Origin of the sequence: Pseudomonas sp. 43mfcvi1.1 (assembly GCF_900115935.1) — a bacterium.
In the GTDB taxonomy this organism is placed as follows: domain Bacteria; phylum Pseudomonadota; class Gammaproteobacteria; order Pseudomonadales; family Pseudomonadaceae; genus Aquipseudomonas; species Aquipseudomonas bijieensis.
The window spans coordinates 1-56012 of the sequence record NZ_UETT01000014.1 but is presented as its reverse complement, the minus strand read 5'-3'; the positions used below and the strand labels follow the sequence as shown (position 1 = coordinate 56012).

Sequence of the window (56012 nt, the reverse complement as noted above, 5' to 3'; positions counted from 1 at the left end):
AGCGAACAGGATGGCGCATGGGACGAACGGCTCAAGAGGGGGAGTTGCCATAGCGCCAGGCTTGGCGCCGATCAGCTGGAAAACGCGTCGCAGCAGGTTGGCGAGGTTTTCACGGCTGGGGTAGGACTGTGGGTTTGGGAACAAGTTTCAGGAGGCCGGAGACTCTCTGCGAGGTGGCACAACACCCTTGCGGCGAGGGGATAAATCCCTTGCCACAAAGGCATTCGGTCAGTTCAATTCGTCGCTTCAGCCACAGCCACCTTGTCCCGCTCAACCTTGCGATAGGTCAGCAACACGATGCCGGTCACCACAATCGCGCCACCCATCACCTGGCCCGGATTGAGCATCTGGTCCAGCACCAGCCAGCCGATCAGCAACGTTGCCAGCGGTTCGATGTTCATCACCGGGGCGTTGCGCGGCATGTCCAGGCGCGGCACGGATATGAACAGCACAATGAATCCGGTGCCGTAGAGCACCACCAGGGTCGCCAGGGCGAACCAGCCGGTACTGCTGGCCGGCAGGTCGAAACCGCCGGGGAGGGCGCCGGTCAGGCCGGCGAGGTTGACGCTGCTGAAGACGATGAAAATCGTCAGCAGGCTGCGTACCGAGCCACGCACCTGGGATAGCTTGTGATCGGTGATCCATAGCGCGCAGGCAAACACGCAGGCGGCGCAGAAGGCCAGGCCCACCCCAAGTAGCCATTGCGGGCCGACGTCCTGCCCGGACGATAACCGTGCCGGCACTTCCAGCACGAACACCAGGCCCACCAGGATCATGCCCATCAACGCGGCGGTGCGCGCCGTCGGGCGGGGCCCTCCCAGCGCCCAGGTCAGCAGGGCCAGCAGGATCGGAAACACGTTGCCGACCAACAATGCCAACGCCACGGGCACCCGTGCCACGGCGGAGTACAGGCACAGGCTCTGGGCGCCGATCAACAGCCCCAGGGTCAATTGCCAGCGCCACGCACCGGACGGCAGGCGCAGGCTCTGTCGCTGCCAGAGCACCAGCGCCGCCAACACCAGCAGTGTTCCGCCCGAGCGCAACAGGATTGCCAGCAGCACGCCGGCCCCGTCATCAAACGCGGCGCGCGCGGCGACATGGTTGCCGGCGAAGGCACAGCCCATGCACAGCAGGACGAGTACCGCGAGGTGGCGGGGTAATGGCGTGGGGAGGTCAGGTGCGGCGATGGGGCGATTCATGGCAGGTGTCTCGAAGGCGGCCGCCAGGGCAACAGGCCCCGGATCAGCTATTTTTAGTTATAGGTTGTCGTACAACATCAGGGTTTTTACCTCATAGGGTGGCAAGAGACAAGGTTCGTAGCCTGTTCAACGGCTACAACGGCGTGGCGACCTTGCAAGACCGCGCACATTGTCTGGCGCTTTGCTGTACAACGAACCTGGCCGCTGTGTGGTTTACAGCATTACCCTTCTTGCGGAACCACTCATGCGCCTGGCTGATTTCATTCTCGACAATATCGAGCCGATTCTTCAGGCGTGGGAAGACTTCGCCAAAACCATCACCCCCGCGTCCATTGGCATGGATTCCGTGGCCCTGCGCGACCATGCCGAGCAGATGTTGCGTACCATCGCCGCCGACTTGCGCACCTCGCAAACGCGCAAGGAACAGATTGCCAAGTCCCACGGGGAGGCGCCGGTGGCTGATGCCGAAACCGCCGCCGAAACCCATGCGGTTATCCGCCAGTCCTCGGGTTTCACCGTGGAGCAAATGGTTTCCGAATACCGGGCCCTGCGCACCAGCGTGCTCATGCTCTGGATGCCGCACACCCAGCTGGATCACAAACAGGTCATGGATGATCTGATTCGCTTCAACGAGGCCGTGGATCAGGCCTTGGCCGAGTCCGTCGTCAGTTACTCGGGGGCGGTGGATGCGTCGCGCAATATCTTTCTCGGCATTCTCGGGCATGACTTGCGCAGCCCCTTGGGCGCGATCCTGCTGAGCTCCGAAGTGCTACTGCGGGCCGGGGACCTGCCCGCCAAAGCTACCAAGATCACGTCGCGCATCTACACCAGCGTCAAGCGAGCCAACAAAATCGTCGGTGATCTGCTGGATTTCACCCGTACGCAACTGGGCTCGGGCATTCCGGTGCAACGCTTCAACGGCGATCTGGTGGCGGCCTGCGAAGGCATGGTGGAGGAGGCGCGGGCCTATCACCCGGAAAACAGAATCCTTTTTGAAACCAGCGGTCCCCTGGAAGGGCTGTTTGACCAGGCACGCATGGAACAGGTGTTCTCCAACCTGATCGGCAATGCCGTCCAACATGGCGCCGAGGGCACGCCGATTACCGTTTCGTTGAGCGCTGAAGAGGATATGGCAGTGATTGCGATCAACAACCAGGGCAAGCCTATCGAGAAAGGTGCCATTGCCAGTATTTTCAACCCGATGATCCGGCATCTGCGCAGCGGTGAGATGCAGTACGGTTCCACGGCCGGGCTCGGACTGGGCCTGCACATCGCCTCGGCGATCGTATCGGCCCATAAGGGCACCATTGAGGTCCATTCGAAGGCGCGAGTCGGCACGACCTTTACCGTTCGCATACCGCTGCATCCGGACTGACAGATTGTTCGGATGAACGGGTGCGTATGCTTGTACGATGTCTTATCACGTAGTAAAACTGTCGTCCCGTCCAATAATAATTAACGGAGACGCACGATGGATGCTTCGCAATCTGCAATTGCAACCGATCAGGGCCGCCGGGTATTCCTGAAAAGATCCCTGGTGGTCTCGGCGGCCGCCGCGACCCTCGGTAACTTGCCGGGGCTGGCTCAGGCCGAGCCTCTGAGCCAGCGTTACCCGGACCCGCTGATCAATATCCTTGACCCCAGCTTCATGGACTTGCGCATTTTCAACGCCAGTGTGGAAAAACTCGCCACCGGCCTGCGTTGGGCGGAAGGGCCGGTGTGGGTGGGCGATGGTCGTTACCTGCTGGTCAGCGACATTCCCAACAACCGCATCGTGCGCTGGGACGAAGTCACCGGTGGCCTGTCGGTGTACCGCGAGAACTCCAATTTCTCCAACGGCATGTGCCGCGATCGCCAGGGACGTTTGTTGGTGTGCGAGGGCTCCACCACCTCTAGCGAAGGTCGGCGCATCACCCGTACCGAGCACAACGGCACCATTACCGTGTTGGCAGACAGTTTCGAGGGCAAGCCGCTCAATTCGCCCAATGACATCGTGTGCAAGCGCGATGGCTCGGTCTGGTTCACCGACCCACCGTTCCAGACCGGCAACAATTACGAAGGACACAAAGTCACGCCTGCCCAGCCCCACGCGGTGTACCGCATCGACGGTGAAACCGGCAAGGTCAGCCGGGTGATCGACGACTTGGCGGGGCCGAACGGATTGTGTTTCTCCCCGGACGAGAAAATCCTCTATGTGGTCGAAGGCCGGGCCAAACCCAATCGCTTGATCTGGGCGATCACCGTCAAGGACGACGGCACGCTGGGGGAGCGGCGCAAGCACATCGAAGGCCTGGATTACGCGGCTATCGATGGCATCAAATGCGATGAGAGCGGCAATCTCTGGTGTGGCTGGGGTGGCAACGGCGATCCCAAGGCCGACCTGGAAAAACTCGATGGCGTGCGGGTATTCAACCCCGAGGGCAAGGCCATCGGGCACATTTCCCTGCCGGAGCGCTGCCCCAATGTCTGCTTTGGCGGGCGGGAAGGCAATCGGCTGTTCATGGCCGGCAGCCACTCGCTGTATTCGCTGTTCGTGAATACCCGGGGGGCGACGTTTGCCTGATGTAGCAACGGATCTTCAGGTTGTCGACCATTGTGGCGAGGGGATTTATCCCCGTTGGGCTGCGAAGCAGCCCTAAGCTCAGTCAACCTTATGAGCCTGACACACCAAGATGTCAGGTTTTAGGGCCGCTTCGCGGCCCAACGGGGATAAATCCCCTCGCCACAGGTTCCTTGTTAGGCCAGGGATGCCGTACTGCCACGCACCGTCAACTCAAACGGCAACACCACATGCCGTTCGGCAAGCGGCTTCTTCTCGATCAGCGCGATCAGCATCTCTACCGCTTTTTGGCCAAAGATTTCGGCAGGTTGCGAAATGGTGGTCAGTGGCGGGTCGCAATAGGCAGCGAACGGGATGTCGTCAAAACCCACCAGTGAAATATCTTCGGGCACCCGCAGGCCCATTTGCTTGATGCGCCTGAGCGCGCCGATGGCCATCTCGTCGTTCTCACAAAACAGCGCACTGGGGCGGTCGGCCAGTTCCAGCATCGCGCCGGCGCCATCGTCACCGGCCTTCAAGGTGAAGTCGCCATGGCAGATCAGGTTGGGGTCGATGGCAATACCGGCCTGGCGCAGGGCGTCCTGATAGCCGGATACGCGGTCCAGGGTCAGGGGACTGCTGCGTGGCCCCTTGATGATGCCGATGCGCCGATGGCCGAGGCCGATCAGATGCTCGGTCATGGCCTGGGCGGCGGCCCGGTTGTCGAGGCTGATGGTGGGGTAGGGGGCGCCTTTGACTACTTCGCAGGCGTTGACCAGCGGCAGGGATTCAGCGCCAGGGGGCAGCGATTCAAAAGGGTTGCTGGCGCGCAACTGAATCACTCCGTCGGCCTGGTGGGAGTAGACCAGCGCAGCGAACTCCCGTTCGATGGCTTCCCGGCCCTGGGTGTCGCACAGCAGCAACCGATAGCCCGCCGCCTGCGCGGCCTGCTGCGCGCCGCTGATGACCCGGGCGAAAAACGTGTTGGCGATGGTCGGCACCAGGATCACCAGGTTGCCGGTGCGGCGGGAACGGAACTGCACCGCCATCAGGTTCGGCCGATAGCCGGCCTGTTCCACCGCGGCGTTGACCTTGTCCCGCGTTTCGGGGAGCACCCGCTCGGGTGATTTCAGCGTTCTGGACACCGTGGCCACTGATACACCGGCCAGCCGGGCCACTTCACGAATGTTGGACAAAATCACCTCAAGGGGCAGGGGCTACGGTTGGGGAGCTTACCGCAGGTTGAGCGCCTCACAAATGTTCAGGTGCGGACAGATCGGGTTTGACACACCAGGAAACTGAGCCTAGATTTTCGCCATGATGTAACCGGTTACATCATCATGCTGACAAGAAGAGAATCGCGATGAATCCTGCAGTACGAAAAATAAGAATGGGCTTCGTCGGCGGTGGCGAGGGCGCTTTCATCGGTCAGGCCCATCGTCAGGCGGCGGGGCTGGACGGCGGTTTTGAACTGGTGTGCGGCGCGTTCAGCCGCGACCCTCACAACACTCGGCAGACCGGCGCGGCCCTGGGCCTGGCCGCGTCCCGTTGTTATCACGATTGGCAGCATATGCTCGACACCGAAGCGCTCCTGCCGCTGGATCAGCGCATGGAACTGCTGGTGATCGTCACACCCAATCATCTCCATGCACCCATTGCCAGCCAGGCATTGGAAGCGGGTTTCCATGTGTTCAGCGAGAAACCCGCCGCCCTGGACCTCAAAGAGTTGCTGGCCCTCAGGGAGGTGCTGCAAGGCAGCCGTTGCCTCTACGGCCTGGCCCACACCTACCTGGGCTATCCCATGGTTTGGCAGGCGCGGGAGATGGTGCGTTCGGGCGTGATCGGCCAGGTGCGCAAGGTGCTGGTCGAGTATCCCCAAGGCTGGCTCAGCCAGGATGTCGCCGCCCAGGGCAACAAACAGGCCGAGTGGCGCGACGACCCCTTGCAGTCCGGTTTGGGCGGTTGCATCGGTGACATTGGTACCCATGCGTTTTCCCTGGCCGAGTTCGTCGCGGACCAGCCTATCCAACAGCTATGCGCCGCGTTAGGCACGCATATACCGGGCCGGCAGTTGGATGACGACGTGGCGATGCTGTTCAAGATGGCGGACGGCGCCAGCGGCGTATTGCTCGCAAGCCAGGTCTGCACCGGTGAAGAGAACCCGCTGAAAATTCGCATCTACGGTGACAAGGGTGCCTTGGAATGGCGCCAGGAAGAACCGGCGAGCCTGATCCATCGCGCCTTTGACCAACCCCTGCGCATCCTGCGTAGCGGTGTCGGCCAGCCGTGGCTGTGCGAGGCGGCCCAGCGTCGCATGCGCCTGCCGGCCGGACATCCCGAGGGCTATCTGGAGGCCATGGCCAACCTCTACGGCGATTTCGCCCAAGCCATTCGCAACCATGTCGAAGGCCCCGACATCCCCGGCGTGCCCGGCATCGAGACCGGCCTGCGTGGCATGGCGTTCATCGAGGCCGCCATCCTCAACCACCGTGGCGACGCCAAGTGGACCACCGTACAAACCGGAGCTTCCCTGTTGTGAAAACCCTCGACAAGACCCCGAGTGGCCTGCGTGGCCCAGGTATTTTCCTGGCGCAATTCATGGCCGCCGAAGCCCCGTTCGACACCCTGGCCAACATCGCCCAGTGGGCGGCGTCGCAAGGCTACAAGGCCATTCAATTGCCGACGTCGGGCACGCAATACATCGACTTGGCCCGGGCCGCCGAGAGCCAGGATTATTGCGATCAGCTCAAGGCGACCTGTGCCCAGGCTGGCGTAGAGATCAGCGAGTTATCGACGCACCTGCAAGGCCAATTGGTGGCGGTGCACCCGGCGTTCGACACGCTGTTCGACGACTTCGCCCCAGCACATCTGCGCGGCCAGCCCCAGGCCCGGACCGAATGGGCGATCGAGCAACTCAAGCTGGCCGCCCGCGCCAGCCAGCGCCTGGGCCTCAAGGCCCACGCGACGTTTTCCGGTGCGTTCCTGTGGCCGTATCTCTACCCCTGGCCGCAGCGCCCGGCGGGCCTGGTGGAACAAGGTTTCGCCGAACTGGCCCGGCGCTGGCTGCCGATTCTCGACTGTTTCGACGCGGCCGGCGTGGACCTGTGCTACGAAATCCACCCCGGCGAAGACTTGCACGACGGGGCCTCGTTCGAGCGCTTCCTCGACGCGGTCGATCATCATCCACGGGCAGCGATTCTCTACGACCCGAGCCATCTGCTGCTGCAACAGATGGACTACCTGGGCTTCATCGACCGTTACCACGAACGCATCCGCATGTTCCACGTCAAGGACGCCGAATTTCGCCCCGATGCCCGTGCCGGGGTGTACGGCGGTTACCAGGGCTGGGTCGATCGCCCCGGGCGGTTCCGCTCGTTGGGCGATGGCCAGATCGATTTCAAATCGATCTTCAGCAAGCTGACTCAATACGATTTCAGCGGTTGGGCGGTCCTGGAATGGGAGTGTTGCCTGAAGGATTCGCAGCAGGGCGCCGCAGAAGGGGCGGCGTTCATCCAGCGGCACATGATCAGCAAGACTGGCAAGGCGTTCGACGATTTCGCCAGCGTCACCGCGGATGAGGACTCCAACCGGCGGCTGTTGGGTTTGTTGAGGTAACCGGGCCAACCCCAAACCCTGTAGCGAGGAAACTCATTGTGGGAGCAAGGCTTGCCCGCGATGAACGAATACGCGGTTCAACTGTGAGACGGTGGCGCGGCTATCGCGGGCAAGCCTTGCTCCCACAATGGGGAGTAAATCCCTTTGTAACAAAAGCGGTGCGCTTTTTCATTTTTCACAAGAACAACAATAAAACGGTGATGGTCATGACCACGATGAACGCACGCTTGAGCGTGATGATGTTCCTGCAATTCTTTATCTGGGGTGGCTGGTTCGTCACCCTCGGCACCTTCCTCTCCAGCACCCTGGGCGCCAGCGGCGGGCAGATCGGCATGGCGTTTTCCACTCAGTCGTGGGGAGCGATTGTCGCGCCGTTCGTGATCGGCCTGATCGCCGATCGCTACTTCAACGCCGAACGGATCCTGGCGGTGTTGCACCTGCTTGGCGCGGTGTTGCTGTATCAGCTGTATTCGGCGGCGGATTTCAGCGTGTTCTACCCGTACGTGCTGGTGTACATGGTGATCTACATGCCGACGCTGGCCCTGGTCAATTCCGTGGCATTCCGGCAGATGCGCGACCCGGCGCTGGAGTTCTCCCGCATCCGGGTGTGGGGCACCATTGGCTGGATCGTCGCGGGTGTGGTGATCAGCTTCGTGTTCGCCTGGGATTCGCGCGAAGCGATCTCGGCAGGCGGCCTGCGCAATACCTTCCTGATGGCGGCCATCGCGTCCCTGGTCCTGGGGCTCTACAGCTTCACGCTGCCGGCCACGGCTCCGCTCAAGGAACAGGCGAGCACGGGGGGCATCAAGCAATTGTTGGGGCTGGACGCGTTGGGGCTGTTGAAGGATCGCAGCTACCTGGTGTTCTTCATCGCCTCGATCCTGATCTGCATTCCCTTGGCGTTCTATTACCAGAACGCCAACCCATTCCTGGCCGAAACCGGCATGACCAACCCGACGGCGAAGATGGCCATCGGGCAGGTATCGGAAGTGTTGTTCATGCTGCTGTTGCCGCTGTTCATCCAGCGCTTCGGCATCAAGCTGGCGCTGTTGGTGGGTATGTTGGCGTGGGCGTTGCGCTACGTGTTGTTCGCCTACGGCAATAACGGCGACCTGGCGTTCATGCTGTTCACCGGCATTGCCCTGCACGGTATCTGCTACGACTTCTTTTTTGTCTCGGGGCAGATCTACACCGATGCCAAGGCGCCGGAGCGTTTTCGCAGCTCGGCCCAGGGCCTGATTACCCTGGCGACCTATGGTGTGGGGATGTTGATTGGCTTTTGGGTGGCGGGGCAGGTGACCGATCGCTTTGTCGTGGCTGGCGGGCATGACTGGCAGAGCATCTGGCTGTTCCCGGCCGGGTTCGCGTTGCTGGTGCTCGTCTGTTTCCTGTTTACCTTCCGCGGCCAGCAGGCGCTCGCTACGCCGTCAAAGGCCTGAGACAGGGCTGGGCGTCAGTCATTTGTGGCTGACGTCCAGTCTGGTGTAGGTCACTTTCCCGCCTTCGTTGGAATAACCTTTGTTATCCAGCGTGTAGACGCCGGCCTTGAAATAGAAATCGTAGCCGTACCAGGACGAGTCCAGCTTCACCTGTTTGCCAACGTTGTTGATCAGCACCGAGAGCTTGCCTTGCTTGTCCATTTGCAGCGAGTAGGAGAAGGCTTTGTTCAGCGGTACGTTTGGCACGGTGTAGATCGCCGGGCTCTTCTTGTCCTTGGGTTTGACCCGGTACTCCACGTCGATATTGCCGGTGCCCTTGGCGTAGCGGTACACCAGCTTCAACAACGGCGTGGGGGCGTCTTTGGCGTGGATCTGCGCCACGACCACGCGGCCTTCGGAAGGCACCTGGTTTACGGCCAGGGTGCCCTTGAGGGTATTGATGCCGCTGTTGTAGCGCCAATTGCGCAGTTTTCCGTCTTTGCTGGTTTCCCGCAGTTCGGAGCGCGGGTATTCGCTTTTGCCGGTATGGGAGCCCGTGACCGGCGCCCAGAAGACGATCCGCTGGCCGTTATTGTCGAAATACTTGTTTTTCAGGGCCGGCATGGCTTTGGTCGCCACGACCTGCGCGGGTGTTTGCACGGGCAGGGTGATGTTCCAGACAGTCAGGTCAATCATGATCAAATGCTCCAACAGAACCGGCCATTACTCATCAGCCGGAATGGGCAAGATTACCTTCTGTGGCACAGTGTCCATGTTATCGACGAGGGCCCGTTTGGCTGCAGGGGCAACTGACGAATGGCTCTGCGCTGAGCCTCCCAGGTAGTTCTGCTAATTGCGCGGGATAATGTCAATTTGATGCTGATCGGTTAGAGTACGCGCCGCCCGAGAGACGGATCCCGGGCGTTTTCTCATGGAGTATTCAATGAACCACATCAGTAAAGTTGTCGCCTGCGCACTGTTCGGCCTGGCCCTGGCGGGTTGCACCGGCACCCCGATGAAGACCCAGCAGTACGATGCCAGCCAATACACCGTTGTCGGCCACAGTGAAGCCAAGGCCACCGGCCTGCTGCTGTTCGGCGTGATCCCGATCCAGCAGAACAACCGTTTCGTGCGCGCCCAGACCGCGGCGATCAAGGCCAAGGGCGGCGACGCCATGATCAACACCCAAGTCCAGGAAAACTGGTTCTGGGCCTGGGTCCTGACCGGCTACACCACCTCGGTGTCCGGTGATGTGGTCAAGCTGAAAAGCGTTCAGTAACACTGCTGTTCTTGAACATTCCCACGCTCCCGCGTGGGAATGATCGATATCTCCGTTAACGTCCTCCCACCACCATATGCGTGAACGGCGCCACATACGCCTGCAACGTCACCAGCCCGCCCACCAGAATCGCCAGCACCACCGAGTGGAAAAACACGTAGCGCAGGATTTCCCCTTCATGGCCGTACCAACGGGTAGCGGTGGAGGCGACCACGATCGACTGGGCATCGACCATCTTGCCCATGACCCCGCCGGAACTGTTGGCCGCGGCCATCAGCACCGGGCTGATGCCCAACTGCTCGGATGTGACCCGTTGCAAGCCGCCAAACAACACGTTGGACGCGGTGTCCGAGCCGGTCAGCGCGACGCCGAGCCAGCCCAGCAAGGTGCCGAACATGGGGTAGAAAATGCCCGTGGCGGCGAAGGCCAGGCCCATGGTCGCGTCCAGGCCCGAATACCGCGTGAGGAACCCCAGGGCCAACATTGCCACGATGGTGATCAGCGAGTAGCGCACCACCCAGAGCGTTCGCAAGTAGTGGTGCAGCAGTTGCGGGATGGAGTAGCCCATCAGCAAGCCACCGAGAATCGCCGCCAGGAAGATACCGCTGCCGGTGGCGGTGAACCAGTTGAACTTGTAGACCGCTTCCTCGGTTTTAGGCTGGGGCACCACCGGCGGGACTTTTTCGATCTGCTGGTGGATGGTGCCGAAGGTCACCAGGGGCGAGAAGATCGGATTCGCCTCGCGCATCGGCTTGCCTTGGGGGTCGAGCTTGGCTGATTGGGTCTGCGGGTCCAGCGCCGGGCGAGTATCGAACAGGTTCTTGAAACCCTGCGTGCCCCAGGCGAACACGAATACCGTGAGGATGATCCACGGCATCCAGGCCCGGAGCACGGCGGGGCGGGTGTCGCTGGAAAATGCGGCGCTGGCGGTGGGTTGTTCATCCTCGCTGGCGTCGATCTTCGAGTTGTCGACTCGCCCGGACAGCGCGGCGGAGGTGTGCACCGTGGCCGGTTTCCAAACCTTGAGGAAGCCGGTGAGGCAGGCCATGGAAATCAGCGCGGCGATGACGTCCACCAGCATCGGACCGTGGTAGTTGGATACCAGGAATTGCGGGATGGCGAAGCTGACGCCGGCCACCAGGATCGCCGGCCAGATTTCCAGCATCTTGCGCCACCCGGCAAACGCCCAGATCAACCAGAACGGCACCAGCACGGAGAAAAACGGCAACTGCCGACCGACCATCATCGACAGCTCCATTTCATCCAACCCGGTGACCTTGGCCAGGGTGATGATTGGCGTGCCCAGGGCACCGAAGGCCACGGGCGCGGTGTTGGCGATCAGTGCCAGGCCTGAGGCGGCCAGGGGCGAAAAGCCCAGCCCGATGAGGATCGCCCCGGTCACCGCCACCGGCGTCCCGAAGCCCGCCGCACCCTCGAAGAACGCACCAAAGCAAAAGGCGATCAGCAGCAATTGCAGGCGTCGGTCGTCGGTAATGCGTGCGAGGGAATCTTGCAGGACCTTGAATGAGCCGTTCTCGGTGGTCAGGCGGTGCAGGAAAATGATGTTGAGGACAATCCAGCCAATGGGCAGCAGCCCGTTGGCCGCGCCATAAAGTGCCGCAGACCCGGCCATGCCGACGGGCATGCCGAAGGCGAAGATCGCGATCAGCAAGGCCGAGGCCAGGGCCAGCAACGCCGCCAGGTGCGCCTTGACATGAAAGAACGCCAGGGAGGCCAGCATCACCACCACCGGAACCGCCGCCAGGAGCGTGGACAGCACCGCATTACCGAAGGGATCGTAGACTTGTTGCCAGACCATGTTCCACCTCTGCTTTTTATTGTTGGAAGTGCAGGCCCCAGGGGGGATTGGCAGAGAAGTATAGGCGGGGATTGGGGGAGGGGACTGCCAGGCAACCCCTGTGGCGAGGGGATTTATCCCCGCTGGACGCGCAGCAGTCCCAATGTCTGTCAACTCGGTGTGTCAGGTTGATCCCTACCTGCCTTTTTGGGGCTGCTGCGCAGCCCAGCGGGGATAAATCCCCTCGCCACAAAGTTGATGCGCCCGGCTAGCGTGCTTCGACGTTGTCCAGCGCGCGGTTCGCTAGCAGTCCGCTCAGTTCAATCAATTGCTGGATGCCCAGGGCGATGTGGCGCCTGGGACCTTCCAGGTCGAAGGCCAGGTCACTGACCATGGCGTTGGCCGAGGCCAGGTTTTCGCTGAGGTTGGCGAGCAGGGTTTCGGTGTCGACGCCGTTGGCGACGGTGAACAGTGGGCCTGGATCGGCCTCGGGTTTGCCGGGTTTGGGCTTGAGGTAGTGGTCGAGGATGCGGTCGGCGGCTTTGTCGAACGCTTTTGAGTGGGGATCGGTGTCTGGTGGGTTGGGTGTTGGTTTGAACATAGATGAAACTCCAGATAAGAAATAGGAGCCATCACTCTCGCTACCAAACGAAGGGTGGCGGCCATACGAAGGTTGGTAGACCGGTTACCTGGCAACCCGGCGCGTCCGAGAACGCCCTGCGCATGACCACCATAAAACAGAGGACGTAGAAGTCCCTTGCATCAGGATGTATGTGCGCCAGGAAAACCGGGCTACCAAACCCGATCGCTGATTCGTCAGCGACCCGGAAACGATAGAGCCCACCCCCCTAGACGCACAAGCCGGCGGATTCTGGCGCAGTTGTAGGGAATGGCGCAAGACAACGTAGCCCGAACCCGAACGATCCTACATCGGGATAAACAAGGTCCCCTGCTGGACTGGGAGCCTGGGTTAACAAAACACCCGTGGCGAGGGAGCTTGCTCCCGCTGGGTGGCGAAGCCGCCCCAAAAAAATCTGCGTTGAAACAAAAAACCGGGGCCTGCTGCGCAGTCCAGCGGGAGCAAGCTCCCTCGCCACAAAAGCGCTTACTCAGGCCAACAGAGCAATGTGCCTGTTCAGCCCTTCGCCGCCATCGCCGTCACTTCCACTTTCATCCCCTCGACCGCCAGCGCGGCCACGCCCACCGCTGCACGAACCGGCCAAGGCTTGGCGAAGAAGCGTTTGTAAACCTCGTTGAAAGCGGCGCGATCCGCCATGTCGGTCAGATAGATGGTCAGGTGCAGGACTCGGTCCATGGAACTGCCGGCGCGCTCCAAGGCGGTCTTGAGGGCTTGCAGTGTGCATTCGCTCTGCAGCGCGATATCGCCCAGTTCCAGGCTGCCATCGGCGTGGGTGGGGATTTGCGTGGAAACCAGCAGGCCGCCGAAGCCGGCGACGTCGGAGGAAATGGAATCCGCATCCGGATCTGGAACGAACGTGATGTCTGGGTTGCTCATGCAAAGCCTCATGCTGGAAAAGAAAAAGGAGCGCCGCAGTTTACCGTCCATTGTTGCGCCGTTCCTGCATTCCTTTATCCGTGCGCTTGCCGCCCGCTGTTCCCAGCATTAAAGCCTCTGGGCCGGACGTTGGGCTGTCACTGCCGGTTCAAGGGGTGGTTGCGCGCCGTTCAGGCGTGCGGCCAGTCGCTGTGCCTGCTCCCATCCCAGCTCGGGCGCCAGCCAGTCGAGTGCATCTTCGGCACTGAAAGCCAGTACCCGCTGCTGTTGACTGGCGATGTCGCCATACGTCACCAGGGCCAGGCCGTCACAGCCAAACGGGGTCTCGCTGGCCTGGGCCAGGGCGGCCAGGAAGATCGGGGTCGATTGCCGGTCGGTCGTGTAGGTGAGCTGTTGCGCCTGAGAGGGTGAGGCGGGGGGCTGCGACTCATACCAGCCCTCCACGGCGACCAGTACGCGGCCTTCGTGCTTGATGGGATCGAAGACTTTGGAACGCATGACCAGATGCAAGGGCAGATGCGTGAGCGGCGGCATCGTTCCCACCGACCAGATCGGCGACCAGCCCCAGCGAACCTTGATGCACTCCAAGTGCCCACCGCGCCGGCGAATGGCGCTGACCTGCATGCCTGGCTTGATCGGGGCATGCCGCTCCTGAGGCTGGGGCGGCGTTGTCACGCACAGCTCCAAGGGCGTCACGAGGGTAGCGAAACGGTTGCCGGGCGTATCTCGCTGGGCGAAATACGCCAGGGAGTCTTTTGAAGAAACGTGTTGAACAAGACCGTCACACATAACGAAAACTCCCGGCAGTGAAACGCAAAGAAGCCTTGATCTACCCGCTGTTCAAGGCATGACGTCGAAGCGCATCAGGTGGCTTTCAGCGGTGTCATGTAGGTCCGAACCGTGGCGAAACGCTTGGTTCGAAAATCCTCGCGGCGGGGAGACGAGCGGGCCATTGGGGATGAATGCACGACCGCCATCGCGAGCGGGCTCGCTCTCACAATGGATTTGTGGTGGGGCGGGATTTTCAGCTACACAGCCGAACTCTTGTGGGAGCGAGCCTGCTCGCGATAGCGGAGTGTCAGCTTGCGCAGAGGTTGGCTGTGCCGACGCCATCGCGAGCGGGCTCGCTCCCACAATGGATTGTGGTGGGGCGGGATTTTCAGCTACACAGCCGAACCCTTGTGGGAGCGAGCTTGCTCGCGATAGCGGTGTATCAGCTGGCGGGGAGGTTGGCCGTGCTGACGCTTTCGCGAGCAAGCCCGCTCCCACAATGGATTTGTGGCGGTGCGGGATTTTCAACTACACCGCCGCACCCTTGTGGGAGCGAGCCTGCTCGCGATAGCGGTGTATCAGCTTGCGGGGCGGTTGGCCGTGCCGACGTCCTCGCGGACAGACTCGCTCCCATACCGTTGTGCATTGATGAAGTCCACGAAAGCCCTCAACGGCGAGGGCAGGTAGCGACGGCCGGGGTAGTAGAGGAATGGCCCGGTGAAGCGCTGCCACCAGGGTTCGAGTACCGGTTCGAGGGCGCCGCTGTCCAGGTAGGGCCGTAGCCAGTCCTCGAACAGGTAGACGATCCCTAACCCGTCCACTGCAGCTTGCACCGACAGGTCCACTGCGCCGCCGATCCTGACAATCAACGGACCGCTCGGGTCGACGCTGATGGTTTCGCCGTCACGTTCATACTCCCAGAGCGGCATCGCGCCACTGGGAAATTTGCCCCGCAGGCAGGCGTGCTTGAGCAGATCCCGAGGGTGTTCGGGGCGCCCCCTGGCGTCGAGGTACGCCGGGGATGCGGCGGTTGCGAAGCGCTGAAACCGTGGGCCGATGGGGAGGGCGATCATGTCCTGCTCCAGACGCTCGTCGTAGCGAATACCGGCGTCACAACCGGCGGCGAGCATGTCGACGAAGCTCTCTTCGGCGATCACCTCCAGGCGGATGTCGGGATAGCTTTGCAAAAACGGCGTGATGAGCGCCGGCAACACCAGGCGGGCGGCGCTGACCGGCACGTTCAGCCGGAGGGTGCCGGAAGGACGGTCGCGAAAATCGTTGACCACGTCCATCGCCGCCTCGACTTCGCCCAGGGCCGGGACGATGCGTTCCATCAACCGCGCACCGGCCTCGGTCGGCACCACGCTGCGGGTGGTGCGGTTGAGCAAGCGCACGCCGAGCCGGCTTTCCATCCGGCGTACGGCATCGCTGAGGCTCGAGGCAGACTTGCCGCTCATCCGCGCGCCTTCACGAAAGCCCCCTGCATTGACCACGGCCACGAAGGCCAGCAAGTCTTGAATATCCGTCGCCATTGTTCTCTCCGCCGTACAGCCCGTGCTGATTGCACCTGATTATCAATGAAGTGGTCAACGCCTATAGTCGGCCCACTTACATTGATCCGAGGGGCACGAGATGAACATTGCAGGCAAGGCAGGCACCTTTTTACTGGGTGATCGCACGATCAATCGCATGGGCTATGGCGCGATGCAGTTGGCGGGGCCCCAGGTCTTCGGGCCGCCGAAAGATCCGGCGGCCGCCATCGCCGTGCTGCGCGAAGCAGTGGCGAACGGGGTCAACCACATCGACACCGCGGATTTCTACGGGCCCCATGTCACCAACCGGTTGATCCGCGAAGCGCTGCACCCTTACGCCAAGGATCTGGTCATCGTGACCAAGGTCGGTGCCGTTCGCGGTGCCGATGCGTCCTGGAACCCGGCCCACAGCCCCGCCGAGCTGACCCGGGCGGTCCACGACAACCTGCGCAACCTGGGCGTGGAGGTCCTGGACGTAGTCAACCTGCGGGTGTGGGGCGACCTGCATTCGCCCTCGGAGGCTTCCATCGAGGAATCGTTCACGACACTGGCCGAGTTGCAGCGCCAGGGGCTCATCCGCCACCTGGGCCTGAGCAATGTCACGGCCGCGCAGGTCAAGCAGGCCCAGGGCATTGCCAAGGTGGTCTGCGTGCAGAACCACTACAACCTGACCCATCGCGACGACGAACAACTCATCGCTGACCTCGGTCGGCAGGGCATCGCCTACGTGCCGTTCTTCCCGCTGGGCGGCTTCACACCGCTGCAATCGGAAACCCTTTCCAGCGTGGCGGCGCGCTTGCAGGCGTCACCGCTGTGTGTGGCCCTGGCGTGGTTGCTGAAACGTGCGCCGAACATCCTGCTGATTCCCGGCACATCGTCCCTGGCGCACCTGCGGGAAAACCTCACGGCCAGTGAGCTGAAGATCCCTGCGCCGCTGCTCGCCGAGCTGGACGCACTGGTCTAGGCCGCCTGGAAAATCAATGTCTCGCCATCTTCCGGTATCAACAACCGGCCTCCGACACCGGCCCTCGCGGCGGCTTCGGCGAGGGCCTTGCGGGTCGTCGGGCAGTGGCTGATCGCTTCCAGGTGATTGGCCACTACGGTCCCGTGGGACAGGCGGGTGAATTCCAGCGTCTCGTCGATGCCCATGATGATGTCGCCGCCCACATCGAAGCGTGCCCCGCCTGCCGGGACCACGCTGACCTGCGGCTGGTGGCGCAGGATGAATTCGCACACGGTGGGGGTGAGTACGGTGTCGCCGCTGAGGTAGACGCTTGGCTCCCCGGGCAGCTCGATCAGGTAGCCGACGCCGTGCTCCATCAACTTGCCCACCAGGCCCAGCCCATGGGTGCAGCGGACGGAGCGGATGGTGCCGCCCAGGAATGAGTGGGGTTGGTCATGTGCCTGGGCAAGCGCCTGGACATTCAAGCCCCGCTTGGCGAGGTACGGGGCGTCATGGGGTGTGCAGATGACCGGGATCTGTTTTTCCCTCAGCCATCGCTTGGCCGCGCCGTCCAGATGGTCGAAATGGCCTTTCTGGCAGTGGGTGATCAGGCAATGGGTGACAGCCTCAAGGTCCTTCGCTGTGCAAGCCGGAAGCTCCACCAGCGGATTGCGCTGCGTGGCACCGAACAGTCGAAGCGGCGGCAGCGTGCCCTTGGCAGCCAGCATCGGGTCGACGAGCACGCGATACGGGCCGAATTGAAGAATGATCGTGGCGTTACGGATCTGCTGGATGTTCATGAGACGTTCCTGTTGAGCGAGCGCTTCATGGTGCCGCTCCGGTTCCGTGTGCATAATGGCTGGATCTGACATCTTTGATTCGTTTCAAGCCATGACCAGAAAAATCCGAATCGGTCTGCTTCTGTTTCCCGGCTGCATGCCCGCCGGCCTGTTTGCCTTCGCCGATCTGCTGCATGCCGCCAACCGCAGAAGAGGGCTGACGTTGTTCGAGGCACGTTACATCGCGTTGCAAGCCGGGCCGGTGGTGTGTGCCCATGGCGTGGCCCTGCACGCGGAAGCGGCCCTGGGCAGCATCGCGCTGGATGCTGTCCTGGTTCCCGGCTTCTGGGCCGAATCGGCCGAGCAGGTGAATGCGCTGCTGGTTGATCAAACGGCTCTCGTGAGCGCGCTGTCCAAGCTTGCCCGAACGCTGCGGCTCTGGTCCTATTGCACCGGCGTCTGCCTGCTGGCCGCCAGTGGTCGCCTGGACGGGCAGGGCGCGACGGTGACCTGGTGGCTGGCGCAAGCGATGCAGCAGCAGTATCGAAAAGTCCTTTGGCAAAGCGAGCAAAACTGCGTGTTCAACGAACGCACGGCGACCGCGTCCGGAGTGAACGGCTACCTGCCCATCGCCGAAAAACTCATCGAACGCAGCGTCAGCAGCGACGTGCTGCGGGACATTACCCGGCTCATGGTGCTGCCGCGCCCGGCCATTGCCCATGGAGCGTTCCAAGGCAGTGCGCTGATCGAGCAACCCAGCGGATGGCTGCGGCAGTTGCATGGCTTGATCGAACAGATGCCGGCCGAGCGGATCACCGTTCAGGCACTGGCAAGCGAGCTGGCGGTGTCCGAGCGTACCTTGGCACGCAAGGTCAGCCGTGAAACGGGCCAGGCGGTCGCGACCTATGCCCGGCGCATCAAGTTGAACCAGGTCAGCGAACGCCTGACGTTGACGGCGCAGTCCCTTGCCAGCATCGGCGCCGAGCTGGGTTTCAGCAGCAGTTCCAACTTGCAGCGCATGTTCAAGGCGCTGACCGGGCTGACGCCGGTGCAATACCGGCGCAAGTTCGGGCGTGTATGACGCCGGTCAACTCGGCGTCTTGTCGGTTTCGTTGCGATGATGTTCCGGCCAACTGTCGACGGGGTGGGCACGGTCTTCGTTGAACATCTCCGTGAGTAGCGCATTGGCGCGGCGGTAGGCGTCATGGCGGAACTTGAGGTCGTCTTCCGGCTGGGCGACGATTTCCTCCAGCATCTTGAGGTTCAGCCGCCGGAACTGATCCGCCCGTTCGCGCGCTTCGTAAGCCCCGACGCCCATGCGCTCCAGGGCACTGCGACCCAATGACAGCGCGCTCTCGAAAGTTTCCCGTTCGGCCGCTTCCACGCCCATCTGCCGCAGGGTAATGAGGTGTCCCATGTCCCGCGCCCGCACGATCAACTGCAATGCGGGGAAGTGCTCCTGGGCCAGCCGGGTCAGCGTCAGGTTGTCTTCCTGATTGTCGATCGCATTGATCAGCACCACCGCTTGAGCCGCGCCGGCGGCGTGCAACAGATCGAGGCGCGTGGCATCGCCATAAAAGACTTTCACGCCGAACTTGCGCAGCGTCTCGATGTTGTCAGGGTCGTGATCCAGGACCACCACCTCGACGCCGCAGGACATCAGCAGGCGTCCGGCGATCTGCCCGAAGCGGCCGAACCCGGCGATGATCACCCGTGGGTTCTGCTGGTCGACGAGGTCGGATTCGCGCTGGTTTTTCCGGGTGACGGACTCGAAGCGATCCAGCAGCAGAATCAGCAAGGGCGTCAGGCACATGGACAAGGCCACCGCCAGGGTCAGGCTCTTGCCCCATTGATCGGTCAGGATGCCGGCCACGGTCGCCGCGCCAAACACGACGAAGGCGAACTCGCTGCCCTGGCCCAGCAACACCGCCTGCCAGGAGCGCTGGCCGGCGGGGACGTTGAGGAACCGGCCCGCCAGCTTGATCACCAGCAGCTTGATCAGGATGAAACCCAGGGTCAGGGTGATCACTTTGAGCGGTGCGTTGACCAGGGTACCGAAATCGATCGACATGCCGACGCCGATGAAGAACAGACCCAACAGCAGGCCCTTGAACGGCTCGATGTCACTCTCCAGCGCATGGCGGTATTCGGAGCTGGCCAGCAGCACCCCGGCAAGGAACGCGCCCATGGCCATCGACAACCCAGCTTCCTCCAGCAGGAAGCCGAAGCCGAACACCAGGAATAGCGCGACGGCACTGAAAATCTCCCGCAGGCCTGAGCGGGCGGCGAAGCGCAGCAGCGGTCGCGTCACGTAGCGACCCAACAGCACGACGATGGCGATGGCAGCGACGATTTTGCCAATCGATAGCAACAGCGCGGTGCCCGAAGGGGTGTCGCCGTGGGCCGACAACAGCGGAATCATCGCCACCAGCGGAATCGCAGCGATGTCCTGGAACAGCAGCACGGCAAAGCTGCTGCGCCCGACGGCGGTGGCGGTCAGGTTGCGTTCGCTCATGGCCTGCATGGCGATGGCCGTGGAGGACAGGCTCAGGGTCAGGCCGACCAGCAGCGCCGCCGTCCAGTTCAGGCCCAGGGCCGTACAGAACAAGCCAATGGCAGCGCCACAGGCGAGCATCTGCAGGGCACCGCCACCAAACACCATCCGGCGCAAGGCCCAGAGCCGTTTGGGGTCGAGTTCAAGACCGATAATGAACAGCATCAGGACCACGCCGATTTCAGCGAACTCCAGGATCGCCTTGACGTCGGTAATCAGCTTCAGCCCCCACGGGCCGATGATGCACCCGGCCAGTAGATAACCCAGCACCGGGCCCAGGCCAAATCGAACGGCAATCGGGACGATCAGCGTCGCCGAGGCCAGGTAGATGAGCATTTCAATCAGGCTGTGAGTCTCCATTTCAATCTTCCTTCCAGGCGGCCAGGCGAGCGCCATAGTGTTCGATTTGTGCATGTTGGGCGTCAGGGTCGGCGGCATAGGCGCCATGCACGACCACCGGTTCCAACCAGCGCATGCCGCAGTAAATGGCCGTGGCGTGGAGGGGTTGGGCCAACGCGGTAAAACCTGGGTAGTCGCCGATCGCAAAATGCGCTTGATCGCCACCGGTGGTGACGGCCCACAGCAGGCGCTTGTCTTTGAGGGCGACGGCGCCTTTGCCGTAGGCCCAGCCGTGGGTGAAGACTTTATCGATCCACAGTTTCAGCAGGGGCGGGGTGCTGTACCAATACATCGGGTGCTGGAGCACCACAAGATCGGCTTGTTCCACCGCATGCTGTTCCGCCTCGACGTCGATATCGAAATTGGGATAGAGCTCGTAGAGCGAACGTATGACCACGTCCGGGTTGTTCGACACTCGCTTGAGCATCAACTGGTTGACCCGCGATTTGTCGGGGTAGGGGTGCGCATAAATGATAAGAATCATCGGTGAATTCCTTGGTTTGGCTCCGCCGATCCTTGTCTGTCGTGAACGCGAGCGATGGTATTGAGTCGAGCGATGTAAACAAAAGCGCCTTCCCGGGGCAGCGTCGAGGCTGGAAAGGCCGGACATCCTACCGAGGAAGGCGCTGATTGTTTAGAGCGGATCGATACATCGGGGGGGGCTTCAGTCAAGCGGTAGCGAGACCCTGGCCTCCAACCCGCCATTCCGACGGTTGCTCAAGGTCAGTGTCCCGCCATGCTCCAGCACCGTCGCCCGGGCCGCCGACAGGCCCAGCCCGACGCCGCCGGTGTGCTTGTTGCGAGAGCCTTCGATGCGAAAGAACGGCGCGAAGACCTGCTCAAGGTATTGGGAGTCGATGCCGGGCCCGCGGTCCAGGATGCGAATGTCCACACGGTGGGCGTCGGCTTCGAGGCGAACCGTCGGCTCGCCGCCATATTTGATCGCGTTGTCGATCAGGTTGACCAATGCACGCTTGATGCCGATGGGCCGGCCGACATAAACCAGGCGCTGGGTGCCTTCGAATCCAACCTCGGTGCCGGCGTCCTTGAGGTCATCGACGATGGTGTGCAGCAGCTCGGCCAGGTCGAACGCGGTGGCATGTTCAAGCCGGGCATCGTCGCGGAAGAACTCAAGGGCTGAATTGATCATCGCCTGCATTTCATCGACGTCCCTGAACAGCCGGGATTGCTGCTCGGCATCCTCGATGAACTCACCACGCAGGCGCATGCGGGTCAAGGGCGTACGCAGGTCGTGGGAGATGGCGGCGAGCATCTGGGTGCGGTCCTCGATGAAGTGCTTTAGCTGGGCCTGCATGGCATTGAAGGCGAGGATCGCCTGGCGGATTTCATGGGGACCGACGACGGGAATAGGCGGTGCCTTGTGATCCACGCCGAAGCGCCTGGCGCCTTCGGCAAAGCGTTGCAAGGGCGCTGCCAGGTGTCGCGTGGCGATCAGCGCGACGATAATCGTCGACACCAGGATCAGCGCCAGCATGATCAGGTTGCGCTTCCATTCCTCCAGCCCCCAACTGCGCGCAGGCAGGGAAAACATGACCCACGAGTGGTCGGTCAATTCGATCATCGCGGCGTAGCGTGCGCCGGGCTGGCCGGCGGGCCAGTCGCTCGGCTCATAGCCCTCGATCCTCGCGTCGGGCCGGCCCAACTGTTGGCGCAAGCGCAGTGCGCCATCGCTGTATTCGGGGTCGTCGATCACTGGCAGCTTGGCTTCTTCATGGCGTTGGAGCCATTGTGTGTTGAAGATCGGGTCACTGGCTGTCCTGGCAATCGTGGGCCGCTGCTCGGGCGTTGCCGAGTCGATGATGCGGGTGATGGCGGCGATCTTTTCAATCAGACCGGTTTCCATCAGGGGAGGGCGGGCCCAGGCATCAGTCAGTTGACTGAACAGCGCGTTCAGGGCCAGCAACGTGAGCATGGCAACCAGGGTGGTCAGGGCGATCCAGCGCGCCAGCGTATCCCATGGCCGTCGAGTGCATTTCATCGCTTCACCACATGGGGGCTGAACAGGTAGCCGCTGTTGCGCACGGTGCGGATCATCGACGCACCGGTGAGGTCGGTCTCCAACTTGCGTCGCAAGCGGCTGACCTGGACATCGATGCTGCGGTCGAACGCCTCGAAGGTTTCGCCGCGCGCCAGGTCCAGCAACTGCTGGCGGGTCAGCACCCGACGCGGGTGTTCGACAAAGACCAGCAGCAGTTCGAATTCTCCGGCGGACAGCGGGATCATGACCTTGTCCGGCGAGCGCAGTTCGCGCCGGGTGACGTCCAGCTGCCAGTTTTCGAACTCCAGGATGGGCCGGGATGAGTCGCTCAACGTCTCCCTGGCTTCTCCGGTGCGCCGGAGCACGGCACGTACCCGGGCCAATAGCTCCCGGGCGTCGAAGGGCTTGGTCAGGTAATCGTCCGCCCCCAGCTCCAGACCGACGACGCGGTCACTCAATTCGCCCATGGCGGTGAGCATGATGATGGCGACCCTGTGCTCGGTTCGCAGTCGTTGGCAGAGCACCAGACCGTTGTCGCCCGGCAGCATGACGTCGAGGATGATGAGGTCCGGCACCCGACGCTCCACCGCCTGCCACAAGGCGTTGCCGTCGGCGGCCACATCCACGCTATAGCCATGTTGTTCGAGGAACTTGCGCAAGAGGGCGAGGACTTCGAGGTCATCGTCCACCAGTAATAAATGGCTCACGGTGGGCACGCAGAGTAATGAATACAGGAGGGGATACTAGGGTCAATCCGGGGCCTGCGTCATATATTTCAATCCGGCAATAAAGTTGCCGGCGGGCAATGTTCTGGAAATCTGCGGGCAAAAAAACAGCGGCAGGATGGCCTTTGATGTCGGTCAGTTAAAAAGTAGTCGGTCCTATACAGAACCTGTGGCGAGGGGATTTATCCCCTCGCCACAAGAGCTGTGTCCGGCATCGGTTCTTTAGTTGACCGGTATCGCCTCCATTCCTCGCCGAGATAACCCTGTATGCCGATCACCAAACCCGCCCCATTGTTTGTTCGATCCACCGTTGTAGTTGTTTTGACGGCACTCGCCAGCGGTTGCTCCAGCACGCCGGCTGCAAAACCAGGCTCGTGTGAAAGCGCGAATTACACCGTTCACGATCCTGCGGAACCGGTCAACCGCGGCATCTTCGCGTTCAACCGAACCGTGGATGACTATGCGCTGGCCCCGGTTGCCCGTGGTTATCGCAAACTGCCGGAGACGTTCCAGGCCGGCGTCCACAACTTCGTGGCGAACTTCGGCGAGCCCAAGGTGTTCATCAACGACCTGCTGCAAGGCAACGCCCAACGCTCGGTCAACACACTGGGCCGTTTCGTCATCAACACCACGGCGGGTATCGTCGGGTTGATCGACGTGTCGGGCAAGCTGGGCATCGAGCGCCACAAGGCCGATTTCGGCCAGACCTTCGGCGTCTGGAACGTCGCGCCCGGGCCGATCGTGGAGCTGCCGTTGCTGGGCAGCGCCAACCTGAGGGACGCCACGGGCGAAGTGCTGAGTTTCGCCGTCGACCCGTTCGGCGACAACAGCAGCACTGTCGAGACCCTGGGCACGATCAACACCGTCGGCGGCGTTGTCGATGGCCGCGCCGAGGCATTGCCTCTGACAGACCAGTTGCAGGCCGAACCGGATTACTACGTGGCACTTCGCGATGCAACGGCGCAGCGGCGTGCCGATTTTGTCGCACAGGGCAAGTTGGGGGCGGTCGTGCAGGATAACCCGCAATGCGAGAATGGAGCTGCCGCTGATGAGTAGCCAGGTGTTGGTGCTGCATCGACGGATGCGCTCGCCCGATGCGGATCTACTGCATTGCCGTGAGGTTGAACTGCAGTTGGCCGAGGATGGCCGCCATGTGCTGCTCAATCGTTACGTCGAGTTGTATCGCCATGAACATGTCAGTTGGTGCGCGATCCAGCAGCATCGGGTGCCGTTGGCGAGGATGGTGCGCTGGATGGTTGATAACGGCGAGCCGGTGGGGGCTTAGTAGCAATTTGCTTCTTAATACAGTGGTATCTCGGGAGCGGATGCCATGAAACATTTCTACATAATTACAGATTAATAATGGTTGTACGACGTCGTATCTAATGTGTTCGACTGTGGCCGTTTCTCACAAAAACAATAAACGGAGATTCCATCCATGACGAGCATTCCTTCCGCTGAAGGCCAGGCTGCGGCGCCCGTGCAGGGCCGTTTCGTACGTCTGCTCAAGCTACTGGGCCCCGGTATCATTGCTGTTCTTTCCTGGCTGGGCGCTGGCGACCTGATCACATCTTCGGTGGCGGGGGCGAACTACGGCTACGCGATGATGTGGGTGCTGGCGGTCTCTCTTCTGCTGCGCTACCTGATCGTCAACATCATCGCGCGCTTCCAGCTCTGCAATAACCAGGGCATGACCATCCTGCAAGGTTATGCCCAGCTCAATCCGCTTTTCGCCTGGTTCCTGCTGGTGTATGCATTGCTCATGGGGCACTTGATGAATGCCTACATGATCAAGGGTGCTGGCGAAGCCTTGGCCATGTTGCTCAAGGTCGACTATCCACTGCTGTGTTCGGTGGCGGTGGTCTTGGCGGTATGGATGCTCGTGGGGCGCAATATCTACTCGATGATCGAAGGCGTGATGAAAGGCTTGCTGGCGATCATGACCCTGGCGTTCCTGGCTCTGGCGGTGATGTCCGGCCCGGATGTCGCCGGCATCGTCAAAGGCACCATCGGCTTCAGCATTCCGCCCGATGAAGGCGTGCACGGTGCGCTGCTGGTGGCTGTCTCGGTGATCGGTGCAGTGGCCGGCTCCATCGCCAACTTCGTCCATCCGTATGTCATGCGCCAGAAGGGCTGGGTAGGGCCTGAACACAAGCGTATCCAGCGTAACGACCTGCTGTTTGCGGTGTTTGTCGGGATCATCATCAACCTGGCGATCTGGATCGTCGGCGCGGAAATCCTGCGACCCAACGGCATCGAGGTCAAAACCCTGGGCGATCTGGGCAAGGCCCTGGAAATGTTCTTCGGCTCGATCGGTTGGTACGTGTTCTTTATCGGTGTGTTCGCCACGCTGTTCGCCAGCATCTCCGGCAAGACCACGGCGTTCCCGATGCTTATCACCGATGCCTTCCAACATGTGCGGCCCGGGCGCCGGGAGCGTTACGGCAAAGAGTTCCACCGTGACCCGATGCACAAATGGTTCATGTTGTTCATTCTCGTGACGCCACTGATCTGGTCGCTCCCCGGCATGCCGGACTTCGTCACGCTGACCATCGGTGTCAACGCGCTGAACATCGTCGGCTTGCCGGTGATTTCCCTGGGCCTGCTGATCATGTCCAACCAGAAATCCCTGCTGGGCAAGGAATACCGCAACAACCTGTTCGAGAACATCGCGCTGATGTTTGCCACCGGCCTGGCGTTGTGGGTTGCATTCCAGTTGGGTGTGGAGCTGTTCACCTGATGGCCAGTCATCTGTAACTTTCGGGGGGACTGCTAGACTTTATCGTCCAGTCCCTTTCGGAGAGCCGGAATGAATAATAAAAACAGGATCTGTCTCTGGTACGACGGCACCGCCCAGGAAGCGGCAGAATTCTACGCAAGAATCTTTCCCGACAGCGCGGTGAACGCCATCCATCATGCTCCGGGCGATTATCCGTCGGGCAAGCAAGGCGATGTGATCACGGTGGAGTTCACGGTGATGGGCATCCCTTGCATCGGCCTCAATGGCGGGCCGGCATTCAAGCACAGCGAGGCTTTTTCATTCCAGATTGCAACCGAGGACCAGGCGGAAACGGACCGCTTGTGGAATGCGATCATCGACAACGGCGGCGAGGCGAGCGTTTGCGGCTGGTGCAAGGACAAGTGGGGGCTGTCGTGGCAGATCAGCCCCCGCGTGCTGCTCGAAGCCGTCGCCAGTGCCGATAAAGCCGCCGCCAAGCGTGCCTTCGAGGCCATGATGACGATGACCAAGATCGACATTGCCGCGATTGAAGCAGCGGTGAAAGGCTAGCCGGCGACCCACCTTAGATCCTTTGTGGGAGCGAGCCTGCTCGCGATGACGACAGCACAGCCAAACATTGATACAGACTGACCCACCGCTATCGCGAGCAGGCTCGCTCCCACATTGATTGCAGGGTGGGCTGAAGACTCGGCCTTACCGCCATTCCCTGTGGGAGCGAGCCTGCTCACGATGACGACAGCACAGCCAAACATTGATACAGACTGACCCACCGCTATCGCGAGCAGGCTCGCTCCCACATTGGTTGCAGGGTGGGCTGAAGACTCGGCCTTACCGCCATTCCCTGTGGGAGCGAGCCTGCTCGCGATGGCGGCGGCACAGCCAACATTGATGCAAGCTGACCTACAGGGTGTTTTCAGGCAACCTGGCAATCACCTTGATCTCGAACTGAAAACCATACAGCCACGTCACGCCCACCGCTGTCAGTGTCGGATGCGGTGCGTTGCCCCAGAACTCGGGCACGACGCTCCAGACCCGCTCGAAGGTCGACTGGGGATCGACCATGAAGACCGTGACGTCGACCACATCGTCAAAGTTGCAATCAGCGGCAGCCAGAATCGCCTTCAGGTTGGTGAACGCTTGCCGGACCTGAGCCTCCAGATCGGGCTCTGGCGAGCCATCTTCGTTGCTGCCGACTTGCCCCGAGACGAACAGAAAGCCATTGGAGCGAATCGCCGGCGAGTAGCGATTGCGCTCATAAAGTGCCTGGCGTCCAGGCGGGAAAACCACATCGCGTTGTTTCATGAATACCTCCATCAAGAGTGGGTTCCAAATGATGGATTCACTCTAGGGGCTTGTATCCACGCGATAAACGAGCAACCTTGGTGATCACTGTTTGTAGAATCCAAACAATCGGATCGACCCTGAGGCAGAAATGGATCGTTTTGATGCGATGCAAGCGTTCGTTCGAGTGGTGGAGGCGGGCAGCTTCACCAAGGCCGCTGACACCCTGCACATGAGCAAGACCACCGTGACCCAACTGGTGCAGCAGCTCGAGGCACGGTTGCGGGTCAAGTTGCTCAACCGCACCACGCGCAAGGTCAACGTCACCGCCGACGGCGCGGTTTATTACGAGCGGGTGATCCGGCTGTTGGCCGACATGGACGATGCCGAGACCAGCCTGTCCGGTGCGCAAGCACTGCCCCGGGGCCGGCTGCGGGTGGATGTGCCGAGCCCGCTGGCCGCTCTGATCCTGATACCGGCCTTGCCGGCGTTCTATGAGCGATACCCGGACATCCAGATCGACATGGGCGTCAGTGATCGTATCGTCGACTTGATCGATGAAAACGTCGATTGCGTGGTACGCGGTGGTGAATTGAGGGATCAGTCGCTGGTCGCCCGACGCGTCGGCGATCTCGCCCTCGGCGTTTTCGCCGCCCCGAGTTACCTGGCACGGTTTGGCCTGCCCGCGCATCCGCGAGAGCTGGAAGATTCGCACCATCGCACTGTTGGTTTCCTGTGGGCACGCACCGGCAAATCCCTGCCCTACGCCATGCGCCGTGACGGTGAGCTGCTTCACGTCAAAGGGCGCTACGCGTTGGCCATCGATGACGGCAACGCCTATCTCGCGGCCGGTTTGGCGGGGCTGGGCGTGCTCTGGCTGCCCGAGTACATGTCCCGGCGTCACCAGGGGCAAGGTGAGTTGGTGCCGCTGTTCGAAGACTGGCAGCTCGAGCCAATGCCGCTTTATCTGGCCTATCCCCCGAACCGCCACGTCAGTGCCAAGCTACGGGTGTTCATCGATTGGGTTGTGGAACTGATGGCGCAGCACGCGCCTATCATTGATCGACATGTATGGTGAAACCCGACTGGCCGGTTTTAGAGGAGACACACCATGGACCGATTCACTGGCGGCTGCCTGTGCGGCAACGTGCGTATCGAGGCCTCGGGGCGGCCGTATCGCGTTGGTCTCTGTCACTGCCTCGACTGTCGCAAGCATCACGGCGCACTCTTCTACGCCGCAGCGGTGTTCCCCCAGGATGCGGTGACGATCGAGGGGGAAACACGGGATTACGCCGGGCGCTGTTTCTGCCCACGCTGTGGCTCGTCGGTGTTCGCCCGTACCGGCGACGAAATTGAAGTGAACCTGGGTACGCTGGATGCCCCCGATCAACTGATGCCCAGCTACGAAAGCTGGACCGTGCGCCGCGAGTCATGGCTGCCGACGTTTCCGTTCAGCCGACACTACGCCCATGATCGCGAGGGCACGGGGCGGTTCGAGGAGTAGGGCGCTCACTCGAAGCCGACTATCGCCTTGATCTCCAGATATTCCTCGAACCCGTGGACCCCATACTCACGACCATTGCCTGAGCGCTTGTAGCCGCCGAAGGGGGCCATCGGGTTCCACGCCGGGTAGTTCAGCAGCACTTGCCCTGCGCGGATACGCGACGCAACGGCACGTGCAAGATCAAGGTCCTGGCCCTGGACATGCGCCCCCAGCCCATAGACGGTGTCGTTGGCGATGGCGACGGCTTCATCCACCGTGTCATAGGGAATGATGCACAGCACCGGGCCGAAGATTTCTTCCTGGGCGATGCGCATGGCGCTGTCGACCTGCGAGAAAACCGTGGGGCGGGTGTAGAAGCCTTGTTCAAAACCCTCCGGGCGTCCTGGGCCACCGCAAACAAGCTTGGCGCCCTCGTTCAAGCCCACTTCGATCATGACCTGCACGCGATTGAACTGGGCTTCGTTGGCGATGGGCCCGAGCACGGTTTCTTCCGATTGCGGATTGCCCACGACGATCGCGTTGGCGGTAGCGGCCGCCAACGCCTCGACTTCCGCCAAGCGGTTCCTGGGCACGATCATTCTGGTTGGCGCGCTGCATGATTGGCCGACGTTGCGAAACGCCGACATCACTCCTGGCGGCACGGCCTTGGCGAAGTTGGCGTCCGGCAACAGCACGTTTGGCGACTTGCCGCCCAACTCTTGCGTCACGCGTTTCACTGTCGGGGCGGCAGCCTGGGCCACCAGCGCTCCAGCGCGGTTCGAGCCGGTGATGGAGATCATGTCGATATCGGGATGCGCCGCCATGGCCGCGCCGACTTCGGCACCGCTGCCGTTCACCAGGTTGAAGACACCCGCCGGAAGGCCAGCGTCATGCACCAGTTGGGCGAAGAGCAAGGCGCTCAGGGGCGACAATTCGCTGGGTTTCAACACCACTGTGCAGCCAGCGGCAATCGCCGGGGCGACTTTGGCGGTGATTTGATACAGCGGCCAGTTCCACGGCGTGATGAGGCCGCAGACGCCAATGGGTTCGCGTTGAATGGCGGTACCATTCTCGACGTTCTGGAAGCGATAGGTGGACAACACGTCACGGGCCACCCGTACGTGTTCAGCCGCCAGCGGCACTTGCATGGCCCGGGCGAAGCTGATGGCCGCGCCCATTTCCAGCGAGAGTGCTTGGGCCAATGCTTCTTTGCGCTCAAGGATCAGTTCATGGATCTTTCCAAGGACCGCCACGCGGGCATCCACCGAAGTTGCCGACCAGCCGGGAAACGCTGCGCGAGCCGCCGCCACGGCCCGCTCAACGTCCTCGCTTGAGCCCTGGGCGACTTCAGTGATGACGGCCTCGGTAGCTGGATTGACCACCGCCAGGGTGGCCGGATGGGCCGGAGGCTGCCAACCGCCATTGATATAAAACTGCCGGGACGTAGGCGGATTGTTCGAGAATTGGGTGGTCATCCAACGGGCTCCCATAGAGCGGTGATAGCGCTGCCGGCAACAGATCGTGATGCCGTTTTTCTTCTCGATAAACTAACAAAGCGGCCCTGATGGGATATGCCGTTCTCAAGCCTGGCAAAGAAGAATCTGCTGTATCTGCCGGGCTAACTTCGCAAAAAACACAGCGGCGTCGGTTCAGGGCCAGAAGTGTCCACGATGGCGTGGGTCAAACGAGCCTGCCGGTGCCGGGAAGGCTCGCCTGAGGCATCACCAGCCCTGTCGGTTCGGTAAACCTGCGGATATCGAAAGGGCTGATCAGGGTGCCGGTACGGCCGGTGCTGATCAGCTCGGCCATGACGTCGCCAACGCCCGGGCCGAGCTGGAAGCCATGCCCGCAGAAACCAAAGGCATAGAACAATCCCTTGATCTTGCCGCTGGGGCCGATGATGGGCAGCGAGTCTGGGGTATAGCTCTCGATGCCGCTCCACACCCGGATGATGTTGAGGTGCTCGGCCCCGGGGAGCAGGCGGCTCATCTGCCGCATCTGATTGAGCAGGCTTTCGGGCTTGAAGTAGGCGCGCCGGTTGAGCATGTCCGGTTTGCAGCGGTTGCCACCGCCGATGATGATGTTGCCCCGGGGTATCTGTCGGAAATAAATCACTTCTTCCTTTATCTTGGTGAACACGCCAATCACCGTCGGCAAGGCATAGGGCACCGGTTCCGTGACCGACATCTGCGGGCCATTGGCTTCCAACGGCACGGCTTCGTCGAATTGTTCTGACAGCTTCGCCCCCCAGGCCCCGGCGGTGATCAGCAGTTGCTCGGCAATGAACAGTCGGCCGTCGGTGGTGGTCACGTGGAATTCGTCATTGACCTTTTGTACCGCGGCGACTTCCGTTCGCTCGCGCACACTTGTCCCGGCCCGTGTCGCTGCGCGGGCAAATGCCGGGGCGGCCAGGCGCGGGTTGGCGTGGCCGTCGTGAGGTGCGTACGAGCCGCCCTTGACGTCCGGGCCGAGGAACGGGAAACGTGCATGCAGGGCCTTGCCGGTGATGATCTGCAAGTCCAGCTCCCGGGCCTCGGGGGCGGCGGCGTAGGCTTCAAGCTCGGCGATTTCGTCCTCGCGATAACAGACGCGCATATGGCCGCTGGGGATGAATTCCAGGTCATCGCCAATCAACTCGGGGAGCCGTTTCCACAAGCCGTACGAGCGATTAGACAGTTCCAGTTGGCCGAGGAATCGTCCTTGGCGCCGCACGTTGCCAAAATTCACGCCGCTGGCGTATTGGCCGATCAGGTCGCGCTCCAGCAACGTCACCGAGCGCCCGCGCTGGCGCAGGAAAAACGCCGAAGCCGACCCCATGATGCCGCCGCCGATAATCAGTACATCGCTTTTTTCCGGTTTCATGATGTGCTCTCACTGCCCGCCAGCGCTTCGATTTCAATCAAGTACCCATGGTGCAAGGCCGGGACGGGCACCACCGCGCGCGCAGGTCGGTGTTCGCCCAGATAACGGGCGTAGATCCGGTCGAAAGCCGGCCAGTGTTCGATGCCGACGACATAGACCGTTACTTTCAGCAGGTCGCTGGGACGACGGCCTGCCACGCGGAGAATCGCCATCAGGTTATCCAGGGTGATGGCGGCTTGTACCTCGAACGGTTGGTCGACACTGTGGCTGCCATCGGCGCGTACCGGCAGTTGTCCGGATACGTACAAAACGCCTTGGTGCGAGACCGCCTGGGTGTAATGTCCGCCCGCAGCGGCCGCCTGGGTGGTCTGGATCAACTCGATTTCACCAGCCATGCAGGCGACTCCAGGTGTGCACCGCACCCGAGGCATCGCAGGCGCTGTATTCAGGGAACTGCGCACCCGTGGCACAGGCGTGATTGGGCAGGATGCGCAGGCGACTGCCAATGGGGAAACGCTCGGTGATAGCGACCTCCCCGGGACTGGAAAGGGTGACGATGCCGTGTTCCTGGTTGGCGCTGGAGAGCAGGGCGCCCTCGATCCAGTCGCCGGCTTCGCTGCACACTTGTCCATAGCCGAAATCCCGTTGCTGGCGCTGTGTACCCCGGTCCCGGCTCATGGCCATCCAGCCGGCATCGGTGATGATCCAGCCTTTGTCCGGCTGATGACCGATGACGGTGGTCAGCACGCTCAGCGCCATTTCATCCGCCCGGCAAACGCCGATGTTGTGCATCACCAGGTCGAAGAACACATAGACGCCAGCGCGCACTTCTGTGACGCCCTCCAGGCTCTGCGCCGAAAGTGCCGTGGGTGTGGAACCGATGCTGACCTGGGGGCAGGCCAGCCCGGCTACGCGGATGCGTTGGGCGGCGCTGACGCAGATGTAGCGCTCTTGTTCGGCCAGGGCTTGTAGCGCTTGTGGCGTGTTGAGTTCGTAGCTGGATCCGGCGTGGGTCATGACGCCGCAAAGCTGCATGCCGCCTTCACGGAGTCGCCGGGCGATGTCGACAAGTGCATCGTCTTCGACGCGCACGCCGGAGCGATGGCCATCGCAATCGATCTCGATCCAGACCTCGAAACGTTCGTCGTGCTGCCTGCCGAAATCGACGATGGCCTGCGTCGCCGCCAGACTGTCGGTCAAGATGCTCAATCGACAGCCCTTGCGCCGGAGTGTCAGGGCCTGGGCCAGTTTGCCGGGTGCCATGGACACGGCATAAAAGATGTCGTGGATGCCTGCGGCGAAGCAATGCTCTGCCTCCTTGAGGGTGGACACGGTGATTGCGCTGGCGCCTGCCTCGATCTGCGCCTGGACCACCGGCAGGCATTTGCTGGTCTTGATGTGCGGGCGCAAACGCACCCCCAGGGCGTCCATGCGGTGTTGCATGCGCTGGATATTGCGCTGCATTCGCGGCACATCAATGAGCGCGACCGGGGTATCGAGGCAAGCGATTGAGGCTGGCATGAACAGGACTCGGTGGTTGGAGACAGGCTCGACTCTACTCAGTCATCGTAAAGTCGTGGTTCAATGTGGCGTCATCAATCATTAAGTTGAACTGAATGATCAGCCTCGAAGACCTGCGTATGGCCGTGACCCTGGCGCGTTCTGAATCCCTGAGCGCCGCCGCCAGGGCGCTCAATGTCTCGCCGCCCGCGCTGTCCATGCGCTTGCGCAAACTGGAGACGCTGCTCGGCCTGACCCTGGCCAATCGCGATGCCCGGCGCCTGAGCCTGACCGCCGATGGTGAGCGCTTTTCCCGGCAGAGTGCGCTGTTGCTGGATCAATTGGAGGCGCTGCCCGAGTCGTTCAAACAGCAGGATGATCGGCTGGTCGGCACCCTCAGGCTGGCGGCGCCGTTTGGGTATGGACGACAACACATCGCGCCACTATTGGCTCGTTTTGCCAGGTTGCATCCGCAGCTGTGCCTGCATCTGGATCTGCGGGAAACGCCCTGGCCCGACCGTCATGACAGCGACGCGGTGATTCACATCGGCACCCTCAGCGACAGCCTCTGGGTTGCCCGGCCTCTTACGCAGAACGATCGGTGGTTATGTGCGAGTCCTGCGTACTTGGAGCAGCACGGCACGCCTTTATCGCCTGAGCAACTCGCCGAACACCGCTGCATTTGCATTCGTGAGAACGATGAAGATGTCACGCTGTGGCACCTGCGCAACGAGCACGGGCGCAAGACCCTGCGGATCAAACCGGCTTTATTGAGCAACGACGGCAGCGTGGCCCGGCGCTGGGCGGAGCAAGGCCTGGGTTTGGTGCTGCGTTCGCAGTGGGACGTCAGTAAAGCCATCGCCGACGGTCGCCTGGTGCGGGTGCTCGCCGATTGGCAATTCGACAGCGCCCCGATCAACCTGCTCGTGCCCTCGCGCAAACTGCGCAGCGCGCGGGTACAGGCGTTGGTGAGCTTTCTTGAGGCTGAGTTGAAAGCCTGAGCAAAAGGTTCCTTACAGATCCACCGCCATCGCGAGCAGGCTCGCTCCCACAGGGGATTTGTGGTGGATACCAGTCTTGCGGACCAACCCAAGACTAATGTGGGAGCGGGCTTGCTCGCGAATGCAGCGGCACATTCAACATCACTGCAAGCTGCCCCACCGCTATCGCGAGCAAGCCCGCTCCCACAGGGGATTTGTGGTGGATACCGGTCTTGCGGACCAAGCCAAGACTAATGTGGGAGCGGGCTTGCTCGCGAATACAGCAGCACATTCAACATCACTGCAAGCTGACCCACCGCTTTCGCGAGCAAGCCCGCTCCCACAGGGGATTTGTGGTGGATACCGGTCTTGCGGACCAAGCCAAGACTAATGTGGGAGCGGGCTTGCTCGCGAATACAGCAGCACATTCAACATCACTGCAAGCTGTCCCACCGCTATCGCGAGCAAGCCCGCTCCCACAATGGATCTGTGGCGAACACCAATCATGCGACTGCCCAAGATCCCCTGTGGGAGCGAGCCTGCTCGCGATGGCGGCAGCCCATTCACCCGGGATGCTGGAGCTGCTGCGCCAAGCGTAGATTCTGCCGCAAACGACCCTTTGCAGACCCGTTTGGCGCACCATAACTGCCCGCAAGACCACGCAAACACGGGCGCAGCGCCCACGCCTGGAGCATCCCGCAAAGTCTGCTGAGCGAGCCCTGCAAAACGGTGGTTTGTACCAAGCGGCCGGTATTTTTAACGATTTATCCACGGTCTCATGGTGTTGTAATGAAAACGTGATGCAGCGTTGCAGCGAAGCTTCACGAACAGCATCAATGTTTGCCTCGGCATGTCTTCAACAACAATCCAGGACCGCACTCATGAGCTTTCTTCGACCCAAGTACATCACCTTCGACTGCTACGGCACGTTGACCAATTTCCAGATGGGCAGCATGACCCGCGAGCTGTTCGCCGACCGTGTCGATGCCGGGCAGATGGACCAGTTCGTCAAGGATTTCTCCGCTTATCGCCTGGACCAGGTGATGGGTGAATGGCGGCCCTATGATGAAATCATCAAGACCTCTCTGATGCGGGTCTGCAAGCGTTGGGGCGTCGAGTATCGTGGCGAAGGCCAGCTCTATTACGACGCCGTTCCAACCTGGGGCCCCCACGCCGATGTACCGGCGGGCCTGTCGAAAATCGCCGACAAGATCCCCCTGGTGATTTTTTCCAACGCGATGGACGAGCAGATCATGTCCAACGTCGACAAGCTCGGCGCGCCTTTCCATAAAGTCTTCACCGCCCAGCAGGCCCAGGTCTACAAGCCGCGCCTGGCCGCCTTTGAATTCATGCTCGATAACCTCGGCTGCGGGCCGGAGGATGTTCTGCATGTGTCGTCGAGCTTCCGCTACGACCTGATGTCGGCCCACGACATGAAGATCAAGCACAAAGCTTTTGTGGCCCGTGGTCACGAACAACCGGCCAATGCCGTGTATGGCTACCACCAGATCCCGGACATCGGCGGGTTGGCCGCGCTGGTCGGGCTCTGAGTCGAGCGCACTCTTCAAGGCGAAAGGGGTTAGACATGGGCAGTGAGTCCTATTGGCTCGACACCGCACCGGCGTTCACCGGTGCCCAGCTCGGCGGATTGCCCGGGCAGGTCGATGTCGCCATCGTCGGTGGCGGCTTCACCGGGTTGGCCGCGGCGCGGGCCCTGGCCTTGAAGGGGGCCAGCGTGGCGGTGCTGGAAGCGGGCAGGGTGATTGGCGAGGCGTCAGGGCGCAACGGCGGGCATTGCAGTACCGGCGTGGCCCAGGATTACGCGGCGCTCACCGCCAGCCTCGGCGCCGACAAGGCACGGGCGTATTACCAGGCCTATGAAAGTGCCGTGCAGAGCGTGGTCTCGCTGGTGGAGCAGGAGGGGATTGCCTGCGACCTCAAGCGTAACGGCAAGCTCAAGCTGGCCGCCAAGCCGATGCACTACGAAGGGTTGGCGCGCACCTGCGAATTGATCCGCAAGGAAGTCGATGCCGAGGTCGAGTTACTGTCGGCCCAGGAGACGCGGGCGGAAGTCAATTCGGCGCAGTTTCACGGTGGCCTGTTACAGCGCAACGGTGTGCAGATGCACGTCGGGCGTTTCGGCATCGGCCTGGCCGAAGCCGCTGCCCGTCACGGTGCGTTGATTTTCCAAGGGGTGGCGGTGCAGGACTGGAAGGCCAGTGCCGGCGGTTATCGAGTCAACACCAGCAAGGGCGCGTTGCAGGCCTCGCAGATCCTGTTGGCGACGGGCGCCTGTCAGCAGGGTGGCCTGGGCTGGTATCGGCGGCGGATCGTACCGGTGGGCAGTTTCGTGGTCGCCACCGAGGTGTTGACCCAGGCGCTGATCGACAGCTTGCTGCCGGCGCGGCGCTCTTATGTCACCAGCCGCATGATCGGTAACTACTTTCGCCTGACCCCGGACAATCGCCTGCTGTTTGGCGGCCGCGCGCGGTTTGCCATGTCCGACAGCGTTTCCGACGCCAAGAGCGGCAAGGTGCTGCAAGCGGCGATGGTGCAGATGTTCCCGCAGTTGGTGAACGCCCGGATCGACTATTGCTGGGGCGGCCTGGTGGACATGACGTCCGATCGCCTGCCCCGGGCCGGCCAGCATGGCGGGGTTTATCACTCCATGGGCTACAGCGGCCATGGTGTGCAGATGTCGGTGCACATGGGGCAGGTCATGGCCGAGGTCATGGCCGGCAAGGTCGAGGCCAACCCTTGGCGTGAGCTTGACTGGCCGGCCATCCCCGGACATTTCGGCAAACCCTGGTTCCTGCCGCTGGTAGGCGCGTATTACCGCTTGCAGGACTACCTGCACTGAGTTGCAGGGTGTTGTTTGGCGTTTCAACACATTGCGTCAATCGTGCGCAATCGAGCCCTATCATTTTCCGAAAGGTAGAACTGACATGAGTGACAATAAAAACGGCATCAAAGACCAGTTGATCACCGGTACAGAAAGTCTGCGTGTTTTCGAAGGGCTCAATCGCGGCATGTCACGTCGGCATGCCTTGCAAATGCTCGGGCTGGCGGGCGTGGCCGCAGCCGGTGCCGGCAGTCTGTTCGGCGCTGCCGGCAAGCTGCTGGCCGATGAACAGGCAAACCCCGGCAAAGGCAAGCCCGGCGGGCGTATCCGCGTGGCGGGTATCTCCAGTTCCACCGCCGATACCCTGGACCCGGCCAAAGGCTCATCGTCCACGGACTACGTGCGCCACTACATGTTCTACAACGGCTTGACGCGTTTCGACAGCCACATGGTGCCGCAACTGGAACTGGCCGAGCGCATCGACACCACCGACGCCACGCTCTGGGTGATTACTCTGCGCAAGGAAGTGACCTTCCACAACGGCAAGGGTCTCACCGCCGCCGACGTGGTGTTTTCCCTGCTGCGCCACAAGGACCCGATCACCGGTTCCAAGGTCTTGCCGCTGGCCGAGCAGTTTGCCGAGGTCAAGGCCAACGGTACCCATGAGGTGCAGATCCGCCTGAGCGGGCCGAATGCCGAGTTGCCTTCGATCCTGGCCATTTCTCATCTGTTGATCGTCCCCGAGGGCACCAGCGACTTCAGCCAGGGCATCGGCACCGGTCCGTTCAAGGTCAAGGAATTCAAGCCCGGGGTACGTTCGATTGGTGCGCGCAATACCAACTACTGGAAGCCTGGACTGCCGTACCTGGACGAGATCGAATTCATCGGTATCGGTGACGAGCCATCGCGGGTCAACGCATTGCTGTCGGGCGATGTGCAGATCATCAACGAGGTCAACCCGCGCTCGACCACGCGCATCAAGGACAGCACTACCCATCGCGTGGTGGATTCGCCATCGGGCAACTACACCGACCTGATCATTCGCCAGGACCAGATGCCCGGCCAGAGCCCGGAGTTCACCGAGGCCATGAAGCTGCTGCTGGACCGCGAACAGGTCAAGTCGGCGATCTTCCGGGGTTTCGCCAGGGTCGGCAACGACCACCCGATCGCCCCCGGTGCACGTTTCTACAATGCCGATCTGCCGCAGCGGACCTACGATCCGGAAAAGGCCCGTTTCCTGTTGAAGAAGGCCGGCATGGAAAGCATCAGCATGCCGGTGATGTGCTCGCCGGCCGCCACCGGCTCGGTCGACGTTGCCGTGTTGCTGCAGCAATCGGCCAAGGAGGCCGGGCTCAAGCTCAACGTCAACCGCCTGCCCAGCGATGGCTACTGGTCCAACCACTGGGCCAAGCACCCGCTGAGCTTCGGCAACATCAACCCGCGGCCCAACGCCGACATGCTGTTCTCGCAGTTCTTCCAATCCACGGCGCCATGGAACGAATCCGGCTGGAAAAACGAACAGTTCGACCAGTTGCTGATACAGGCCCGGGGTGAAACCGACGAGGCCAAGCGCGGCAAGATGTACGCGGACATGCAGACCCTGGTGCATGAGCACAGCGGCATCGGCATCCCGGTGTTCATCAGCAACATCGACGGGGTCGACCAGCGCGTCAAGGGTTATGGCACCAACCCGCTGGGCGGTTTCATGGGCTATATGTTCGCTGAGCAAGTCTGGCTTGACGCGTGATGAGCGCGCTCTTGCGACGTGACATGGCACAAGGGGTAGGGTGATGAATAGCAACACACTGTGGTTGATCGGCCGACGCCTGGGCGCGGCGATCGTGACCCTGTTGATCGTCTCGATGGTGGTGTTCGCCATCACGGCGGTGTTGCCGGGCGACGCGGCGCAACAGTCCCTTGGACAGTTCGCCACGCCTGAGCAAGTGGCGGCCCTGCGGATGAAGATGGGCCTGGACCAACCGGGTGTGTTGCGCTACCTGCACTGGTTGACCAGCCTGCTCAGCGGCGACCTGGGCGTGTCGGTCTCCAATGCCGTCCCGGTCACCGAGCTGATGGCGGGCAGGGTGCCCAGCACGCTGATGCTGGCGGCCGCCACGGCGCTGGTATCGGTGCCGCTGGCCCTGATCCTGGGCATCGGTTCGGCGATGGGGCGAGGTGGACGCATCGACGGCTTCATGAGTTTCTTTACCCTGATGATGGTGGCCGTGCCGGAATTTCTGGTCGCCACCCTGGCAGTGCTGATCTTCGCGGTGAACCTGGGCTGGCTTTCCGCGCTGTCCTATTCCAGTGAGATCACCTCGCCGCTGCAATTCATGCGCACCTATGCCTTGCCGGTCATGACGCTGTGCTGCGTGATCGTCGCGCAAATGGCGCGCATGACCCGGGCGGCAGTGATCGATCAACTGGACAGTCCTTACGTGGAAATGGCCCGTCTCAAAGGCGTGAGTCCGGTACGGGTGGTGCTGCGCCACGCCTTGCCCAACGCCATCGGGCCGATCGCCAACGCCATCGCCTTGAGCCTCTCCTACCTGCTGGGCGGGGTGGTGATCGTCGAGACGATTTTCAACTATCCCGGTATCGCCAGCCTGATGGTCGACGCCGTGACGAACCGCGACATGGCGCTGGTCCAGGCCTGCACCATGCTGTTTTGCACGGCGTACCTGACGTTGGTGCTGATTGCCGATCTGTGCGCGATCCTTTCCAACCCGAGGCTGAGAAACCAATGAACAATCCCATTGTGAAACCCCCGACCGCGGCGGTCGCTCTGGCGTTGGGCAAAGATGCTCACGGCTCGTCCTGGCTTGGACTGGTCGGCGCCGCACTGTGTGCAACCTGGTTGCTAGTGGCGATCTTCGGCCCGTGGCTGGCACCGCACCCGGTGGGCGAAGTGGTCTCCGACACTGTTTTCGGCAGCTTCAGCGCCGCTTACCCGCTGGGCACCGATTACCTGGGCCGCGACATGCTCAGTCGGATTCTGGTCGGCGCGCAGTTCACCGTGGGCCTGGCATTGATAGCCGCAGTGTTGTCCAGTGGACTTGGGACCAGTTGCGCATTGCTGTCGGTGGTTTCACCGAAATGGCTGGACGAGCTGATCAGTCGCCTGATGGACGCCTTCATTTCGATCCCGAGCAAGATGCTGGCGTTGATCATGGTCTCGGCGTTCGGTTCGTCGGTGACGTTGCTGGTGTGTACGGCCGTGCTGAGTTACACGCCGGGCGCGTTCCGGATCGCGCGCAGCATGGCGGTGAACATCGAGGCCCTGGAATACGTGCAAGTGGCCCGCACCCGGGGCGAACGGCGGCTGTACATCGCTTGCGTGGAAATTTTGCCGAACATGCTCAACCCGGTGCTGGCTGACCTGGGCCTGCGTTTTGGCTTCATCGTATTGCTGCTCAGCGGCATGAGCTTCCTCGGCCTCGGTGTGCAACCGCCGGACGCCGACCTGGGTTCGCTGGTGCGGGAAAACATCGGCGGCCTCAACCAGGGCGCGCCGGCCATCGTGATTCCGGCCCTGGCCATCGGCACCCTGACCATCGGCGTCAATCTGTTTATCGACCGCCTGTCTTCACGGCGCAGTCGACGTACGGGAGGCCATTGAGATGAGCGAATTGATCCGAGTCGAGAACCTGCGCGTGGTCGCCTGTGGCGAGCGCAGCGAGGTGGATATCGTCAAGGGCGTGAGTTTCTCCCTGGAGAAAGGTGAAGTGCTGGCGTTGATTGGCGAGTCCGGCTCCGGCAAGACCACCATCGCCCTGGCGCTGCTTGGTTATGCCCGGCGCGGTTGTCGCCTGGCCGGTGGCGTGGTGCAGATTGGCGAACACGACATGCTGGCGTTGAGCGAAGGCGAGCTGCAAGGCCTGCGTGGCAACCGGGTGTCGTACATCGCCCAGAGCGCGGCGGCGGCGTTCAATCCGGCCAAGAGGCTTATCGACCAAGTGGTGGAAGGTGCGCTGATCCACGGCCTGGGCAATCGGGCGACGCTCGAAGCCAAGGCCATCGAACTGTTTCGCGACCTGGCGCTGCCAAACCCCGAGCGCATCGGCCGGCGCTATCCCCATCAAGTCTCCGGTGGACAGTTGCAGCGGGTGATGGCGGCCATGGCGCTGATCAGCGATCCGCTGCTGGTGGTGCTCGATGAGCCGACCACGGCCCTCGATGTGACCACCCAGATCGACGTGCTGCGGGCCTTCAAGCGTGTGGTGCGCGAGCGGGGTGCGACGGCGGTCTACGTCTCCCACGACCTGGCCGTCGTGGCACAGATGGCCGACCAGATCGTGGTACTCAACGGCGGGCAGATCTTCGAACACAGCGCCACTGCGCCGCTGCTCAAGGGCCCGGCCCACGCCTACACCCGCAGCCTGTTGGCGGCGGCGCGGCCGGACACGACGATTCGCCCGCCCTGCGGTGTGGCCGAAGACACGCCGCTGCTGACCATCCAGGGTTTGACCGCCGGCTACGGCAACAAGGATCAGCACGGCATGCCGGCGATCCGGGTGCTGGAAGGCATCGACCTGACCGTGCGCAGGGGCCAGGCCATCGGCGTGATCGGCGAATCGGGTTCAGGCAAATCGACCCTGGCACGGGTGGTGGCGGGGCTGTTGAGCCCGGCCCTTGGCGGGCTGACCTTCGATGGCCAGCCACTGGGGGGCAGCCTGTCCGAACGCACGGACGAACAGTTCCGGCGTATCCAGATGGTGTTCCAGAACGCCGACACCGCGCTGAACCCGATGCACAGCATCAGCACCATCCTGAGCCGGCCGCTGAAGATGTATTTCGGCCTCAAGGGTGCGACGCTGCGCGAGCGTATCGGCGAGTTGCTCGACCTGGTGCGTCTGCCACGGGAGCTGGCCGAGCGCCGCCCGAGCGAGCTCTCCGGCGGACAGAAGCAACGGGTCAACCTGGCCCGGGCGCTGGCGGCCAAACCGGATCTGATTCTCTGCGATGAAGTGACCTCGGCGCTGGATACCGTGGTCGGCGCGGCGATCCTTGAACTGCTGCGCGACCTGCGCCAGCAACTGGGGGTGTCCTACTTGTTCATCAGCCACGACATCTCCACGGTGCGGGCGCTGTGCGACGACATCGTGGTGATGTACAGCGGCCACAAAGTCCAGGCGGGCCCCCGGCAATCGTTCGCCCAGGCGCCGTTCCATCCCTACACCGACCTGCTGATCCATTCGGTGCCGGAGCTGCGCCAGGGCTGGTTGGAAACCTGTGGCGCCACGACCTGCGGCACGCTGCCGCCGTTGGGGGCGCGAGCCGAGGTGCCTGACCTGTGCACCTTTCTCAATCGCTGCCCGATGCGGGTCGACGGCCTGTGCAACCACACTGCGCCGCCTCGGCGGATTATCGATGGCGGCAGCGAGGTGCTTTGTCATCACGACAGTGCCGAGCTGCTCAAGTGCCAACAGGATTCAAACAGCATGATCGTGGGAGCCTACGCATGAATGCGCGTTTCGTGAGGTTGGCCGAACAGGGCCGGCCCATCGTCAAATTGAAAGTCGATGGCGTCCCCATCGAGGCGTTGCAGGGCGACACGCTGATGGTCGCGTTGCTGACCCATGGCCCGGCGTTGCGCCAGTCGGAATTCGATCCGGGTAGCCGCGCTGGCTTCTGCCTGATGGGCGCCTGCCAGGATTGCTGGGTCTGGACTCGCAGCGGCGAACGCCTGCGGGCCTGCTCCAATGAAGTACGCGAAGGGCTGGACATCATCACTCAACAACCGGAGGCGATATGGCCACTGCGCGGCTGAACACCCATCGAGTCGTCATCGTCGGCGCCGGACCGGCCGGCGTCCGGTGTGCCCAGACCTTGGTGGCGGCGGGCTTCAAACCGATCCTGATCGACGAAAATCGTCGCGATGGCGGGCAGATCTACCGGCGTCAACCTGAAGGGTTCACCCGCAGCTACACGACGTTGTACGGCACCGAGGCGGACAAGGCCCGGGACCTGCACGAAAGCTTCGACCGCCTGCGCCCGCAGATCGACTACCGTCCCGACACCCTGGCGTGGAACCTGACGCCCGGGCAGTTGTGCTGTGTCAGCCAGGGGCTGCACACAACGGTGGACTATGACGCGCTGATCCTTTGCACGGGTGCCACCGACCGCCTCATGCCCATCGAAGGCTGGCAACTGGGCGGCACCTACAGCCTCGGCGGGGCGCAGATTGCACTCAAGGCCCAGGCGGTTTCCATCGGCCACCGCGTGGTGTTCATGGGCAGCGGGCCGTTGCTGTACCTCGTTGCCAGTCAATACGTAAAAGCCGGGGCCACTGTTGCCGCGGTGCTGGACACCTCGCCCCTGGGCTTGCGGATCAAAGCCTTGCCCAAACTCATGGCGCGCCCGGGATTGCTGTTTACCGGCATGAAGCTGTTGGCCCAGCTGTATCGGGCGAAGATCCCGGTGCACCTGGGCATTTCGCCGCTGCAAGTGCTTGGTGAGGCAGTCACCGGTGTCAGTGGCGTACGAGTACGCACCGCGAACGGGGAAACCTTGACGGTGGCGTGCGACGCGGTGGCGCTGGGTTATCACTTGCGGCCGGAAACCCAACTGGCTGACCTGGCAGGCTGTCGCATGCGTTTCGACGAGGCCTCAGGGCAATGGTGGTTGGAGGTGGACGAAGAGGGCCGGACCTCGGTCAGCGGTGTCTACGCCGCCGGCGATGGTTCGAAGATCCGTGGCGCCGATGCCGCCGAGCATGCCGGGCGCCTGGTTGCCCTGGCGTTGTTGCGCGATCTGCAACTGCCGGTGGACCCCGCACAGGTCGCCGAGCAGCGCCAGGCGCTCAAAGTCATGGATGACTTTCGCCTCGGCCTGGCCCAGGCATTTCCCTGGCCCGCCGCGCAAGCCAAGGCCTTGCCGGACGAGGCCATCGTCTGCCGTTGCGAAATGATCAGCGCCGGCGAGTTGCGTCGCACGGTCAGCGAAAAGGGCGCCTGTGAAGTCAATCGGGCCAAGGCTTTCAGCCGGGTCGGCATGGGCCGTTGCCAGGGGCGCTATTGCTCCCAGGTCGGTGCCGAAGTGATTGCCGCGGCAGCGGGTGTCCCTGTGCAGGAGGTGGGACGCCAGCGCGGTCAGGCACCGGTCAAACCGCTTTCGATGCTCACTCGGGAGGTGGCGCCATGACGCTGAATAAAGCCGACGTAGTAATTGTCGGGGGTGGCTTGATGGGCTCGGCGGCGGCGTTTTTTCTGCGGCAGCGCGGGCAGTCGGTGATCCTGCTGGAGCGTGACCAGATCGGTCAGTACGCCAGCGGCGTGAATTTCGGCAACGTGCGGCGCCAGGGGCGGTTCCTCGGGCAACTGGAACTGGCGAACCGTTCCTGGGCGCTGTGGAAACGCCTGCCGGAGCTGATCGACGACGATCTGGAGTTCATCGCCAGCGGGCATATGCGCGTGTGCTATCGCGAGGATGAAATCCCCGAGCTCGAAGCTTATGCGGCGGCACCGGAGGCGGCGCAGCTGGACTTGCAGATCTATCGCGGCAGCGAACTGCATGCGCGTTTTCCGTTTCTCGGCAAGGACGTCAAGGGCGGCTCCTATGCACCCCACGACGGTCACGCCAACCCGCGCCTGGCGGCCCCGGCGTTTGCCCGGGCGGCCCGACGCCTCGGTGCGCGCATCGAGGAGCGGACTGAGGTGGCGGAGGTGCAGAAGGTCGGTGATGGATTCAGCATCAGCACCACCGACGGTCGCCAGTTCAGCGCCGGCCAACTGTTGATTACCGCAGGCGCCTGGGGCCAGAAGCTTTCGGCTCAGTTCGGCGAGCCGGTGCCCCTGGAGACCAACGGCCCACAAATGGCCGTCACCGAACCGGTGCCTTATGCCTTGCCGACGGTGATCGGGGTGTACACCAAGATTCCCGAAGAGGTGATCTATTTCCGCCAGATCCCCCGGGGCAATATCGTCATCGGCGGTGGCTATCGCAGCAAGCCGGACATGCTCAACCGCCGGGCCTATGTCGAGCCGCGCAGCATCCTCAATCAACTGGACCAGATGCGCCGGTTGCTGCCGGGTGTCGGCAATCTCAACATCATTCGCGTGTGGAGCGGCATCGAAGGCTACCTGCCCGATTCCCTGCCGGTAATGGGCCCCAGTGGCAACGTCGACGGTTTGTACTATGCCTTCGGTTTCTGTGGTCATGGCTTCCAGCTCGGCCCGGGCGTCGGCGATGTCATGGCTGAACTGATCAGCACCGGCAGCACTCGAACTTCCATCGAGCCGTTCTCCATCCGCCGGTTCGCCCTTTCCGCCGAGCAACGGAGCAAGGCCTCATGAAACCCCGCGTGCTAGCCATTTTCGAACGCCTGCTGGCGTTTGAAACGGTCTCCTCAGAATCGAACCTGGCCCTGATCGAATACGTGCGCGAGCTGTTGCTGGGCAAGGGCATCGAGTCGCTGATCGTCAAGGATGAAAGCGGCAAGAAGGCCAACCTGTTCGCCAGCACCGGCCCGCGTGAATTGCCTGGGATCCTGCTGTCCGGGCACACCGACGTGGTGCCCGCGGCGGGGCAGGCCTGGACCGTCCCGGCGTTCCAGGCGACCGTGCGGGACGGGCGGGTCTATGGGCGTGGCAGTTGCGACATGAAGGGTTTCATCGCACTGGCCATCGACGCCATGCTCGATGCCGCCGACCATCCCTTGAACCGGCCACTGCAACTGGCGCTCTCCCACGACGAGGAGATCGGTTGCCTCGGCGTGCGTCGCTTGCTCGACGTGCTGCACCTGGCGCCGGTGCGGCCGTTTCTGTGCGTGATCGGCGAGCCGACCAACATGCAGTTCGTGCTTGGCCACAAGGGCAAGGGGTCCTATCGCACTTACTGTCGTGGCCTGGAGGCGCATTCGTCATTGGCGCCGCGCTCGGTCAATGCGATTCACGTGGCCTGCGATTTCATCGCCGCGCTGCGCCAGAGCCAACAGCAATTGCAGGCGCAGGGCGCCCAGGACGCGGATTACGACGTGCCCTACAGCACCGTGCATGTCGGGCAGATCGTCGGCGGCAAGGCACTGAACATCGTGCCGAACCTGTGCACCCTGGATTTCGAAGTGCGCAACTTGCCGGCCGATAACCTGGACTTGTTCCTGGAACAACTGCGTGAGCAGGCCGAAGCGATCGTGCGTGAAGCCAAGAAACTCTCCAGCGTCGCGGACATCGAGATCGAAACTCTGAACGTCTACCCGGGTCTTGACACCCATCCGAGTGTCGAGGCGGTGCGCTTCCTGAAAAACTTCGCCGCCCCGGACACTGGCACTGCCAAGGTCTCTTTCGGCACCGAAGGCGGCCTGTTCAAGCAGCGCCTGGATGTGCCCGTGGTGGTCTGCGGCCCGGGCTCCATCGAACAGGCGCACAAGCCTGACGAGTTCATCGAAATCAGCCAGATGGAGGCGGGGGAGCGGTTTTTGGACGGGTTGCTGGGTTCCTTGAAAATCTAAGCCATACACAGAACAAAATGTGGGAGTACGCCTGTGGGAGCAAAGCTTGCTCGCGATGAACGATGACACGGTCTTGATCAATGTCGCCTGATGCACCGCAATCGCGAGCAAGCTTTGCTCCCACAGGGTTTGGTGTTTAGCCTGGGGCCTCGGTAGAGCCTGCCGTCCCACCTCGAAACTTCAGCATCCAACACTGCCCAAACCCCGCTTTCAGCATCCTGCCCCGTGGCATCTCCCTAGACTGGAACTACCTCGGAACAGGACGCGACCATGCTAAAGAATCAATTGAAAGACCCCAGCCTGTTGGCAGAACTCGCTTATGTCGACGGTCAGTGTATCGGCGCCGACAATGCGGCCACCCTGGATGTCATCGACCCGGCGACCGGTGAAGTGCTGGCCCGGGTACCGGCCATGCAAGGCGTGGAAACCCGCCGCGCCATCGAGGCCGCCGAGCGTGCCTGGCCGGCCTGGCGCGCGCGTCCGGCGGCTGAGCGTGCGGTGCTGCTGGAGCGTTGGTACCAGGCCATGATCGACAACCTCGACGACCTGGCGCTGATCATGACTCGGGAACAGGGCAAGCCGCTGAACGAAGCCAAAGGCGAGATCCGCTATGGAGCCGGCTTCGCCAAATGGTTTGCCGAAGAAGCCCGCCGGGTTTATGGCGAAACCATTCCGGCGCCCAGTGGTGACCGTCGCTTGCTCACGCTCAAGCAACCGGTGGGCGTCTGCGCCGCGATCACCCCGTGGAATTTTCCCAATGCAATGATCACTCGCAAATGCGCACCCGCCCTGGCGGCGGGTTGCCCGGTCATTGTCAAACCCTCCGACCTGACGCCTTTGTCAGCCTTGGCCTTGGCCGTTCTGGCTGAGCGGGTCGGGATTCCGGCCGGGGTGTTCAACGTTGTCACCGGCCTGCCGGCCGGCATCGGCGAAGAACTGACCGGCAACCCGACGGTGCGCAAGATTTCCTTTACCGGTTCCACCGCAGTCGGGCGGCTGCTGATGCGCCAGAGCGCCGAACACATCAAGCGCCTGAGCCTGGAACTGGGCGGCAACGCACCGTTCATCGTGTTCGACGACGCTGACCTGGAGCAGGCGGTGGCCGGAATCATGCTCAGCAAGTTCCGCAACGCCGGCCAGACCTGCGTCTGCGCCAACCGCATCCTGGTGCAGGACGGCATCTACGAGCGCTTCGCCGCGCGGCTGGTGGAAGAGGTGGGCAAGCTCAAGGTCGGCAATGGTCTGGAGGCTGACGTGACGATCGGCCCGCTGATCAACCCGGCCGCCGTGAGCAAAGTCGCCCGGCACATCGACGATGCGTTGAGCCAGGGCGCGCGCCTGCTCTGTGGCGGTGTTCCCGAGGGCGACAGCCAGTTCGTCCAGCCCACGGTGCTGGGTGAGGCCCACGCCGGGATGTTGCTGGCCAACGAAGAAACCTTCGGCCCGGTCGCGCCGCTGATGCGCTTTACTACCGAGGAGCAGGCCCTGGCCCTGGCCAATGCCACGCCGTATGGCCTGGGCGCTTATTACTTCACCCAGGACCTGCGTCGTTCATGGCGCTTCGGCGAGGCGCTGGAATTCGGCATGGTCGGGCTCAACACCGGGCTGATCTCCATGGAAGTCGCCCCGTTTGGCGGCATCAAACAGTCGGGCCTGGGCCGTGAAGGCAGCAAATATGGTCTGGACGAATACCTTGAAGTCAAAGCCTTCCATATCGGTGGGCTGTGATGCGGCCAGCGCTTGGACAGACATTAGGGAGCCATGATTGATGAGCAAACCATTTCGCATCGCCGCCATCGCCGGCGACGGTATCGGCAAGGAAGTCCTGCCGGAAGGGCTGCGAGTCCTGGAGCAGGCCGCGAAAAAGTGGCAGTTGTCGCTGGACATCGAAGTGCTCGATTGGGCCCACTGCGATTACTACCTGGAGCACGGGCAAATGATGCCCGCCGACTGGTTCGAACAGCTCAAGGGCTTCGACGCGATCTACTTCGGTGCCGTGGGCTGGCCGGACAAGGTGCCGGATCACATCTCCCTGTGGGGCTCGTTGCTCAAGTTTCGTCGTGACTTCGACCAATACGTGAACATTCGTCCGGTGCGCCTGTTCCCGGGTGTGCCGTGTCCGTTGGCCGGGCGCGAAGCGGGGGACATCGACTTCGTGGTGATCCGTGAGAACACCGAGGGCGAATATTCGTCGGTCGGCGGCAAGATGTTCGAAGGCACCGAACATGAGTTCGTGCTGCAGGAGTCGGTGTTCACCCGGCGCGGGGTCGACCGGATCCTCAAGTTCGCCTTCGACCTGGCCCAGACTCGACCGCGCAAACGCCTGACGGCGGCGACCAAGTCCAACGGCATCTCCATCAGCATGCCGTATTGGGACGAGCGCACGGCGTTGATGGCCGCGCAGTACCCGGATGTGCAGTGGGACAAGCAACACATCGACATCCTCTGCGCGCGCTTCGTGTTGCAGCCGGATCGTTTCGATGTGGTGGTGGCGTCGAACCTGTTCGGCGACATCCTCTCCGACCTGGGCCCGGCCTGCGCCGGCACCATCGGCATCGCCCCATCGGCCAACCTCGATCCGTTGCGGCGCTTCCCGTCGCTGTTCGAACCGGTGCATGGTTCGGCCCCGGATATCTATGGGCAGAACATCGCCAACCCGATCGCGATGATCTGGTCCGGTGCGTTGATGCTGGACTTTCTGGGTAACGGCGATGAGCGTTATCGCGCGGCCCATGACGGGATTCTCACGGCCATCGAGCGGGTGATCGCCCAAGGGCCTATCACCCCCGACCTGGGTGGGCAGGGCTCGACCCAGGATGTTGGCCGGGCCATCGCCGCCGCGCTCTGAGATTTAGCCAGGCATGGACGCCTGCCTCACCTGTGACCCCTTTGCCCGCTCACACTGCGGGCTTTTTTTTTGCCGCCAGATCATGTCCACCATGGTTCCCCTGTGGGAGCGAGCTTGCTCGCGATAGCGTTGGGTCTGCTTGCGATGGTGTTGGATGTGCCGCCGTCATCGCGAGCAAGCCCGCTCCCACATTTGATCTGGGACGCCCTTCGGTTTTGCGGCTGGCGCAGGTCCACTGTGGGAGCGAGCTTGCTCGCGATAACGTTGGGTCTGCTTGCGATGGTGTTGGACGTGCCGCCGTCTTCGCGAGCAGGCTCGCTCCCACATTTGATCTGGGGCGCCCTTCGGTTTTGCGGCTGGCGCAGGTCCCCTGTGGGAGCGAGCCTGCTCGCGATAGCGTTGGGTCTGCTTGCGATGGTGTTGGATGTGCCGGCGTCATCGCGAGCAGGCTCGCTCCCACATTTGATCTGGGACGCCCTTCGGTTTTGCGGCAGGCGCAGGTCCACTGTGGGAGCGAGCTTGCTCGCGATAGCGGTGGATCAGCTTGCGATGATGTTGGATGTGCCGCCGTCTTCGCGAGCAGGCTCGCTCCCACATTTGATCTGGGACGCCCTTCGGTTTTGCGGCAGGCGCAGGTCCACTGTGGGAGCGAGCTTGCTCGCGATAGCGGTGGATCAGCTTGCGATGATGTTGGATGTGCCGCCGTCTTCGCGAGCAGGCTCGCTCCCACATTTGATCTGGGACGCCCTTCGGTTTTGCGGCAGGCGCAGGTCCACTGTGGGAGCGAGCTTGCTCGCGATAGCGTTGGGTCTGCTTGCGATGTTGTTGGATGTGCCGCCGCCATCGCGAGCAAGCCCGCTCCCACATTTGATATGGGGCGCCCTTCGGTTTTGCGGCTGGCGCAGGTCCACTGTGGGAGCGAGCCTGCTCGCGATAGCGGTGGATCAGCTTGCGATGATGTTGGATGTGCCGCCGTCATCGCGAGCAGGCTCGCTCCCACATTTGATCTGGGACGCCCTTCGGTTTTGCGGCTGGCGCAGGTCCACTGTGGGAGCGAGCCTGCTCGCGATAGCGGTGGATCAGCTTGCGATGATGTTGGATGTGCCGCCGTCATCGCGAGCAGGCTCGCTCCCACATTTGATCTGGGACGCCCTTCGGTTTTGCGGCTGGCGCAGGTCCCCTGTGGGAGCGAGCCTGCTCGCGATAGCGGTGTGACTGTCGTACGCCGGATTATTTGACGACGTAGACCTTGCGTACATAGACGCTGCTCTTCCAGGCACACGGCGCATTCAGGGGCACGAACACCGTATCGCCAGTGTTGACCGTCAGGTTGCTGCCATCGGCGGCTTGCAGGGTGACGCTGCCTTCGAGCAGGTGCATCAATTCGTGCAGTTTGTGCGGTCGTGACCGGCGGGTGTAGGGCGTCGAGTCCCAGATGCCGATGCGCAGGTTGCTCGCCTCTTCGACAAACAGATTGTGGGAACGACATTGCGGTGGCGGGCTCAGCAGGATCTCGTCGTCGGGTGGCGCAGAGGGTGAGAGCAGGGTGTGGGCGGGGAGCGCCGTGAGCCCGGGATGAGGTTCTTCGACCAGTTGGGTGTCGGCGCAGAAGGCCCAGAGCGACCCGGGCTGCGCTTCGACCTTAAGCGCCGTCCCTCGACCGATCACCGCGCTTTCACCCGGCGTGAGCTGCAGCGTCTGCCCCTGACTGCTCAGGATTACCGCGCCGGCATGCACCACGATTGTCTCACTGAAGGGGTATTCATCGACGCTGAACCGTCCACTTGCGCGGACCACGCCGGCTGCCATGCCATCCGCCCCGGCATAGGCAATGAGTCGGTCGAATGGATCCTTGGCTGCCAGTGAGCCCGGCGTGAATGGGGTGGAAGCTAGGCTGCCATCGGCGTGTGCCAACAGCACTGGGGTGGGTTCGAGCATGAAGATGATTCTCCAGGGAAGCGTTGAAGGAAATAGGGTTCGTTTCAGCCAATGGCCTGGGTCACCGGCGCAAATTGTCGAACCGCACCGGTAGTCTGCGGGGGCGTGCCCCGTGCCATTTGGGCGACGGTGTCGACCTGCTTGAGCCCGACCTTTTCCAGCCAAGGGGCCAGGCCACTGTTCGAGGGAATGTCGATGCGAACGAATGCGTCCGGCACTTCGGCCAGCAGCACGGCGATCAAGTGCTGGGCCTGTTCCAGGTTCTGGGCGATGACCGGGCCAATGCAGCGGCCACGGCCGAAGGGGCGCAGCAGGGCGAAGGCGCACAGGTGACCGTCGCGCTCGATACCCACTGAATGTTCAACGACGTCGAACAGGTCATTGAGTACGACAGTGCGCTCCAGCCCGCTCCCGGCATTGGCCAGTTCGATCAACTCGGCGCGGTCGGCTTCGCCCAGCACGCGGCAGCTTTCGCCGGCGGCCAGTTCCTGCGGGGCCGGCACTTGCGCGTGCCCTTGATGCTGCTGGATATGCCCAAAATCGACGAATCCCTGGCTGGCATACAGCGGGGCACCGGCCAGCGTCGCGTTGAGAATGGCGGTGCGCGATCCGCAGGCCTCGATGGCCAGTTCCATCAGTTTGCGACCGATGCCCTGGCCCTGGTACTCGTCGTCGACGATCACCAGGCCAATGGTGGCGTAGTTCCCCTGGGCGCAGGTGAACGCCGTTCCGATCAAACGGCCCTGGTCTTCCACGACAAACCCCTGGGCGACTCGCTGCAACATCGCCCAGTCTTCCAGGCGATGGGGCCATTTCAACTGCACGGACAAGGCATGGGCCGCAGGCACGTCGGTGGCGGTCATGGCGCGATAGAAGTAAGTAGGGCGTTGCGAAATGGACATGGCAGATCACCATAAAATAAGGGACGAAATCGGGTGGATTTGTGCGCTGAAAGTCTGTGTATCTCACCTGCAACCGGGCCTGGCAAGCGTGGCAAATCGATTCGGTATCTTCCGTAAGCAACGGCTCTGCCGGCCACATTTCTTGCTCAAATCAGACGTTTGGCCAGCAGTAAATACCGGCGCGGTTTTTCGCCGTTCAGATCGAAACCAACGGCCACCGAGGGCTCAATAGCTGCGCTCACGGTCAACCAACCCAAGCATCGATTCGCCTCGTTGATGCCGGCGAATATTCTCCAGCAACACGCCAAATGCACTCTCGGGTTGGGTCATCGCTGCGATATGCGGGGTCAGCAGTATCTGCGGGTGATGCCAGAAAGGATGCTCCGGCGCTGCCGGTTCCTGTTCCAGCACGTCGAGCACTGCGGCGCTGAGTTGGCCGTCGGCGAGTGCTTCAAGCAGATCCGCTTCCACCAGATGCCCACCCCGGCCCATGTTGACCAGCGCCGCACCCTTGGGCAGTTGCTGGAACAGCTGGCGGTCGAGGATCCCTCGGGTCTGCTCGGTCAACGGCAGGACGCACAGGACAATGTCGCACTGGCCGAGAAAGGCCGGCAATTGCTCGTCGCCGGCAAAGCACGCGACCCCATCGAGGCGATGCTCGCTGCGGGCCCAACCCGACAAGGCAAAGCCAAAGGTCTTCAAGGTGGCGAGTATCTGTCGCGCCTGTAAACCCAGGCCCATGACGCCCACCCGGCGCTGGTGCGCGGGCACCAGGCGATGTGCCTGCCAGCAGCGTTCGGCCTGTTGCTGGCGATAGCGCAACATGTCCCGGTGCAGGCTGAGCACGGCGAAACTGGCGTACTCGCACATGCCCTGGCTGATGCCCGGGTCGAGCAGGCGCACCACCGGCAGCGTTGTTGGCAAGCGACCGAGGTCGAGCTGATCGACACCGGCTGACAGGGCGAACAGCACCTGCAGATTCGGCAACAGCGTTTCGAGCTCGTCCGGGGCCTGCCAGGCTGCCAGGTACTGGATATCCCGCGGGTCGCCAATGTCTGGCCAGGCACGCCATTCGATGTCCGGCGCGTGTTCGGCGAACAGGCGCCGCCAGTGTTCGCCGCGTACCGGGTCAGCTTTATAGAGCAGGGCCATGGGTCACTTCTCGCCTGAAATCAAGGAGCTCCTAGCATGCCTCAACGCCAGAGCAGGATCTGTCGAAAGGGCTTGCGTAGCAGCATCAGGCTGCGTTGCAAGGCGCCTCCTGCGGCAGATTCCATGGGAGTGGAATGCCTCTGGAGGATTCTGCTGTTTGCCGGGGTGTAAACAGTCGATCCGGATTTCTCAGCGGCCAAGTTCGGCTTAGACAATCGCGTCGAACCCTTAACCTGTGAACACACCGCAACCGCTTCCTGGGGGCGAGGCTCACGATGGGAAATGCCATGAACAGTAAAGTCGAAGAAACTCCAAGTCTGCTCCGTCAGCGTGATCGATTCGTGCCACGTGGCCTGGTCACCGCTCACCCGTTGGTCATCGACAGGGCCCAGGGCTCGGAGTTGTGGGATGTGGACGGCAAGCGCTACCTGGACTTCGTCGGCGGCATCGGTGTGTTGAACATCGGCCACAATCATCCCAAGGTCGTCGCTGCGGTGCAGGCCCAGTTGCAGAAAGTCTCCCATGCCTGCTTCCAGGTGGTGGCCTACAAGCCTTACCTGGACTTGGCCCAGCGCCTGTGCGAGATGATCGGCGGCCAGGAGCACTACAAAGCAGCCTTTTTCACCTCCGGCGCCGAGGCGGTGGAAAATGCCGTGAAGATCGCCCGTGCCCACACCAACCGCTCGGCGGTGATCGCCTTTCGCGGTGGCTTCCATGGCCGGACCTTGCTCGGCACCACGCTGACCGGCATGAGCCAACCGTATAAACAGAATTTCGGTCCGTTCGCGCCGGAGGTCTTCCACACCCCGTACCCGAATGCCTATCGCGGTGTCACCAGCGCGATGGCGTTGCAGGCGCTGGACGAGCTGTTGGCCACCCAAGTGGCGCCCGAGCGGGTCGCGGCGATCATCATCGAGCCGGTGCAGGGCGATGGCGGTTTCCTGGCAGCACCCGCCGAATTTTTGCAGGGCCTGCGCGCATTGACGCAAAAGCATGGCATTGTGTTGATTCTCGATGAAATCCAGACCGGTTTCGGCCGCACCGGCAAATGGTTCGGTTTCCAGCACGCGGGCATTCAGCCGGACCTGGTCACGGTCGCCAAGAGCCTGGCCGGTGGCTTGCCGCTGTCGGGTGTGGTCGGCAAGGCCGAGATAATGGACGCACCGCTGCCCGGTGGCCTGGGCGGCACCTACGGTGGTAACGCGCTGTCGTGCGCGGCGGCGCTGGCAGTGATCGAGGCATACGAGCAAGAGCAACTGCTGGCCCGTGGCGAAGTTCTGGGTGAGCGTCTGCGCCAGGGCCTGTTGCGCCTGCAAGCGCGCTACCCGCAGATTGGCGATGTGCGCGGCAGCGGTTTCATGTTGGCGATCGAATTGGTCAAGCATGACGAGGCACGCACCCCGGACGCCGACCTGAACCAACGCCTGATCGACGAAGCCCGCGCCGGTGGCTTGCTGGTCATCAAGTGCGGGGTGTACCGCAACGTCTTGCGCTTCCTGGCACCGTTGGTCACCAGCGAAGCACAGATCGACGAAGCGTTGCAGATTCTCGACGCCGCACTGGCCCGGGTCGTGGGCTGAAACGCCTGGCATGGGCGTTTGCCAAGGCAAGCGCCCATGCCACTAATGGAGCGCGAGTGATGGACATCATCGGAGGCTTTACCCATGAGGCTGACTGAATATCGAGCGTTGTTGATCGACTGCGATGAGGTTCTGGTGGATCGCGACGCTGGCGTCTGGACGGCCTTGCAGCCGCTATTGGAAAACCATGCCGACTCACCGGACAAGACCCGGGTTCTGGCCGAGTTCGACGAGGTGCTGCGGGCCCTGTATCCGCGCTTCGGCGAGCTGGGCTTCAGTGGGTTGCTGTGTTTCGCTCACCGCCAGTTGGCTGAACGCTGGAAGCTCAAGGTCAGTTGGGAGGAGGGCATGAGCTTTGCTCGCTCGGCCGCCGGCTGGACGCTGTTCGAGGATGCGCCAGGGGCGATGCTCTACCTGCGCAAGTTCTATCGCCTGCTGGTGCAGGGGGATCGTGATGCCGAGGACCGGGGTGCCCTGTGCGAGCGCCTGGGCATCGAGCCGGATGATTTCATTTCCCTGGCGAGCGACCCGTTGCAGGATCGCGATTGGTTGCTGGCCAACGATCTGGATGCCGAAGCTATCCTACAGATAACCCGTCCTGGCGCCCGTCCACGGGAGGTCGGGGCGGTTTGCCTGATCTGCCGCAGCAGCGAAAACCCGTCCACGCCCTGTGCGGCGGACTATTGCATCAACAGCATGGCTGATCTGGTGGCTCAGCATCAGCTGTCCTTACGACGCTGATTTTGTTAGAAGATTGTCTTACGAACGGCAGGCAAGAGGTATGCGATGGAAGGTTTAGCGAAACTGGACCGGATCGACATCAGCATTTTGGTAGAGCTTCAAAAAGACGGTCGCATGACCAACGTCAGCCTGGCCGATGCCGTGGGCTTGTCCGCCAGCCCATGCCTGCAACGGGTCAAACGGCTGGAGTCGTTGGGGTACATCTCCAGCTACAAGGCCCATCTGAACCTGGCCAAGATCACCGACTCGGTGACGGTCTTCACCGAAGTCACCCTGAGCGACCACAAGCGCGAGGACTTCGCCAAGTTCGAATCCAACATCCGCCTGGTGGATGAAGTACTCGAATGCCACCTGATCAGCGGCGGCTATGACTACCTGGTGCGGTTCATGACCCGCAGCATCCAGGACTATCAGGACGTGATGGAAAGTTTGCTGGACAAGAACATCGGCATCTCCAAGTATTTCAGCTACATCGTCATCAAGTCACCGGTGCGCAAGGACGAGATTCCGTTGCGCAAGTTGTTGCGGCATTGAAGCCGAGACCTATCCAGGAACAACTGTGGGAGCAAGTTCGCTCCCACACTTGATCTCTGGTGTACGCAACCCCTATGTCCACCGCCAACCCTTGTGGGAGCGAGCTTGCTCGCGA

Annotated in this window: 52 protein-coding genes (1 of these 52 running past the window's edge); 30 read left to right on the top strand and 22 right to left on the bottom strand. The window is 62.2% G+C overall.

From position 1 onward, the window contains the following. Positions 1-19: the beginning of a CAP domain-containing protein gene (locus tag DTP52_RS23710; protein WP_109755528.1), read on the bottom strand. 842 nt of this gene lie to the left of the window's left edge; the window shows 19 of its 861 coding nt (coding positions 1-19); the start codon lies at positions 17-19; its stop codon lies beyond the left edge, outside the window. A 214-nt stretch (positions 20-233) separates the two neighbouring features. After that, on the bottom strand, positions 234-1199 hold the full coding sequence (locus tag DTP52_RS23705; RefSeq protein WP_109755527.1) for a DMT family transporter: 966 nt from the start codon (positions 1197-1199) through the stop codon (positions 234-236). 244 nt (positions 1200-1443) lie between these two features. Between DTP52_RS23705 and DTP52_RS23700 the strand changes: the two genes are divergently transcribed. Both DTP52_RS23700 and DTP52_RS23695 read left to right on the top strand, forming a co-directional pair. Beyond that, entirely contained in the window at positions 1444-2574 is a 1131-nt protein-coding gene (locus DTP52_RS23700) for a sensor histidine kinase (RefSeq protein WP_109755526.1), read from the top strand. A gap of 96 nt (positions 2575-2670) precedes the next feature. Continuing rightward, entirely contained in the window at positions 2671-3762 is a 1092-nt protein-coding gene (locus DTP52_RS23695) for an SMP-30/gluconolactonase/LRE family protein (RefSeq protein WP_109755525.1), read from the top strand. Between the two features lie 173 nt (positions 3763-3935). Here the strand turns inward: DTP52_RS23695 and DTP52_RS23690 are convergent, their stop codons facing one another. Beyond that, the gene (locus tag DTP52_RS23690; RefSeq protein WP_109755524.1) at positions 3936-4934 is read right to left on the bottom strand and encodes a LacI family DNA-binding transcriptional regulator; all 999 of its coding nucleotides are present in this window, start codon (positions 4932-4934) and stop codon (positions 3936-3938) included. 167 nt (positions 4935-5101) lie between these two features. Here DTP52_RS23690 and DTP52_RS23685 point away from each other — a divergent pair, with 167 nt between their 5' ends. From DTP52_RS23685 to DTP52_RS23675, 3 genes are all read left to right on the top strand, one after another. Next, complete coding sequence (locus DTP52_RS23685; protein ID WP_109755523.1) at positions 5102-6277, top strand: Gfo/Idh/MocA family protein; 1176 nt, start codon at positions 5102-5104, stop codon at positions 6275-6277. Continuing rightward, positions 6274-7353, top strand: coding sequence for a sugar phosphate isomerase/epimerase (locus tag DTP52_RS23680; RefSeq protein ID WP_109755522.1), 1080 nt, complete (start codon positions 6274-6276; stop codon positions 7351-7353). The genes DTP52_RS23685 and DTP52_RS23680 overlap by 4 nt, the downstream gene beginning before the upstream one ends. Before the next feature lie 206 nt (positions 7354-7559). After that, positions 7560-8792, top strand: coding sequence for a nucleoside permease (locus tag DTP52_RS23675; protein WP_109755638.1), 1233 nt, complete (start codon positions 7560-7562; stop codon positions 8790-8792). Positions 8793-8810: 18 nt separating this feature from the next. On the opposite strand, the gene DTP52_RS23670 is transcribed toward DTP52_RS23675, so the two are convergent. Continuing rightward, entirely contained in the window at positions 8811-9467 is a 657-nt protein-coding gene (locus tag DTP52_RS23670; protein ID WP_109755521.1) for a polysaccharide lyase family 7 protein, read from the bottom strand. A 247-nt stretch (positions 9468-9714) separates the two neighbouring features. Between DTP52_RS23670 and DTP52_RS23665 the strand changes: the two genes are divergently transcribed. Then, positions 9715-10050 (top strand): hypothetical protein, encoded by a 336-nt coding sequence (locus tag DTP52_RS23665; protein ID WP_109755520.1) that lies wholly within the window; start codon positions 9715-9717, stop codon positions 10048-10050. A gap of 55 nt (positions 10051-10105) precedes the next feature. On the opposite strand, the gene DTP52_RS23660 is transcribed toward DTP52_RS23665, so the two are convergent. The 5 genes from DTP52_RS23660 to DTP52_RS23635 form a co-directional block, all read right to left on the bottom strand. After that, the gene (locus DTP52_RS23660) at positions 10106-11869 is read right to left on the bottom strand and encodes an L-lactate permease (RefSeq protein WP_109755519.1); all 1764 of its coding nucleotides are present in this window, start codon (positions 11867-11869) and stop codon (positions 10106-10108) included. Positions 11870-12116: 247 nt separating this feature from the next. Beyond that, a complete protein-coding gene (locus tag DTP52_RS23655; protein ID WP_109755518.1) occupies positions 12117-12449 on the bottom strand; it encodes a DUF6124 family protein in 333 nt (110 codons plus the stop codon). A 534-nt stretch (positions 12450-12983) separates the two neighbouring features. Further along, positions 12984-13364: a RidA family protein gene (locus DTP52_RS23650; RefSeq protein ID WP_109755517.1), complete on the bottom strand. Its 381-nt coding sequence runs from the start codon at positions 13362-13364 to the stop codon at positions 12984-12986. Between the two features lie 108 nt (positions 13365-13472). Continuing rightward, positions 13473-14153: an SOS response-associated peptidase family protein gene (locus tag DTP52_RS23645; protein ID WP_109755516.1), complete on the bottom strand. Its 681-nt coding sequence runs from the start codon at positions 14151-14153 to the stop codon at positions 13473-13475. A gap of 560 nt (positions 14154-14713) precedes the next feature. Then, entirely contained in the window at positions 14714-15667 is a 954-nt protein-coding gene (locus DTP52_RS23635) for a LysR family transcriptional regulator (protein ID WP_109755515.1), read from the bottom strand. Positions 15668-15767: 100 nt separating this feature from the next. Here DTP52_RS23635 and DTP52_RS23630 point away from each other — a divergent pair, with 100 nt between their 5' ends. After that, the gene (locus DTP52_RS23630) at positions 15768-16631 is read left to right on the top strand and encodes an aldo/keto reductase family oxidoreductase (RefSeq protein ID WP_109755514.1); all 864 of its coding nucleotides are present in this window, start codon (positions 15768-15770) and stop codon (positions 16629-16631) included. Here the strand turns inward: DTP52_RS23630 and DTP52_RS23625 are convergent. Next, the gene (locus tag DTP52_RS23625) at positions 16628-17410 is read right to left on the bottom strand and encodes an MBL fold metallo-hydrolase (RefSeq protein WP_109755513.1); all 783 of its coding nucleotides are present in this window, start codon (positions 17408-17410) and stop codon (positions 16628-16630) included. The genes DTP52_RS23630 and DTP52_RS23625 overlap by 4 nt on opposite strands. Positions 17411-17501: 91 nt before the next feature. Here DTP52_RS23625 and DTP52_RS23620 point away from each other — a divergent pair, with 91 nt between their 5' ends. Continuing rightward, complete coding sequence (locus DTP52_RS23620) at positions 17502-18470, top strand: GlxA family transcriptional regulator (RefSeq protein ID WP_109755512.1); 969 nt, start codon at positions 17502-17504, stop codon at positions 18468-18470. Positions 18471-18476: 6 nt separating this feature from the next. Here DTP52_RS23620 and kefC read toward each other — a convergent pair whose 3' ends face one another. The 4 genes from kefC to DTP52_RS23600 all read right to left on the bottom strand — a co-directional run bounded on the left by kefC (position 18477) and on the right by DTP52_RS23600 (position 23048). Further along, complete coding sequence (kefC, locus tag DTP52_RS23615; protein ID WP_109755511.1) at positions 18477-20303, bottom strand: glutathione-regulated potassium-efflux system protein KefC; 1827 nt, start codon at positions 20301-20303, stop codon at positions 18477-18479. Between the two features lies 1 nt (position 20304). Further along, on the bottom strand, positions 20305-20826 hold the full coding sequence (gene kefF, locus DTP52_RS23610) for a glutathione-regulated potassium-efflux system oxidoreductase KefF (RefSeq protein WP_109755510.1): 522 nt from the start codon (positions 20824-20826) through the stop codon (positions 20305-20307). Positions 20827-21006: 180 nt separating this feature from the next. Next, positions 21007-22341: an ATP-binding protein gene (locus DTP52_RS23605; RefSeq protein WP_109755509.1), complete on the bottom strand. Its 1335-nt coding sequence runs from the start codon at positions 22339-22341 to the stop codon at positions 21007-21009. After that, positions 22338-23048 (bottom strand): response regulator, encoded by a 711-nt coding sequence (locus DTP52_RS23600; protein WP_109755637.1) that lies wholly within the window; start codon positions 23046-23048, stop codon positions 22338-22340. The genes DTP52_RS23605 and DTP52_RS23600 overlap by 4 nt, the downstream gene beginning before the upstream one ends. Positions 23049-23333: 285 nt before the next feature. On the opposite strand from DTP52_RS23600, the gene DTP52_RS23595 reads away from it, so the two are divergent. The 4 genes from DTP52_RS23595 (at position 23334) to DTP52_RS23580 (ending at position 26355) form a co-directional block, all read left to right on the top strand. Continuing rightward, a complete protein-coding gene (locus DTP52_RS23595; RefSeq protein ID WP_109755508.1) occupies positions 23334-24122 on the top strand; it encodes a VacJ family lipoprotein in 789 nt (262 codons plus the stop codon). Next, positions 24115-24351 (top strand): hypothetical protein, encoded by a 237-nt coding sequence (locus tag DTP52_RS23590; RefSeq protein ID WP_109755636.1) that lies wholly within the window; start codon positions 24115-24117, stop codon positions 24349-24351. Before DTP52_RS23595 ends, DTP52_RS23590 begins: the two co-directional genes overlap by 8 nt. Positions 24352-24504: 153 nt before the next feature. Beyond that, positions 24505-25806 (top strand): Nramp family divalent metal transporter, encoded by a 1302-nt coding sequence (locus DTP52_RS23585; RefSeq protein WP_109755507.1) that lies wholly within the window; start codon positions 24505-24507, stop codon positions 25804-25806. Between the two features lie 69 nt (positions 25807-25875). Further along, positions 25876-26355: a VOC family protein gene (locus tag DTP52_RS23580; protein WP_109755506.1), complete on the top strand. Its 480-nt coding sequence runs from the start codon at positions 25876-25878 to the stop codon at positions 26353-26355. Positions 26356-26706: 351 nt separating this feature from the next. Here the strand turns inward: DTP52_RS23580 and DTP52_RS23575 are convergent, their stop codons facing one another. Then, on the bottom strand, positions 26707-27108 hold the full coding sequence (locus DTP52_RS23575; RefSeq protein ID WP_109755505.1) for a RidA family protein: 402 nt from the start codon (positions 27106-27108) through the stop codon (positions 26707-26709). 130 nt (positions 27109-27238) lie between these two features. On the opposite strand from DTP52_RS23575, the gene DTP52_RS23570 reads away from it, so the two are divergent. Both DTP52_RS23570 and DTP52_RS23565 read left to right on the top strand, forming a co-directional pair. Then, positions 27239-28165, top strand: coding sequence for a LysR family transcriptional regulator (locus DTP52_RS23570; RefSeq protein ID WP_109755504.1), 927 nt, complete (start codon positions 27239-27241; stop codon positions 28163-28165). A gap of 33 nt (positions 28166-28198) precedes the next feature. Further along, on the top strand, positions 28199-28591 hold the full coding sequence (locus tag DTP52_RS23565) for a GFA family protein (RefSeq protein ID WP_109755503.1): 393 nt from the start codon (positions 28199-28201) through the stop codon (positions 28589-28591). Between the two features lie 5 nt (positions 28592-28596). Here DTP52_RS23565 and DTP52_RS23560 read toward each other — a convergent pair whose 3' ends face one another. The 4 genes from DTP52_RS23560 to DTP52_RS23545 form a co-directional block, all read right to left on the bottom strand. Continuing rightward, the gene (locus DTP52_RS23560; RefSeq protein ID WP_109755502.1) at positions 28597-30045 is read right to left on the bottom strand and encodes an aldehyde dehydrogenase family protein; all 1449 of its coding nucleotides are present in this window, start codon (positions 30043-30045) and stop codon (positions 28597-28599) included. A 205-nt stretch (positions 30046-30250) separates the two neighbouring features. Continuing rightward, positions 30251-31432 (bottom strand): FAD-binding oxidoreductase, encoded by a 1182-nt coding sequence (locus DTP52_RS23555; RefSeq protein WP_109755501.1) that lies wholly within the window; start codon positions 31430-31432, stop codon positions 30251-30253. Next, the gene (locus DTP52_RS23550) at positions 31429-31827 is read right to left on the bottom strand and encodes a RidA family protein (protein WP_109755500.1); all 399 of its coding nucleotides are present in this window, start codon (positions 31825-31827) and stop codon (positions 31429-31431) included. The genes DTP52_RS23555 and DTP52_RS23550 overlap by 4 nt, the downstream gene beginning before the upstream one ends. Next, on the bottom strand, positions 31817-32953 hold the full coding sequence (locus DTP52_RS23545) for a DSD1 family PLP-dependent enzyme (protein ID WP_109755499.1): 1137 nt from the start codon (positions 32951-32953) through the stop codon (positions 31817-31819). The genes DTP52_RS23550 and DTP52_RS23545 overlap by 11 nt, the downstream gene beginning before the upstream one ends. Before the next feature lie 95 nt (positions 32954-33048). On the opposite strand from DTP52_RS23545, the gene DTP52_RS23540 reads away from it, so the two are divergent. The 13 genes from DTP52_RS23540 (at position 33049) to DTP52_RS23470 (ending at position 49050) form a co-directional block, all read left to right on the top strand. Continuing rightward, positions 33049-33933: a LysR family transcriptional regulator gene (locus DTP52_RS23540; RefSeq protein WP_109755498.1), complete on the top strand. Its 885-nt coding sequence runs from the start codon at positions 33049-33051 to the stop codon at positions 33931-33933. Between the two features lie 860 nt (positions 33934-34793). Next, a complete protein-coding gene (locus tag DTP52_RS23525) occupies positions 34794-35462 on the top strand; it encodes a haloacid dehalogenase type II (RefSeq protein WP_109755495.1) in 669 nt (222 codons plus the stop codon). Positions 35463-35497: 35 nt separating this feature from the next. Further along, a complete protein-coding gene (locus DTP52_RS23520) occupies positions 35498-36772 on the top strand; it encodes an FAD-binding oxidoreductase (protein WP_109755494.1) in 1275 nt (424 codons plus the stop codon). Between the two features lie 85 nt (positions 36773-36857). After that, positions 36858-38501 (top strand): ABC transporter substrate-binding protein, encoded by a 1644-nt coding sequence (locus tag DTP52_RS23515; protein ID WP_109755493.1) that lies wholly within the window; start codon positions 36858-36860, stop codon positions 38499-38501. 43 nt (positions 38502-38544) lie between these two features. Continuing rightward, positions 38545-39501 carry an ABC transporter permease gene (locus DTP52_RS23510; protein WP_109755492.1) on the top strand — a complete coding sequence of 319 codons (957 nt, stop codon included), beginning with the start codon at positions 38545-38547 and terminating at the stop codon, positions 39499-39501. Beyond that, positions 39498-40373: an ABC transporter permease gene (locus tag DTP52_RS23505; RefSeq protein ID WP_109755491.1), complete on the top strand. Its 876-nt coding sequence runs from the start codon at positions 39498-39500 to the stop codon at positions 40371-40373. Before DTP52_RS23510 ends, DTP52_RS23505 begins: the two co-directional genes overlap by 4 nt. A gap of 1 nt (position 40374) precedes the next feature. After that, the gene (locus DTP52_RS23500) at positions 40375-42219 is read left to right on the top strand and encodes an ABC transporter ATP-binding protein (RefSeq protein ID WP_109755490.1); all 1845 of its coding nucleotides are present in this window, start codon (positions 40375-40377) and stop codon (positions 42217-42219) included. Then, on the top strand, positions 42216-42524 hold the full coding sequence (locus tag DTP52_RS23495) for a (2Fe-2S)-binding protein (RefSeq protein WP_109755489.1): 309 nt from the start codon (positions 42216-42218) through the stop codon (positions 42522-42524). Before DTP52_RS23500 ends, DTP52_RS23495 begins: the two co-directional genes overlap by 4 nt. Continuing rightward, a complete protein-coding gene (locus tag DTP52_RS23490; protein WP_109755488.1) occupies positions 42506-43897 on the top strand; it encodes an NAD(P)/FAD-dependent oxidoreductase in 1392 nt (463 codons plus the stop codon). Before DTP52_RS23495 ends, DTP52_RS23490 begins: the two co-directional genes overlap by 19 nt. Next, a complete protein-coding gene (locus DTP52_RS23485; protein WP_109755487.1) occupies positions 43894-45048 on the top strand; it encodes an FAD-binding oxidoreductase in 1155 nt (384 codons plus the stop codon). Before DTP52_RS23490 ends, DTP52_RS23485 begins: the two co-directional genes overlap by 4 nt. After that, entirely contained in the window at positions 45045-46202 is a 1158-nt protein-coding gene (argE, locus tag DTP52_RS23480; protein ID WP_109755486.1) for an acetylornithine deacetylase, read from the top strand. Before DTP52_RS23485 ends, argE begins: the two co-directional genes overlap by 4 nt. 270 nt (positions 46203-46472) lie before the next feature. After that, positions 46473-47930, top strand: coding sequence for an NAD-dependent succinate-semialdehyde dehydrogenase (locus tag DTP52_RS23475; protein WP_109755485.1), 1458 nt, complete (start codon positions 46473-46475; stop codon positions 47928-47930). 40 nt (positions 47931-47970) lie between these two features. Further along, positions 47971-49050: a tartrate dehydrogenase gene (locus tag DTP52_RS23470; protein WP_109755484.1), complete on the top strand. Its 1080-nt coding sequence runs from the start codon at positions 47971-47973 to the stop codon at positions 49048-49050. A 1230-nt stretch (positions 49051-50280) separates the two neighbouring features. On the opposite strand, the gene DTP52_RS23455 is transcribed toward DTP52_RS23470, so the two are convergent. From DTP52_RS23455 to DTP52_RS23445, 3 genes are all read right to left on the bottom strand, one after another. Continuing rightward, positions 50281-50988, bottom strand: a complete 708-nt coding sequence (locus tag DTP52_RS23455) for a cupin domain-containing protein (RefSeq protein WP_109755481.1) — start codon at positions 50986-50988, stop codon at positions 50281-50283. A gap of 44 nt (positions 50989-51032) precedes the next feature. Then, positions 51033-51890: a GNAT family N-acetyltransferase gene (locus tag DTP52_RS23450; protein ID WP_109755480.1), complete on the bottom strand. Its 858-nt coding sequence runs from the start codon at positions 51888-51890 to the stop codon at positions 51033-51035. Between the two features lie 225 nt (positions 51891-52115). Then, entirely contained in the window at positions 52116-53042 is a 927-nt protein-coding gene (locus DTP52_RS23445; protein WP_109755479.1) for a glyoxylate/hydroxypyruvate reductase A, read from the bottom strand. 287 nt (positions 53043-53329) lie between these two features. Between DTP52_RS23445 and gabT the strand changes: the two genes are divergently transcribed. From gabT to DTP52_RS23430, 3 genes are all read left to right on the top strand, one after another. Beyond that, positions 53330-54622 (top strand): 4-aminobutyrate--2-oxoglutarate transaminase, encoded by a 1293-nt coding sequence (gene gabT / locus DTP52_RS23440; protein WP_109755478.1) that lies wholly within the window; start codon positions 53330-53332, stop codon positions 54620-54622. Between the two features lie 84 nt (positions 54623-54706). After that, positions 54707-55363, top strand: a complete 657-nt coding sequence (locus DTP52_RS23435) for a 2-haloalkanoic acid dehalogenase (protein ID WP_109755477.1) — start codon at positions 54707-54709, stop codon at positions 55361-55363. A gap of 45 nt (positions 55364-55408) precedes the next feature. Then, positions 55409-55897 (top strand): Lrp/AsnC family transcriptional regulator, encoded by a 489-nt coding sequence (locus tag DTP52_RS23430; RefSeq protein ID WP_003203167.1) that lies wholly within the window; start codon positions 55409-55411, stop codon positions 55895-55897. Positions 55898-56012: the final 115 nt, after the last annotated feature.

Bases quoted from the DNA above. Each gene is read 5' to 3' on its own strand.
- DTP52_RS23475 (WP_109755485.1), top strand. From the start codon at position 46,473: ATGCTAAAGAATCAATTGAAAGACCCCAGCCTGTTGGCAGAACTCGCT.
- DTP52_RS23515 (WP_109755493.1), top strand. From the start codon at position 36,858: ATGAGTGACAATAAAAACGGCATCAAAGACCAGTTGATCACCGGTACA.
- DTP52_RS23695 (WP_109755525.1), top strand. From the start codon at position 2,671: ATGGATGCTTCGCAATCTGCAATTGCAACCGATCAGGGCCGCCGGGTA.
- DTP52_RS23590 (WP_109755636.1), top strand. From the start codon at position 24,115: ATGAGTAGCCAGGTGTTGGTGCTGCATCGACGGATGCGCTCGCCCGAT.
- DTP52_RS23455 (WP_109755481.1), bottom strand. From the start codon at position 50,988: ATGCTCGAACCCACCCCAGTGCTGTTGGCACACGCCGATGGCAGCCTA.
- DTP52_RS23555 (WP_109755501.1), bottom strand. From the start codon at position 31,432: ATGAAACCGGAAAAAAGCGATGTACTGATTATCGGCGGCGGCATCATG.
- DTP52_RS23580 (WP_109755506.1), top strand. From the start codon at position 25,876: ATGAATAATAAAAACAGGATCTGTCTCTGGTACGACGGCACCGCCCAG.
- kefC (WP_109755511.1), bottom strand. From the start codon at position 20,303: ATGGAGACTCACAGCCTGATTGAAATGCTCATCTACCTGGCCTCGGCG.
- DTP52_RS23430 (WP_003203167.1), top strand. From the start codon at position 55,409: ATGGAAGGTTTAGCGAAACTGGACCGGATCGACATCAGCATTTTGGTA.
- DTP52_RS23445 (WP_109755479.1), bottom strand. From the start codon at position 53,042: ATGGCCCTGCTCTATAAAGCTGACCCGGTACGCGGCGAACACTGGCGG.
- DTP52_RS23565 (WP_109755503.1), top strand. From the start codon at position 28,199: ATGGACCGATTCACTGGCGGCTGCCTGTGCGGCAACGTGCGTATCGAG.
- DTP52_RS23670 (WP_109755521.1), bottom strand. From the start codon at position 9,467: ATGATTGACCTGACTGTCTGGAACATCACCCTGCCCGTGCAAACACCC.
- DTP52_RS23540 (WP_109755498.1), top strand. From the start codon at position 33,049: ATGATCAGCCTCGAAGACCTGCGTATGGCCGTGACCCTGGCGCGTTCT.
- DTP52_RS23490 (WP_109755488.1), top strand. From the start codon at position 42,506: ATGGCCACTGCGCGGCTGAACACCCATCGAGTCGTCATCGTCGGCGCC.
- DTP52_RS23560 (WP_109755502.1), bottom strand. From the start codon at position 30,045: ATGACCACCCAATTCTCGAACAATCCGCCTACGTCCCGGCAGTTTTAT.
- DTP52_RS23505 (WP_109755491.1), top strand. From the start codon at position 39,498: ATGAACAATCCCATTGTGAAACCCCCGACCGCGGCGGTCGCTCTGGCG.
- DTP52_RS23665 (WP_109755520.1), top strand. From the start codon at position 9,715: ATGAACCACATCAGTAAAGTTGTCGCCTGCGCACTGTTCGGCCTGGCC.
- kefF (WP_109755510.1), bottom strand. From the start codon at position 20,826: ATGATTCTTATCATTTATGCGCACCCCTACCCCGACAAATCGCGGGTC.
- DTP52_RS23550 (WP_109755500.1), bottom strand. From the start codon at position 31,827: ATGGCTGGTGAAATCGAGTTGATCCAGACCACCCAGGCGGCCGCTGCG.
- DTP52_RS23520 (WP_109755494.1), top strand. From the start codon at position 35,498: ATGGGCAGTGAGTCCTATTGGCTCGACACCGCACCGGCGTTCACCGGT.
- DTP52_RS23660 (WP_109755519.1), bottom strand. From the start codon at position 11,869: ATGGTCTGGCAACAAGTCTACGATCCCTTCGGTAATGCGGTGCTGTCC.
- DTP52_RS23605 (WP_109755509.1), bottom strand. From the start codon at position 22,341: ATGAAATGCACTCGACGGCCATGGGATACGCTGGCGCGCTGGATCGCC.
- DTP52_RS23625 (WP_109755513.1), bottom strand. From the start codon at position 17,410: ATGAACATCCAGCAGATCCGTAACGCCACGATCATTCTTCAATTCGGC.
- DTP52_RS23635 (WP_109755515.1), bottom strand. From the start codon at position 15,667: ATGGCGACGGATATTCAAGACTTGCTGGCCTTCGTGGCCGTGGTCAAT.
- DTP52_RS23655 (WP_109755518.1), bottom strand. From the start codon at position 12,449: ATGTTCAAACCAACACCCAACCCACCAGACACCGATCCCCACTCAAAA.
- DTP52_RS23700 (WP_109755526.1), top strand. From the start codon at position 1,444: ATGCGCCTGGCTGATTTCATTCTCGACAATATCGAGCCGATTCTTCAG.
- DTP52_RS23525 (WP_109755495.1), top strand. From the start codon at position 34,794: ATGAGCTTTCTTCGACCCAAGTACATCACCTTCGACTGCTACGGCACG.
- DTP52_RS23450 (WP_109755480.1), bottom strand. From the start codon at position 51,890: ATGTCCATTTCGCAACGCCCTACTTACTTCTATCGCGCCATGACCGCC.
- DTP52_RS23575 (WP_109755505.1), bottom strand. From the start codon at position 27,108: ATGAAACAACGCGATGTGGTTTTCCCGCCTGGACGCCAGGCACTTTAT.
- DTP52_RS23585 (WP_109755507.1), top strand. From the start codon at position 24,505: ATGACGAGCATTCCTTCCGCTGAAGGCCAGGCTGCGGCGCCCGTGCAG.
- DTP52_RS23545 (WP_109755499.1), bottom strand. From the start codon at position 32,953: ATGCCAGCCTCAATCGCTTGCCTCGATACCCCGGTCGCGCTCATTGAT.
- DTP52_RS23495 (WP_109755489.1), top strand. From the start codon at position 42,216: ATGAATGCGCGTTTCGTGAGGTTGGCCGAACAGGGCCGGCCCATCGTC.
- DTP52_RS23705 (WP_109755527.1), bottom strand. From the start codon at position 1,199: ATGAATCGCCCCATCGCCGCACCTGACCTCCCCACGCCATTACCCCGC.
- DTP52_RS23675 (WP_109755638.1), top strand. From the start codon at position 7,560: ATGACCACGATGAACGCACGCTTGAGCGTGATGATGTTCCTGCAATTC.
- DTP52_RS23510 (WP_109755492.1), top strand. From the start codon at position 38,545: ATGAATAGCAACACACTGTGGTTGATCGGCCGACGCCTGGGCGCGGCG.
- DTP52_RS23630 (WP_109755514.1), top strand. From the start codon at position 15,768: ATGAACATTGCAGGCAAGGCAGGCACCTTTTTACTGGGTGATCGCACG.
- DTP52_RS23645 (WP_109755516.1), bottom strand. From the start codon at position 14,153: ATGTGTGACGGTCTTGTTCAACACGTTTCTTCAAAAGACTCCCTGGCG.
- DTP52_RS23685 (WP_109755523.1), top strand. From the start codon at position 5,102: ATGAATCCTGCAGTACGAAAAATAAGAATGGGCTTCGTCGGCGGTGGC.
- DTP52_RS23485 (WP_109755487.1), top strand. From the start codon at position 43,894: ATGACGCTGAATAAAGCCGACGTAGTAATTGTCGGGGGTGGCTTGATG.
- DTP52_RS23650 (WP_109755517.1), bottom strand. From the start codon at position 13,364: ATGAGCAACCCAGACATCACGTTCGTTCCAGATCCGGATGCGGATTCC.
- argE (WP_109755486.1), top strand. From the start codon at position 45,045: ATGAAACCCCGCGTGCTAGCCATTTTCGAACGCCTGCTGGCGTTTGAA.
- DTP52_RS23570 (WP_109755504.1), top strand. From the start codon at position 27,239: ATGGATCGTTTTGATGCGATGCAAGCGTTCGTTCGAGTGGTGGAGGCG.
- DTP52_RS23500 (WP_109755490.1), top strand. From the start codon at position 40,375: ATGAGCGAATTGATCCGAGTCGAGAACCTGCGCGTGGTCGCCTGTGGC.
- DTP52_RS23435 (WP_109755477.1), top strand. From the start codon at position 54,707: ATGAGGCTGACTGAATATCGAGCGTTGTTGATCGACTGCGATGAGGTT.
- gabT (WP_109755478.1), top strand. From the start codon at position 53,330: ATGAACAGTAAAGTCGAAGAAACTCCAAGTCTGCTCCGTCAGCGTGAT.
- DTP52_RS23595 (WP_109755508.1), top strand. From the start codon at position 23,334: ATGCCGATCACCAAACCCGCCCCATTGTTTGTTCGATCCACCGTTGTA.
- DTP52_RS23620 (WP_109755512.1), top strand. From the start codon at position 17,502: ATGACCAGAAAAATCCGAATCGGTCTGCTTCTGTTTCCCGGCTGCATG.
- DTP52_RS23470 (WP_109755484.1), top strand. From the start codon at position 47,971: ATGAGCAAACCATTTCGCATCGCCGCCATCGCCGGCGACGGTATCGGC.